General features: G+C 70.0%; 54 protein-coding genes (2 of these 54 only partly in view). 19 read left to right on the plus strand and 35 right to left on the minus strand.

Annotated elements, in window-relative coordinates:
* The 14 genes from mgtE to ACW5EG_RS15335 form a co-directional block, all read right to left on the minus strand.
* Nucleotides 1–725 carry the 5' portion of a magnesium transporter gene (gene mgtE, locus ACW5EG_RS15270; protein ID WP_457020273.1) on the minus strand. Its footprint begins 637 nt before the window's first position, so the window shows 725 of its 1,362 coding nt (coding positions 1–725); its start codon is at nt 723–725; the stop codon falls past the left edge of the window.
* 265 nt (nt 726–990) lie between these two features.
* A complete protein-coding gene (gene ptsP / locus ACW5EG_RS15275; protein ID WP_457020272.1) occupies nt 991–2,712 on the minus strand; it encodes a phosphoenolpyruvate--protein phosphotransferase in 1,722 nt (573 codons plus the stop codon).
* A gap of 198 nt (nt 2,713–2,910) precedes the next feature.
* Nucleotides 2,911–3,180 (minus strand): HPr family phosphocarrier protein, encoded by a 270-nt coding sequence (locus tag ACW5EG_RS15280; protein WP_457020270.1) that lies wholly within the window; start codon nt 3,178–3,180, stop codon nt 2,911–2,913.
* Between the two features lie 8 nt (nt 3,181–3,188).
* Complete coding sequence (locus ACW5EG_RS15285; RefSeq protein ID WP_457020269.1) at nt 3,189–3,584, minus strand: PTS sugar transporter subunit IIA; 396 nt, start codon at nt 3,582–3,584, stop codon at nt 3,189–3,191.
* Nucleotides 3,585–3,670: 86 nt separating this feature from the next.
* Nucleotides 3,671–4,531, minus strand: coding sequence for an RNase adapter RapZ (rapZ, locus tag ACW5EG_RS15290; protein WP_457022264.1), 861 nt, complete (start codon nt 4,529–4,531; stop codon nt 3,671–3,673).
* Between the two features lie 44 nt (nt 4,532–4,575).
* Nucleotides 4,576–5,544 carry an HPr(Ser) kinase/phosphatase gene (gene hprK, locus ACW5EG_RS15295; protein WP_457020267.1) on the minus strand — a complete coding sequence of 323 codons (969 nt, stop codon included), beginning with the start codon at nt 5,542–5,544 and terminating at the stop codon, nt 4,576–4,578.
* Nucleotides 5,541–6,014: a PTS sugar transporter subunit IIA gene (locus ACW5EG_RS15300; protein WP_457022192.1), complete on the minus strand. Its 474-nt coding sequence runs from the start codon at nt 6,012–6,014 to the stop codon at nt 5,541–5,543. Before ACW5EG_RS15300 ends, hprK begins: the two co-directional genes overlap by 4 nt.
* Nucleotides 6,015–6,032: 18 nt before the next feature.
* On the minus strand, nt 6,033–6,359 hold the full coding sequence (hpf, locus tag ACW5EG_RS15305; protein ID WP_457020263.1) for a ribosome hibernation-promoting factor, HPF/YfiA family: 327 nt from the start codon (nt 6,357–6,359) through the stop codon (nt 6,033–6,035).
* A gap of 127 nt (nt 6,360–6,486) precedes the next feature.
* The gene (locus ACW5EG_RS15310; protein ID WP_457022194.1) at nt 6,487–7,929 is read right to left on the minus strand and encodes an RNA polymerase factor sigma-54; all 1,443 of its coding nucleotides are present in this window, start codon (nt 7,927–7,929) and stop codon (nt 6,487–6,489) included.
* A 31-nt stretch (nt 7,930–7,960) separates the two neighbouring features.
* Nucleotides 7,961–8,680, minus strand: coding sequence for an LPS export ABC transporter ATP-binding protein (gene lptB / locus ACW5EG_RS15315; protein ID WP_457020260.1), 720 nt, complete (start codon nt 8,678–8,680; stop codon nt 7,961–7,963).
* Nucleotides 8,680–9,219 (minus strand): lipopolysaccharide transport periplasmic protein LptA, encoded by a 540-nt coding sequence (gene lptA, locus ACW5EG_RS15320; RefSeq protein WP_457020259.1) that lies wholly within the window; start codon nt 9,217–9,219, stop codon nt 8,680–8,682. The genes lptB and lptA overlap by 1 nt, the downstream gene beginning before the upstream one ends.
* Nucleotides 9,200–9,760 (minus strand): LPS export ABC transporter periplasmic protein LptC, encoded by a 561-nt coding sequence (gene lptC / locus ACW5EG_RS15325; protein ID WP_457022196.1) that lies wholly within the window; start codon nt 9,758–9,760, stop codon nt 9,200–9,202. Before lptC ends, lptA begins: the two co-directional genes overlap by 20 nt.
* Nucleotides 9,757–10,302, minus strand: a complete 546-nt coding sequence (locus ACW5EG_RS15330) for a KdsC family phosphatase (RefSeq protein ID WP_457020256.1) — start codon at nt 10,300–10,302, stop codon at nt 9,757–9,759. The genes lptC and ACW5EG_RS15330 overlap by 4 nt, the downstream gene beginning before the upstream one ends.
* 83 nt (nt 10,303–10,385) lie before the next feature.
* Nucleotides 10,386–11,384 carry a KpsF/GutQ family sugar-phosphate isomerase gene (locus ACW5EG_RS15335; RefSeq protein ID WP_457022198.1) on the minus strand — a complete coding sequence of 333 codons (999 nt, stop codon included), beginning with the start codon at nt 11,382–11,384 and terminating at the stop codon, nt 10,386–10,388.
* A gap of 122 nt (nt 11,385–11,506) precedes the next feature.
* On the opposite strand from ACW5EG_RS15335, the gene ACW5EG_RS15340 reads away from it, so the two are divergent.
* The 3 genes from ACW5EG_RS15340 to ACW5EG_RS15350 are packed head-to-tail and all read left to right on the plus strand — an operon-like array spanning nt 11,507 to nt 13,331.
* Nucleotides 11,507–11,743: a BolA family protein gene (locus ACW5EG_RS15340; RefSeq protein WP_457020253.1), complete on the plus strand. Its 237-nt coding sequence runs from the start codon at nt 11,507–11,509 to the stop codon at nt 11,741–11,743.
* Entirely contained in the window at nt 11,743–13,002 is a 1,260-nt protein-coding gene (gene murA, locus ACW5EG_RS15345; RefSeq protein WP_457020252.1) for a UDP-N-acetylglucosamine 1-carboxyvinyltransferase, read from the plus strand. Before ACW5EG_RS15340 ends, murA begins: the two co-directional genes overlap by 1 nt.
* A 2-nt stretch (nt 13,003–13,004) precedes the next feature.
* A complete protein-coding gene (locus tag ACW5EG_RS15350; protein WP_457020251.1) occupies nt 13,005–13,331 on the plus strand; it encodes an EF-hand domain-containing protein in 327 nt (108 codons plus the stop codon).
* Nucleotides 13,332–13,490: 159 nt separating this feature from the next.
* Here the strand turns inward: ACW5EG_RS15350 and ACW5EG_RS15355 are convergent, their stop codons facing one another.
* Genes ACW5EG_RS15355 through purM form a run of 4 tightly spaced genes read right to left on the minus strand, consistent with a single transcriptional unit; the run spans nt 13,491 to nt 16,925 of the window.
* A complete protein-coding gene (locus ACW5EG_RS15355; RefSeq protein WP_457020250.1) occupies nt 13,491–14,213 on the minus strand; it encodes a DUF3108 domain-containing protein in 723 nt (240 codons plus the stop codon).
* A gap of 2 nt (nt 14,214–14,215) precedes the next feature.
* Nucleotides 14,216–14,983: a DUF3108 domain-containing protein gene (locus ACW5EG_RS15360; RefSeq protein WP_457022200.1), complete on the minus strand. Its 768-nt coding sequence runs from the start codon at nt 14,981–14,983 to the stop codon at nt 14,216–14,218.
* Between the two features lie 10 nt (nt 14,984–14,993).
* Nucleotides 14,994–15,734 carry a phosphoribosylglycinamide formyltransferase gene (gene purN, locus ACW5EG_RS15365; protein WP_457020246.1) on the minus strand — a complete coding sequence of 247 codons (741 nt, stop codon included), beginning with the start codon at nt 15,732–15,734 and terminating at the stop codon, nt 14,994–14,996.
* A 30-nt stretch (nt 15,735–15,764) separates the two neighbouring features.
* Nucleotides 15,765–16,925: a phosphoribosylformylglycinamidine cyclo-ligase gene (gene purM / locus ACW5EG_RS15370; RefSeq protein WP_457022202.1), complete on the minus strand. Its 1,161-nt coding sequence runs from the start codon at nt 16,923–16,925 to the stop codon at nt 15,765–15,767.
* A gap of 61 nt (nt 16,926–16,986) precedes the next feature.
* Here purM and ACW5EG_RS15375 point away from each other — a divergent pair, with 61 nt between their 5' ends.
* From ACW5EG_RS15375 to hda, 3 genes are read left to right on the plus strand one after another with little or no spacing between them, the layout of a single operon-like run.
* Nucleotides 16,987–18,042, plus strand: a complete 1,056-nt coding sequence (locus ACW5EG_RS15375; RefSeq protein ID WP_457020243.1) for a DUF2066 domain-containing protein — start codon at nt 16,987–16,989, stop codon at nt 18,040–18,042.
* An 18-nt stretch (nt 18,043–18,060) separates the two neighbouring features.
* Nucleotides 18,061–19,272, plus strand: coding sequence for an AI-2E family transporter (locus tag ACW5EG_RS15380; RefSeq protein WP_457020242.1), 1,212 nt, complete (start codon nt 18,061–18,063; stop codon nt 19,270–19,272).
* A gap of 6 nt (nt 19,273–19,278) precedes the next feature.
* A complete protein-coding gene (gene hda, locus ACW5EG_RS15385) occupies nt 19,279–19,992 on the plus strand; it encodes a DnaA regulatory inactivator Hda (RefSeq protein WP_457020241.1) in 714 nt (237 codons plus the stop codon).
* 6 nt (nt 19,993–19,998) lie between these two features.
* Here the strand turns inward: hda and murU are convergent, their stop codons facing one another.
* Nucleotides 19,999–20,703 carry an N-acetylmuramate alpha-1-phosphate uridylyltransferase MurU gene (gene murU / locus ACW5EG_RS15390; protein ID WP_457022204.1) on the minus strand — a complete coding sequence of 235 codons (705 nt, stop codon included), beginning with the start codon at nt 20,701–20,703 and terminating at the stop codon, nt 19,999–20,001.
* Between the two features lie 13 nt (nt 20,704–20,716).
* Nucleotides 20,717–21,733 carry an aminoglycoside phosphotransferase family protein gene (locus ACW5EG_RS15395; protein ID WP_457022206.1) on the minus strand — a complete coding sequence of 339 codons (1,017 nt, stop codon included), beginning with the start codon at nt 21,731–21,733 and terminating at the stop codon, nt 20,717–20,719.
* A 71-nt stretch (nt 21,734–21,804) separates the two neighbouring features.
* Here ACW5EG_RS15395 and ACW5EG_RS15400 point away from each other — a divergent pair, with 71 nt between their 5' ends.
* Nucleotides 21,805–23,205 (plus strand): mannose-1-phosphate guanylyltransferase/mannose-6-phosphate isomerase, encoded by a 1,401-nt coding sequence (locus tag ACW5EG_RS15400; protein ID WP_457020237.1) that lies wholly within the window; start codon nt 21,805–21,807, stop codon nt 23,203–23,205.
* Nucleotides 23,206–23,401: 196 nt separating this feature from the next.
* Here ACW5EG_RS15400 and ACW5EG_RS15405 read toward each other — a convergent pair whose 3' ends face one another.
* The 8 genes from ACW5EG_RS15405 to cysG all read right to left on the minus strand — a co-directional run bounded on the left by ACW5EG_RS15405 (nt 23,402) and on the right by cysG (nt 31,894).
* Nucleotides 23,402–24,445 carry a sulfate/molybdate ABC transporter ATP-binding protein gene (locus ACW5EG_RS15405; RefSeq protein ID WP_457020338.1) on the minus strand — a complete coding sequence of 348 codons (1,044 nt, stop codon included), beginning with the start codon at nt 24,443–24,445 and terminating at the stop codon, nt 23,402–23,404.
* A gap of 186 nt (nt 24,446–24,631) precedes the next feature.
* Nucleotides 24,632–25,489: a sulfate ABC transporter permease subunit CysW gene (gene cysW / locus ACW5EG_RS15410; RefSeq protein ID WP_457022208.1), complete on the minus strand. Its 858-nt coding sequence runs from the start codon at nt 25,487–25,489 to the stop codon at nt 24,632–24,634.
* Nucleotides 25,482–26,348 carry a sulfate ABC transporter permease subunit CysT gene (gene cysT, locus ACW5EG_RS15415; protein ID WP_457022210.1) on the minus strand — a complete coding sequence of 289 codons (867 nt, stop codon included), beginning with the start codon at nt 26,346–26,348 and terminating at the stop codon, nt 25,482–25,484. Before cysT ends, cysW begins: the two co-directional genes overlap by 8 nt.
* 229 nt (nt 26,349–26,577) lie before the next feature.
* Nucleotides 26,578–27,594, minus strand: a complete 1,017-nt coding sequence (locus tag ACW5EG_RS15420; RefSeq protein WP_457022212.1) for a sulfate ABC transporter substrate-binding protein — start codon at nt 27,592–27,594, stop codon at nt 26,578–26,580.
* A 20-nt stretch (nt 27,595–27,614) separates the two neighbouring features.
* The gene (locus ACW5EG_RS15425; protein WP_457022214.1) at nt 27,615–29,084 is read right to left on the minus strand and encodes an OprO/OprP family phosphate-selective porin; all 1,470 of its coding nucleotides are present in this window, start codon (nt 29,082–29,084) and stop codon (nt 27,615–27,617) included.
* 94 nt (nt 29,085–29,178) lie between these two features.
* Nucleotides 29,179–29,379, minus strand: coding sequence for a DUF2292 domain-containing protein (locus ACW5EG_RS15430; RefSeq protein WP_457020227.1), 201 nt, complete (start codon nt 29,377–29,379; stop codon nt 29,179–29,181).
* 27 nt (nt 29,380–29,406) lie between these two features.
* Nucleotides 29,407–30,384: a cysteine synthase A gene (cysK, locus tag ACW5EG_RS15435; RefSeq protein ID WP_457020226.1), complete on the minus strand. Its 978-nt coding sequence runs from the start codon at nt 30,382–30,384 to the stop codon at nt 29,407–29,409.
* Between the two features lie 31 nt (nt 30,385–30,415).
* Entirely contained in the window at nt 30,416–31,894 is a 1,479-nt protein-coding gene (cysG, locus tag ACW5EG_RS15440; protein ID WP_457022216.1) for a siroheme synthase CysG, read from the minus strand.
* Nucleotides 31,895–32,112: 218 nt separating this feature from the next.
* On the opposite strand from cysG, the gene ACW5EG_RS15445 reads away from it, so the two are divergent.
* Nucleotides 32,113–33,096, plus strand: a complete 984-nt coding sequence (locus tag ACW5EG_RS15445; protein ID WP_457020223.1) for a LysR family transcriptional regulator — start codon at nt 32,113–32,115, stop codon at nt 33,094–33,096.
* Between the two features lie 76 nt (nt 33,097–33,172).
* Here ACW5EG_RS15445 and ACW5EG_RS15450 read toward each other — a convergent pair whose 3' ends face one another.
* Nucleotides 33,173–33,385 carry a hypothetical protein gene (locus tag ACW5EG_RS15450; RefSeq protein ID WP_457020221.1) on the minus strand — a complete coding sequence of 71 codons (213 nt, stop codon included), beginning with the start codon at nt 33,383–33,385 and terminating at the stop codon, nt 33,173–33,175.
* Nucleotides 33,386–33,518: 133 nt separating this feature from the next.
* The gene (locus ACW5EG_RS15455; protein ID WP_457022218.1) at nt 33,519–34,832 is read right to left on the minus strand and encodes a serine hydrolase domain-containing protein; all 1,314 of its coding nucleotides are present in this window, start codon (nt 34,830–34,832) and stop codon (nt 33,519–33,521) included.
* 195 nt (nt 34,833–35,027) lie between these two features.
* Between ACW5EG_RS15455 and ACW5EG_RS15460 the strand changes: the two genes are divergently transcribed.
* The gene (locus ACW5EG_RS15460; protein WP_457022220.1) at nt 35,028–36,059 is read left to right on the plus strand and encodes an NAD(P)-dependent alcohol dehydrogenase; all 1,032 of its coding nucleotides are present in this window, start codon (nt 35,028–35,030) and stop codon (nt 36,057–36,059) included.
* A 21-nt stretch (nt 36,060–36,080) separates the two neighbouring features.
* On the opposite strand, the gene ACW5EG_RS15465 is transcribed toward ACW5EG_RS15460, so the two are convergent.
* The gene (locus tag ACW5EG_RS15465) at nt 36,081–37,145 is read right to left on the minus strand and encodes a diguanylate cyclase (RefSeq protein WP_457022222.1); all 1,065 of its coding nucleotides are present in this window, start codon (nt 37,143–37,145) and stop codon (nt 36,081–36,083) included.
* Between the two features lie 324 nt (nt 37,146–37,469).
* Between ACW5EG_RS15465 and ACW5EG_RS15470 the strand changes: the two genes are divergently transcribed.
* Nucleotides 37,470–38,249, plus strand: coding sequence for a ThuA domain-containing protein (locus tag ACW5EG_RS15470; protein ID WP_457020215.1), 780 nt, complete (start codon nt 37,470–37,472; stop codon nt 38,247–38,249).
* Here the strand turns inward: ACW5EG_RS15470 and ACW5EG_RS15475 are convergent.
* Entirely contained in the window at nt 38,230–39,060 is an 831-nt protein-coding gene (locus ACW5EG_RS15475; RefSeq protein ID WP_457022224.1) for a polysaccharide deacetylase family protein, read from the minus strand. The genes ACW5EG_RS15470 and ACW5EG_RS15475 overlap by 20 nt on opposite strands.
* Nucleotides 39,061–39,251: 191 nt before the next feature.
* On the opposite strand from ACW5EG_RS15475, the gene ACW5EG_RS15480 reads away from it, so the two are divergent.
* Nucleotides 39,252–40,391 (plus strand): MFS transporter, encoded by a 1,140-nt coding sequence (locus ACW5EG_RS15480; RefSeq protein ID WP_457020212.1) that lies wholly within the window; start codon nt 39,252–39,254, stop codon nt 40,389–40,391.
* 118 nt (nt 40,392–40,509) lie between these two features.
* Nucleotides 40,510–40,719 carry a hypothetical protein gene (locus ACW5EG_RS15485; protein ID WP_457022226.1) on the plus strand — a complete coding sequence of 70 codons (210 nt, stop codon included), beginning with the start codon at nt 40,510–40,512 and terminating at the stop codon, nt 40,717–40,719.
* Nucleotides 40,720–40,862: 143 nt separating this feature from the next.
* Here the strand turns inward: ACW5EG_RS15485 and ACW5EG_RS15490 are convergent, their stop codons facing one another.
* Nucleotides 40,863–41,477 (minus strand): DUF2242 domain-containing protein, encoded by a 615-nt coding sequence (locus ACW5EG_RS15490; protein ID WP_457022228.1) that lies wholly within the window; start codon nt 41,475–41,477, stop codon nt 40,863–40,865.
* Between the two features lie 81 nt (nt 41,478–41,558).
* Nucleotides 41,559–42,941, minus strand: a complete 1,383-nt coding sequence (gene dbpA / locus ACW5EG_RS15495; RefSeq protein ID WP_457020208.1) for an ATP-dependent RNA helicase DbpA — start codon at nt 42,939–42,941, stop codon at nt 41,559–41,561.
* A gap of 215 nt (nt 42,942–43,156) precedes the next feature.
* On the opposite strand from dbpA, the gene ACW5EG_RS15500 reads away from it, so the two are divergent.
* Nucleotides 43,157–43,408: a hypothetical protein gene (locus ACW5EG_RS15500; RefSeq protein WP_457020206.1), complete on the plus strand. Its 252-nt coding sequence runs from the start codon at nt 43,157–43,159 to the stop codon at nt 43,406–43,408.
* 13 nt (nt 43,409–43,421) lie between these two features.
* On the opposite strand, the gene ACW5EG_RS15505 is transcribed toward ACW5EG_RS15500, so the two are convergent.
* Nucleotides 43,422–43,613, minus strand: a complete 192-nt coding sequence (locus tag ACW5EG_RS15505) for a hypothetical protein (RefSeq protein ID WP_457020204.1) — start codon at nt 43,611–43,613, stop codon at nt 43,422–43,424.
* A 168-nt stretch (nt 43,614–43,781) separates the two neighbouring features.
* Here ACW5EG_RS15505 and ACW5EG_RS15510 point away from each other — a divergent pair, with 168 nt between their 5' ends.
* From ACW5EG_RS15510 to ACW5EG_RS15535, 6 genes are all read left to right on the plus strand, one after another.
* Nucleotides 43,782–44,645, plus strand: coding sequence for a type II toxin-antitoxin system RelE/ParE family toxin (locus tag ACW5EG_RS15510; RefSeq protein ID WP_457022230.1), 864 nt, complete (start codon nt 43,782–43,784; stop codon nt 44,643–44,645).
* Between the two features lie 222 nt (nt 44,646–44,867).
* Nucleotides 44,868–47,663: a TonB-dependent receptor gene (locus ACW5EG_RS15515; protein ID WP_457020200.1), complete on the plus strand. Its 2,796-nt coding sequence runs from the start codon at nt 44,868–44,870 to the stop codon at nt 47,661–47,663.
* 231 nt (nt 47,664–47,894) lie between these two features.
* Nucleotides 47,895–49,823 (plus strand): metallophosphoesterase, encoded by a 1,929-nt coding sequence (locus ACW5EG_RS15520; RefSeq protein WP_457022232.1) that lies wholly within the window; start codon nt 47,895–47,897, stop codon nt 49,821–49,823.
* Between the two features lie 505 nt (nt 49,824–50,328).
* Complete coding sequence (locus ACW5EG_RS15525; protein WP_457020198.1) at nt 50,329–51,381, plus strand: glycoside hydrolase family 11 protein; 1,053 nt, start codon at nt 50,329–50,331, stop codon at nt 51,379–51,381.
* A 14-nt stretch (nt 51,382–51,395) separates the two neighbouring features.
* Nucleotides 51,396–52,343, plus strand: a complete 948-nt coding sequence (locus tag ACW5EG_RS15530) for a hypothetical protein (protein ID WP_457020197.1) — start codon at nt 51,396–51,398, stop codon at nt 52,341–52,343.
* Between the two features lie 540 nt (nt 52,344–52,883).
* Nucleotides 52,884–55,521: the 5' portion of a TonB-dependent receptor domain-containing protein gene (locus ACW5EG_RS15535; protein ID WP_457022234.1), read on the plus strand. Its footprint extends 512 nt past the window's final position; only the first 2,638 of its 3,150 coding nucleotides appear in the window; the start codon lies at nt 52,884–52,886; the stop codon falls past the right edge of the window.

Below are 55,521 nucleotides of genomic sequence, written 5' to 3' on the forward strand. Positions count from 1 at the left end.
TTGCCGTCGTCGACCACCGGCGCGGACACCCAGTCGTTGTCGCTGAACTGCCGCGCGACCTGTTCGGCCGAGGCGTCGACGTGCAGCGATTCGAGTTCGTCGTCGATCAGCTGGTTGATCGGCGTGCCCGGGTCGCGGGTCACCAGGTCCTGCAGTGCGACCCAGCCGATCAGCTGGTGGCGGCGATTGACCACGTACAGGTGGTCGGTATGGTCGGGCAGCTCGCCGCGCAGGCGCAGGAAGCGCAGCACCACGTCGACCGTGGTGTCGGCCCGCACCGTCACCACGTCCGGGTTCATCAGGCGGCCGGCGGTGTCCTCGGGGTAGGACAGCACCTGCTCGAGACGCTCGCGGTTGTCGCGGTCCATCGAGCGCAGCACCGCGTCGATCACCGTGTCGGGCAGGTCCTCGACCAGGTCGGCGAGGTCGTCGATGTCGAGATCCTCGACCGCGGCGACCAGCTCGTCCTGGTCCATGTCCGCGATCAGGCTCTCGCGCACCTCGTCGCCGACGTGCACCAGCACCTCGCCGTCGTCCTCCGGATCGACCAGGCCCCAGACCACCATCCGCTTCTCGAGCGGCAGCGATTCGAGCAGGTTGCCGATCTCGGCGGGCGCCAGCGTATGCACCATGCGCCGCACCGGGCCGAGGCGGCCGCTGTCGAGCGCGTCCGACAGCAGGCGCAGCTGGCGCGCGGTCTTGTCGTGGCGGACGGCTTCGGCCATGCGCGGCGGCTCCGGTGGTGCGAGGGCGTGCCGCGCGGAATGACGCGGCCGATCAGGTGTTCATGCGGGCATTATCGCCTGCAGGGCTGCGGACTGCATCCCCGGGCAGGATGGCATGCGCATGTTGCGGCTGGCGTGGACGCGCCTGCGGCGAGGCCTTGTCGCCTCAAGCCCGTCATTACGGCCGCGGCGAGTTCCGGTCTACGCGACGCCAGATCTCTCGCTGCGCTCGAGATGACCTCGGGATGGATGAGGTCGGGACAGCTCAACCGGCCGCCATCTTCCCCAGCCAGCGCTCGATCGCGTCGCGGTCGCGGCAGCGCAGCAGCGCGGGCGCCGCGGCGCGCAGCGCGGACAGGTCCTGCGCGCGGATCGCACGCCGTACTTCCAGCAGCGTGGACGGATGCAGGCTGAATTCCTCCAGCCCCAGCGCAAGCAACAGCGGCGCCAGCTCCGGGTCGCCCGCCATTTCGCCGCACACGGCGACCGGCTTGCCGCGCGCGCGCGCGGTGCGGATCACGCCGTGCAGCAGCTTGAGCATGGCCGGATGCAGCGGCGAATACAGGTCGCCCAGCGCGTCGTTGCCGCGGTCGGCGGCGAGCAGGTACTGGGTCAGGTCGTTGGTGCCGATCGAGATGAAGTCGACCGCGTCGATGAAGGACGACAGCGCGATCGCCGCAGACGGGACCTCGATCATCGCGCCCAGCGGCACCCGTTCGGCGATCTCGTATCCTTCGCTGCGCAGGTCGCGCGAGACGCGCCGGATCGTGCCGGCCACCGCCAGCACCTCCTCGCGGCCGCTCACCATCGGCACCAGGATCCGCAGCGGCCCGTAGCCGGAGGCACGCAGGATCGCGCGCAGCTGCGTTTCGAACACCGGCGGGCGCGCCAGCGACAGGCGCACGCCGCGCAGGCCCAGCGCCGGATTGGGCTCGTCGGTCAAGGCCAGGCCGGTGCGGTCGGCCTTGTCGGCGCCGATGTCCATGGTGCGGATGGTGACGGTGCGGCCGGTCATGGCCAGCACCGCGTCGCGGTAGGCACGCAACTGCTCGTTCTCGTCGGGCAGCTCGTTGCGCCGCAGGAACAGGAACTCGGTGCGGTACAGGCCCACCCCGGCCGCGCCGAGCGCATGCGCGCCGGTGACGTCCTCGCGCGATTCGGCGTTGGCCCAGAGCCTGATGTCGACGCCGTCGACGGTTCGCGACGGTTCGCGGCGCAGGCGGTGCAGCTGCTTGCGCTCGCGCTTCTCCTCGCGCAGCCGCGCCCGGTAGTCGCGCAGGTCCGGCGCCTTGGGCTCGACGATGACGATGCCGGTGCTGCCGTCGACCAGCAGCACGTCGCCATCATTGATCTGCTGCAGGGCCAGCGGTGCGCCGACCACCAGCGGCAGGTGCAGGCTGCGGGCGAGGATGGCGCTGTGCGACAACGCGCTTCCGCCCGCGGTCACCACCGCCATCACGCCCTGCGACTGCAGCTGGCCGAGCTCGGCCGGGGCGACGGCATCGGTGACCAGGATCTCGCCGGCCACGCCCTGCAGGTCGGCCGCGCGCTTGTGCAGCATCGCGTGGACGCGGCCGATGACGTGGTCGATGTCCTCCACGCGGCTGCGAAAGTAGGCATCGTCCATGGCCTCGAACACCGCCGCCAGCCGGTCGCGCTGCAGGCGCAGCGCGTAGTCGGCGCCATACAGGCCCTTGGCCACCAGGTCGTCCAGGCCCTGCAGCAGTTCCGGGTCGTCGAGCAGCAGGGTGTGCAGGTCGAGGAACTCGCCGACCTCGTGCGCCAGCGCGCCGTGCAGGCGGTCGCGCATGTTGCGGATCTCCACCCGCACCGCATCGATGGCGGTGTGCAGGCGACGCAGTTCGGCGTCCACCGCCGCGGGCGCGATGCGTTCTTCGGCCACCTCCAGCGCGTGCGGCAGCCGCACCCGCGCCCGCCCCAGGGCATTGCCGCGCGATGCCCCGTGGCCGGTGAACGACTGGCGCATCAGTGGCCGCCGCGGGGATGGTGCGGACGCGGGCCTTCGGGCACCGGGCTGCAGGCGGACAGGCTTGGGCGCGGGTGTGGACCCGGCGCAATGCCGGCGCACTGTCGCGCCTGTTGCAGCGTCATGGGTCGGGCCACACTGCGCATACCGCTCCCAGTTCCATTCCGTTGCGCGCCGCTCGGCACGCCGCGCCGACGTTCAGCCGGCCTCGTCGAATTTGCGTTCGAACAGCGCCGCCGCGGACTCCATCGCCTCGGCCTCGTCCTCGCCTTCCAGGCGCAGCACGACCTTGGTGCCGTGTGCGGCGGCGAGCAGCATCACGCCCATGATGCTCTTGGCGTTGACCTCGCGGCCCTTGGCGATGAGCGTGGCGTTGCTGTGGAAACCCGCAAGCACCTGCACCAGCTTCGCGGTCGCGCGCGCGTGCAGGCCGAGCTTGTTGGCGATGAGCAGTTCGCGTTCGATCATCGTCGGCCTCAGGCATCGTCCAGGACCACCCCGTTGCGCGCGCCTGCGGCAGCGACGGCGGGGAGTTCCTCCAGTGGGAGTTCAGCATAATTCATCACGCGCAGCAGCATCGGCAAGCTCAGCGCGGAAACGCGGCGTGACGGCGTCCCCAGTCTGGACAGCTGCGCGGCGAGGTTGCTTGGGCTGGCCCCGTAGAGATCGGTCAGGATCAGCACGCCCTCGCCGCCATCCACGCGCCGCATCGCCGCGCTCGCCTGCGGCAGCAGCGAATCGGGATCGGCGTCGAAGGGCACCTCGAACGCGGCCAGCCGCAGCGGCAGGTTGCCGCGCAAGATGGCCTCGACCGAAGCGACCAGCGCGCTGCCGATGCCCGAATGGGTGAGTAGGAGGATGCCGACGGCCATCGCGCCAAGTTAGCAGACGGCGAGGACCGCACGATAGCGCCGCGCGCAATCGTCGTGCCGTCTTGGTGCGAGCGCCGCAAGGACGCTCAGTCCAGCTCCCGGTGGAAGGTCGCGACCTCGGTCCAGCCGCTGTCGCGCGCATGCGCCGCAAGCGCTTCGGCCAGGTAGACCGAGCGATGCCGGCCGCCGCTGCAGCCGACCGCCACGGTCACGTAGCTGCGCGTGTTGGACTGCATGCGCGGCAGCCAGACGTCGAGGAAGCCGGCGACGTGCGCCAGGTATTCGCCCATTTCCTGCCTGGCGAGGAAGTACTCGCGCACCTCGTGGTCGCGGCCGGACAGCGGCTTGAGCCGCGGCTCCCAGTGCGGGTTGGGCAGGCTGCGCGCGTCGAACACGAAGTCGGCATCGGCCGGCAGTCCGCGCCGGTAGGCGAAGGATTCGAACAACAGCGACAGCGACGAATCCAGGGTCAGCCCCAGCTCGGTGATCACGCGGTGACGCAGCTGGTGGACGTTGAGTTCGCTGGTGTCCACCACCACGTCGGCCAGCGCGCGCAGCGGCTTGAGCGCCTGCCGCTCAAGCGAGATCGCGTCGGCCAGCGCCAGCCCGAGGTGCGTGAGCGGGTGGCGCCTGCGGGTGTCGGCGTAGCGCCGGAGCAGGGCCGACTCGGCTGCGTCGAAGAACACCAGCTGCGGTTCGAGCCCCATCGCGCCGACCGCCGACAGCCATTCGGGCAGGTTGCCCAGGTCGCCGCGGTTGCGCATGTCGATGCCCACCGCCAGCTTCTGCTCGGCGCGCTCGGGCCGGGCCGCGGCACGCACGAACTCGGGCAGCAGTTCGGCCGGAAGATTGTCGACGCAGTAGAAGCCCAGGTCCTCCAGGGTCTTGAGCGCGACCGATTTGCCGCCGCCGGACATGCCGGTGACGACCAGCAGCGCGGCGGGCATCCGCGGCGTTGCGTCCTCGTGCCTGGTGGGCTGCGCCGGTGCGCTCATGGCAGGACCGGCTCCTCGCCGCTTTCCAGGAAATGCGAGTGCCGCGCCAGGAAGGCCGCGGCCGGGTCGATGCCCTTCGCGCGCAGGATATGCGTGCGCGTCGCCGCCTCGGTCAGCACCGCGAGGTTGCGGCCCGGCATCACCGGCAGGGTGATCATCGGCACGTCCAGGTCGAGCACGCGGCGCAGGCCGAGGTCGCCGGTGAGGCGCACCATGCCGTCCTCGTGCGGCTGCGGTTCGGCGCCCGGCCGGGCCAGGTGCACGATCAGGCGCAGGTACTTGTTCCGCTTGACTGCGGTGTCGCCGAACATCTGGCGGATGTTGAGCACGCCCAGGCCACGCAGCTCCAGCAGGTCCTGCAGCAGCTCCGGGCAGGTGCCGTCGAGCACGTCCGGCGCGATCTGGGTGAACTCGGGCGCATCGTCGGCAACCAGCCGGTGGCCGCGGCTGATCAGCTCCAGCGCCAGCTCGCTCTTGCCCGATCCGGACTCGCCGGTGATCAGCACCCCGATCGAGTAGACCTCCATGAACACGCCGTGCAGGGTCACCCGCGGCGCCAGGGCGCGCGCCATGTGGTACTGCAGGTGGTTGAGCAGTTCGTGGCCGCGGCGCGGCGAAATCCACAGCGGCGTCTGCGATTCCTCGGCGGCCTCGCGCAGGTCTTCGGGGCAGGACTGGCCCTTGCCGATCACCAGCGCCAGCGGCCGGTACTGCATCACCCGTTCGATGGTTTCCCAGCGCAGGCGCGAATCCAGGCCATCCAGCCAGGACAGTTCCTCGGTGCCCAGGATCTGCACCTTGTTGGGATAGATGATGTTGAGGTAGCCGGCCAGCGAGGGCCGCCGTGCATTGGTTTCCACCGACTCCAGCAGCCGCGACTGGCCGGCCTGGCCGGCCACCCAGCGCAACCCGAGGCGCTCGTGCTGCTGGGCGAACAGTTCGCTGGCGGAGAGGCTCTGGTTCATCGGGCTCCGGCCGCGCGGTGCGCCACTGGCGGGGGCAGCAGCAGTTTGCGCAACTGCGCCACGTTGCGGGCCTCGCGCAGGCGCGCGCGGAATTCCGGGTCGGCCAGGCGCTCGGCCACGCCGGCCAGGTGCTCCAGGTGCAGCTCCGGGCGGTCGTCGCTGGCGGTCATCGCGAACACCAGGTCGACCGGCATGCCATCGCGCGCGCCGAAGTCGACCGCGCGCCCGAGCCGCAGGAACGCGCCGCGCCCGTGCAGGCTGTCGCTGCGCGCATGCGGGATGGCGACGCCGTGCCCGATCGCGGTGCTGGCCACCTGCTCGCGCCGATGCAGCGCCTCGGCCAGCTCGCGCGCCTGTTCGGGCGATCCGCCGGAGAGCAGGCGCGCGGCGGCGTCGAGCACCTGCTCACGGGTGCCGGGATCATCCAGCACCACGATGCGCCCCGCGCTGAGCAGGTCGGTCCAGGGCATGCCGGTCTCTGCCGGGGGTCAGCCGAAGCTGCCGTCGCGCGCGGCGCTGGCGCCGCGGTGGTGGTCGTTCTGCTTCTTGTGGTGCTTGAGCAGCAGTCGGTCGAGCTTGTCGGCCAGCAGGTCGATCGCGGCATACATGTCGATCGCGCTGGCGTCGGCGTGCAGGGCCTTGCCGGCCAGGATGAGGTTGGCTTCGGCCTTGTGGTTGGGCTTGTCCAGGCAGAGCTGCACGCGCACCTCGAACGGACGCTCGACGTGACGCCCGAGCCGCTCGAGCTTGGTTTCCACATATTCGCGCAGGGCCGGGGTCACTTCGACGTCGTGGCCGTAGGTCTGGATCTGCATTGGCTGCCTCCTGTCTGTGGAACCCCAGCATGGCCCAAAGCGGGTTGCCGCGGGTTGAAGACAGGTTAACGCAGCGTCCCGCGCGCGGCGACCGACAGGATCATGGACACGGTGTCGCAGAAGGGCTTCAATGGATCCTCACGCGCTCGTGCGAAGCGCCGATGTGCAGGGCTTCGCGGTACTTGGCCACGGTGCGGCGCGCCACCGGCACGCCTGCGGCCTTGAGCGACTCGGCCAGGCGCGCGTCCGACAGCGGCTTGCGCGGATCCTCGGCCTCGATCAGGACGCGGATCATCTGCTGGATGGCCACGCTCGAGGCCTCGCCGCCGCCGCCGGTCTCGATCCCCGACGCGAAAAAGTCGCGCAGCGCGATGGTGCCGCGCGGGGTGTGCACGTACTTGCGCGCCACCGCGCGCGACACCGTCGATTCGTGCATCCCGATCTCGGCGGCGACCGCGCGCAGGGTCAGCGGCCGCAGCGCGCGCGCGCCGAATTCCAGGAACCCCGACTGCTGGTGGATCAGGCAGCGCACCACCTTGAGCAGGGTCTCGCCGCGCGCCTCGAGGTTCTTGAGCAGCCAGCGCGCCTCCTGCAGGCGCCCGCGCAGGTAGCCCGCATCCTCGCCGCTGGCGTGCTTGATCATGCGCTCGTAGGCCTGGTGGATGGTCAGCCGCGGCATCGAGCCGTTGGCCAGCATCGCCAGCCAGACCCCGTTGCGACGCACGATCACGCAGTCCGGGACCACGTAGTTGTCCGCGGGCACGTCGCCGATCTGCGAGCCGGGGCGCGGGTCGAGCGAACGCAGCAGCGCCAGCGCGGTCTCGGCCTCGGCGGTGCTGCAGCCCAGTTGTTCGCACACGCCGGGGACGCCGAGCCGAGGCAGGCGGTCGATCAGGGTGGCGGCGACGCGCAGCGCCAGCGTGCGGCCGGGGGTGTCGGCAGGCAGGGTGTCGAGCTGGATGCACAGGCATTCGGACAGGTCACGGGCGCCCACGCCAACCGGGTCCATGCGCTGCACCTGGCGCAGCACGGCGAGGATCTCGTCGTCGCCGGGTGCCGGCTCGGGATGCATGGCCGCGGCGATCTCGGTGAACGGCGCACGCAGGTAGCCGTCGTCGTCGATCGCGTCGATCAGGACGGCGCCGATGCGGACATCGCGCGGGGAGAGATGGCTCAGGTGCAGCTGCCAGGCCAGGTGGCCGTGCAGGGTTTCCGATTCCGCCATGCGGCTGGCCGCATCGCCCTCGTCGTCCTCGCCACCGCGGCCGCTGCCGGCGCTGTATTCGAAGCTGCCGCTGTCGGGCCAGTCGATCGCGGACTCCTGCTCGCCCGCATCGTCGGAGGCAGCGGGAGCGGGGCCCGCCTCGCCGCTGGCGGAGGCCTCGTCCTTGTCGTCGGTGGCGGCTGGCGCGGCGTCTTCGGCCCAGTCGAGCAGGGGATTGCTCTCGACCGCGGCCGCGATTTCGGCTTCCAGCTCGATCACAGGCAGCTGCAGCAGGTGCAGCGCCTGGCGCAGCTGTGGCGTCAGGATCAGCTGTTGACCCAGCGATGTCTGGAGGCGCGGCTTCATCGTCCGTGGATCCCCTGGACGACGTGCACGGCTACAGGCGGAAGGATTCCCCGAGATAGACCCGGCGCACGTCTGGATTGGCGAGGAGCATGTCCGGAGCCCCCTGCGCGAGCACACTTCCTTCGTTGAGGATATACGCCCGGTCGCAAATGCCCAAGGTCTCGCGCACGTTGTGGTCGGTGATCAGCACGCCGATGCCGCGTTGCTTGAGATGCTCGACGATGCGCTGGATCTCGCCGACCGAGATCGGGTCGACGCCGGCGAAGGGTTCATCGAGCAGGATCAGGCGCGGACGGGCCGCCAGCGCGCGCGCGATCTCCACGCGCCGCCGCTCGCCGCCGGACAGGCTGGCGCCGATCTGGTCGGCGACATGGGTCACCTGCAGTTCGTCGAGCAGGCTGTCGAGCTCCTTCCTGCGCCCGGCGCGGTCCAGGTCCTCGCGCAGCTCCAGCACCAGCATGATGTTGTCGGCCACGCTGAGCTTGCGGAACACCGATGGTTCCTGCGGCAGGTAGCCGACGCCGCGGCGCGCGCGCAGGTGCATCGGCTCTGCGGTGATGTCGTGGCCGTCGAGCACGATCCGGCCCTCGTCGGCCGGCACCAGGCCCACGATCATGTAGAAGCAGGTCGTCTTGCCGGCGCCGTTGGGGCCGAGCAACCCCACCACCTCGCCCGCGTCCAGGGTCAGCCCGAAGTCGCTCACGACCTCGCGCTTGCCGTAGCGCTTGCGCAGCCCTTCGGCGACCAGCATCAGTCGCCTTTCCCGTCGACGGGCGTGGCGCTGGCCGGCGGGCGGTTGCGCGGCTCGAACTGCAGGGTCACGCGCCCGCCTTCGCTGCCGCCGCCGCCCTGCACCTGGCCGGTGCGCATGTTGTAGACGATGCGCTCGCCGGCGATGCTGCCGCGGCCCGGCTGCTGCACAACGGCGCCGCCGGTGAATACCACCGTGTCCTGCTGCAGGTCGTAATCGACCTGGGCGGCGGAGGCGTTCATGGTGCCGCCGTTGTCCATCGCCTGCTTCAGGCGCACCGGCGAACCGGTGAGCTTGGCGGCGCGGATCTCGCCGTCGCCCTGGCGCAGGTCGGCGCGCGCGGCGTCGATCACCAGCGAACCCTGGACGATGTGGACCGCGCCGGTCAGCACGCAGGGCCCGGTGTCGGTGACGGTGCAATCGCTCCGGTTGGCCTGCACCTGCATGGTCTGCTGGCGGTCGGTGGACTTGCCGTGTGCGGCGCCGATGCAGGCGACGGCAACCAGGCAGATGGCCAATCTAGCGGCGTGTGGGGTCATTGTTCAGGCTCACCTTGGACAGGAGCTGGATGCGCTTGCTGGCCAGGTCGGCCTCCATTCCGGTACCGCGCATTGTAGTGCCGGGGGTAGTGATGGTCACGACGGTCTCGGACGTGGCCCGGTTTTCCTCCGGGTAGACGTCCATCTGTTCGGTCCGGACCACGGTGGGCCGGGTGGCGCCCATCGGGCTGTCTGCCACGACGTCGCCGCGCAGCTGCACCAGGGTGCTCTTCTCGTTGACCCAGCCGGTCTTCGAGCGCACTTCCCAGCGGCTGCCGTGCTGGTCGGGCATCAGGAACAGCGGCGTGACCAGTTCGAGCGTGCGTGCGCCGGGGGTCTGCTGCAGTTCGGGCGCACGCAGCGAGAAGGTCTCCTGCCCGCTGCTGTCGAGCGTGACCACCTCGAAGTCGCGCAGGATGTAGTCGGAGCGGACGGTTTCCTCCGCCTCCTCCACATCGGGGCCGTCCCCGTGCCATGCGAACCAGCCGCTCAGCAGCGCGCCGGCGAGCAGGGCCAGGATGAGCCACAGCCGCCAGTTCATCCCTGGCGGTCCTCGAGCAGCGCCGCGACGCGGCCCTGGGCATGCAGGATCAGGTCGCACAGCTCGCGGGCGGCGCCTTCGCCGCCGCGCGAGGGCGTCACCCAGTGCACCTGGTCGCGGATCCAGTGGTGCACGCTGGCCGGGGCCACCGCGAAGCCGGCGATGCGCAGCACGGTGAGATCGGGCAGGTCGTCGCCCATGAAGGCGACCTCCTCGCGCGCCAGCCCCAGGCGGGTCCGGATCTCCTCGACGCAGGCGACCTTGTCGTGCACGTCCACGTGCGGTTCGGCGCCGAGTTCACGCGCGCGGTTGGCCGCCACCAGGCTGTTGCGGGCGGTGACGAAGGCCACAGTGACGCCGGCCTTGCGCAGCTGCATCAGTCCCTGGCCGTCGAGCACGTTGAAGGCCTTGGACTCGCGGCCGTCCTCGTCGAACCAAAGCCGTCCGTCGGTCAGCGTGCCGTCCACGTCGAAGCAGGCCAGCCGGATCCGGGCGGCGCGTTCAACGAGTTCGGCGGGATATTCGGGACGGTCGTGGGGCACGTCTCACCTCGGATGACAGGAAGGAACCTGGACAGGAAACAGGGTGCGAGCTTTACCGGCCGCGAACCACGCTGCAGCCGCGATCACACCACACGCGCCCGCAGCAGGTCGTGCACGTTCAGCGCACCGACCACGCGCCGCTGCGCATCGAGCACCAGCAGCGCGTTGATCTTGCGGGTTTCCATCAGCCGTGCCGCCTCGACGGCAAGCGCGTCGCTGTCGATGGTCACCGGGTCGCGGGTCATCACGTCGGCGATGGCGGTGGCGTGCACGTCGACGCTGCGGTCGCCGAGCGTGCGACGCAGGTCACCATCGGTGTAGAGGCCGAGCAGCACGCCGTCGGCATCGACCACCGCGGTCACGCCCAGCCGCTTGCGGCTCATCTCCAGCAGCGCATCGCCGAGCGAGGCATCGCCGGGTACGCGTGGCACGTCGTCGCCGGTGTGCATCACGTCGGCGATGTGCAGCAGCAGGCGCCGGCCCAGCGCGCCGGCCGGGTGCGAGCGGGCGAAGTCGTCGGCGGTGAAGCCGCGCGCCTCCAGCAAGGCGACCGCCAGCGCATCGCCCATCGCCATCGTCGCGGTGGTGCTCGCGGTCGGCGCCAGGTGCAGCGGGCAGGCCTCGTCGGGCACGCTCACGTCCAGGTGCACGTCGGCGGCCTGGGCGAGGGTGGAGCGGGGGCGTCCGGTCATCGCCAGCAGCCGGTTGCCCTGGCGCTTGAGGGTGGGCAGCAGCATCAGGATCTCGTCGGACTCGCCCGAGTAGGACACCACCAGCACGACATCGGCGTCGGTCACCATGCCCAGGTCGCCATGGCCGGCCTCGCCCGGGTGCATGTAGAACGCCGGGGTACCGGTCGAGGCCAGGGTCGCGGCGATCTTGCGCGCGACGTGGCCGGACTTGCCCATGCCGGTGCAGACCACCCGCCCCGAAGCGCCCAACACCAGCGTGCAGGCGCTGGAAAACGCGCCGTCGATGCGCGCGGCGACGGCCTCCAGGCCGCGGCCTTCGACCTCGAACACGCGACGCCCGCTGGCGGCGAAATCGGGTGCTGCGGGCGAGGGTGTGGGGTGCACTGCCATATCCGGTGGCCGGTCTTTCCGATAATCTAAGCCGTTCATTTTAGGCGCTTGCCGGCGCGAATGGTCCGCCACCTGGCTGGCGCGCGTGCCCGGCTCATGCGCGCTTCAGCAGGAATCCCCCCGTGACCCCCGATTTCATCCGCGATCTGATCCAGCAGGGCCTGCCCGGTGCCCGTGTCGAAGTGTCCGGCGACGACGGTGTCCACTTCGAGGCGCTGGTCGTCTCCGACGCCTTCGCCGGCAAGCTGCCGCTGGCCCGCCACCGCATGGTCTACGCCACCCTCGGCGAGCGCATGGGCGGCGAGATCCACGCCCTGGCGCTCAAGACCCAGACCCCGGACGAGGCGGCGCGCGGCTGATGGACAGGATCATCGTTGAAGGCGGCGTCGCGCTGAACGGGGAAGTCCGCATTTCCGGCGCCAAGAACGCGGTGCTGCCGATCCTGTGTGCGACCCTGCTGGCAGACGCGCCGGTGGAGATCGCCAACGTGCCGCACCTGCATGACGTGCGCACCACCGCGCGCCTGCTCGGCGGACTGGGCGCGGGCATCGGCCACGACATCGCCGCGGGCATCGTCCGCGTCGATCCGTCCACGGTCGACAGCCACCTCGCGCCCTACGAACTGGTCCGCACCATGCGCGCCTCGGTGCTGGTGCTCGGGCCGCTGCTGGCGCGCCATGGCGCGGCCGAGGTGTCGCTGCCGGGCGGCTGCGCGATAGGCTCCCGGCCGGTCGACCTGCACATCAAGGCGCTCGAGGCGCTGGGCGCGGAGATCGTGGTCGAACACGGCTTCATCAAGGCGCGCGCGGGGCGCCTGCGCGGCGGCCACGTCGATTTCGAAATGGTCAGCGTCGGCGCCACCGAGAACGTGCTGATGGCCGCGACCCTGGCCGACGGCACCACCACCATCGACAACGCCGCGTGCGAGCCGGAGATCGTCGACCTGGCCGACTGCCTGGTGAAGATGGGCGCGCGCATCGAGGGTGCGGGCACCTCGCGCATCACCGTGCACGGCGTCGACCGCCTGCACGGCGCGCGCCACGAGGTGATCGCCGACCGCATCGAGACCGGCACCTTCCTCGTCGCCGGCGCGATCACCGGCGGCCGCGTCACCGCCACGCATGCGCGCGCCGATACGCTTGGGGCGGTGCTGCACAAGCTGGCCGAGGCCGGCGCCGAGGTGACCGTGGTGAACGACCGCATCACGGTGGACATGCACGGCCGCAGGCCGCGGGCGGTGGACATCGTCACCGAGCCGCACCCGGGTTTCCCGACCGACATGCAGGCGCAGTTCATGGCGCTGGACTGCATCGCCGAGGGCGTCGCCACCATCGACGAGCGGATCTTCGAGAACCGCTTCATGCACGTCAACGAGCTGATGCGCCTGGGCGCGGACATCCACATCGAGGGCAACCGCGCCACGGTGACGGGCGTGCCGCGGCTGAGTGGCGCACCGGTGATGGCGACCGACCTGCGCGCCTCGGCGTCGCTGATCCTGGCCGGCCTGGTGGCCGAGGGCGAGACCACGATCGACCGCATCTACCACCTGGACCGCGGCTACGAGCACATCGAGCGCAAGCTGTCGGGGCTGGGCGCGCGGATCCGGCGGGTGTCCTGAGCATGCGCGCGCGATCCCGCAGCCGCTTCTCGCCACGCCGCAAGGCGCTGCTGGCGGCGGTGCTGTTGTTGCTTGCAACGATGTTTGCGCTGCGCCTGATGGGCATCGCCGGCTTCAACGGCACCCAGCCGCGCGAGATGGACTGGAACGACGACGGCGTGGCCACCCGCGACGAGATCCTGCAGGGCTACACCATCATCGCCATCCAGGAAACCCGCGAGGGCCTGCGCACCTGCCGGCACTACGCGCGCCTGCGCGATCGCCAAGCGCCGTTCCGGGTGGAATGCCGCGTGGAGTTCGGCAAGCAGGACGCGGAAGCCGCGGAGTAGCAGACGGCCCGCGCGAATCGTCAGCCGGAACGAAGTGCCGGCTGCACAAGCTGTCATCCCGAACGGAGTGAGGGATCTGCTCCTGCCCGGGGATCCCTCACTTCGTTCGGGATGACCAGGTTCGTTACGGGATGACCAGGTGCGATGATCAGGCCGCCGTCAGCGCACCGACTGCAGCTTCAGGTCGATGTGGTCGCGGCCACCGCGCTGCTGCAGGATTCGGGCGGGAACCGGCAGTCCATCCACGATCCATGCGGTGATGCTGCGGTCGTCGTCCGTCCAGGCCACCTTGGTGGCCTTGTGGCTCTTGCCACCGACCGTGACCTGTTCGGTGCCTGCCGGCTGGAAGACGCGACGGCGCACGCGACCGTCCTCGACCAGCCGGTAGCTCAGGTCCCTGCCGGCCTTGAAATCGCGCACCAGCGCGAGGTTGAGCAGCATGCCGTCGACGTCGCCAGCCTGGAGCTTCACCGGCCCGCGCCGGTCGTCCTTGACGTCGCCGTCCCACGTGGCCTGCCCGCTGGCCCAGTCGTAGGTCGCGTCGACCGAGCGCTTCTTCACCAGCATCGCCGCAAGGCCCGATTCGCCACCCTGGGAATCGTTGCCGGAGAGTGGACGCCACTGGTCGCCGTCCGCTTCGAACACCGTGCTCTGCGCCATGCGCGCGCCCGCGCCGCTCACTTCCAGGCTGTACTTCCAGCGGTCATTGCCTGCCGGGGCCAGGGTCATGCGACCGTTGGCCTGCATGCCCATGTAGTTGGCGCTGTAGTCGGCGCTGAACGGTTCGACTGCGGAGGCGGCCACCGGCGCGCCGGCGACGGCCAACACGAACGCGCAGGCGGCGGCCTGGAGCGGGCGCCGGAACATGGTCGTGGTCTTCATGGTCATTGTATTCCCTGGTATTCGATCAGGCGCAGGTCGACGGCATCCTCGCCGTTCTCCCGCTGGAGGATGCGCACCGGCGTTGGTACGCCGTCGGCAATCCAGAAGATGGTTTCGTCGTTGCCGCCATTGGTGCGCTCCACGCGCATGGCCTCGTAGCGCAGCTCCGAAACGGTCACCGGCTCGGTCTGGTCGGCGACGCGGTACGCATGGTCGCGTACCCGCCCGCCGTCCACGAAACGGTAGTGCAGGGCCTTGCCGGGCTCGGCGTCGCGGATCACGGCCAGATTGATCAGCAGGCCGCTCATGTCACCGTACTGGATCGCCGCCGGTTCGCGACGCTCCTTCTTGATGTCGCCGATCCACTGCGCGGTGTTGCTGCGCCAGTCGTAGGTGCCGGTGATCCTGCGGTCGAACAAAAGCGCCTTGCGCACCGTGCTCTGCGACAGCGGACGATAGATGTCGTTGGCCACGTCGAACACCGTGCTCTGCTCGAGGTTCAGCCGGACGATGCCGGCCAGGCCCCGGTTGCCGCGGATCCCGAGGTCGACGCGCCAGCGTGATGCCGGGTCATCACGCACAAGGCGCATGGTCGCGGTGCCGGCGGGCTTGCCTTCGTACCAGGCCTCGTAGCTCGCCACGAACGGCTGCAGCGCGTGATCGCCGGTCGCCGGGTCGGGCACAGGCGACTGGGCGGCCGCGCGGCCGGACACGGCGACGCAGAGCAGGGCGCTGGTGGCGAGGGCAACGATGGAGGGGTTCAGGCGCATTGGCCCGACATCATGCAAAGGCGTTATTGGACGACAGCTGAAGCGGCGCGGTCCGTTCACCCCGGATATGGACGCTGTCTTCACGCAGCATGACGTCGCGATCGGCGAACAGCCGCAGCGTGGCCAGCAGCAGCGGGTGTTCGCGCACCAGCACGCGCGCGGAAAGCGCGTCCTCGTCGTCGCCAGGCAGCACCGGCACGCGCGCCTGCGCGATCACCGGGCCGCCGTCCAGGTCGGCGGTGACGAAATGCACGCTCGCACCGTGCTCGGACACGCCGGCCGCCAGCGCCTGCCGGTGCGTGTGCAGGCCCTTGAATGCGGGCAGCAGGGACGGATGGATGTTGACGATGCGGCCGGGCCGGGGCGCGATCGCGCAGGCGTCGATGAGGCGCATGTAGCCGGCGCAGACGATCAGGTCGGGCGCGACCGCGTCCACCGCCTGGAACAGCGCCTGGTCGAATTCCGCGCGCGAGGCGAAGTCGCGCGGCGACAGCGCCTGCGCGTGCGCGCCGGCATCACGCGCGCGCTGCAGCGCGGCGGCACGGGGGCGGTCGGAGAACGCGCCCACGACCGTGGCGTTCAGCGCGCCGACGGCGATGGCGTCGAGGATCGCCTGCAGGTTGCTGCCACGGCCGGAGGCGAGTACGGCCAGGCGCAGCGGCGCGGAGCGATGGGCGGCTGGCGCAGGAACGCCCGCCGCCTGCGCAGCGCCCGTACCGGCGTCCGCGGACGCGGCGGCGCGCGGGGCCATTCCCTGCTCGTGGTTCCCCATTCCCCGCGCTCAGCCGATGCGCACGCGTCCGTCGTCGCGTGCGGCGACGACCTCGCCGATGCGCCAGTGCGCCAGCCCCAGCCGCGCCAGTTCGCCGCCCAGCGCGGCCACGGCGTCGCGATCGACCAGCAGCACGAAGCCGATGCCGCAGTTGAAGGTGCGCCACATTTCCTCGCGCGCGACGTTGCCCTCGCGCTGCAGCCACTCGAACACCGGCGGCAGGGTCCAGGACGCGGCATCGATGTCCACGCCCAGCCCGTCCGGCACCACCCGCACGATGTTCTCGGTCAGGCCGCCGCCGGTGATGTGGGCCATGGCGTGGACGGCCGGGCCGTGCGCGCCGCGCAGCAGTTCCAGGATCGGCTTGACGTACAGGCGGGTCGGCGCCATCAGCGCGTCGGCCAGGCTCACGCCGCCGACGTCGAGCGAATCCGGGCGCCCGGCGCGGTCGTAGATGCGCCGGATCAGCGAATAGCCGTTGGAGTGCGGGCCGCTGGAGGCGATCCCGACCAGCACGTCGCCTTCGCGCACCGAGGCGCCGTCGCGCAGCTCGGACTTCTCCACCGCAGCCACGCAGAAGCCGGCCAGGTCGTACTCGCCCGGGGGATACATGTCCGGCATTTCCGCCGTTTCGCCGCCGATCAGCGCGCAACCCGACAGCTCGCAGCCCCTGGCGATGCCGCCCACCACGGCGACCGTGGTGTCCACGTCGAGCTTGCCGGTGGCGAAGTAGTCGAGGAAGAACAGCGGTTCGGCGCCCTGCACCAGCACGTCGTTGACGCACATGCCGACCAGGTCGATGCCGATGGTGTCGTGGCGGCCCAGCTGCTGGGCCAGCTTGAGCTTGGTGCCCACGCCGTCGGTGCCCGAGACCAGCACCGGTTCACGGTACTTGCCCGACAGGTCGAACAGCGCGCCGAATCCGCCCAGCCCGCCCATCACCTCGGGCCGGAAGCTGCGCCTGACCAGCGGTTTGATGCGTTCGACGACTTCGTTGCCCGCGTCGATGTCGACGCCGGCGTCGCGGTAGGTCAGGCCGGGGGAGGCAGGGGGAGGGGTGGTCACGGTGCGCAGCTCGGCCGGGCGGCCCGCGATTCTAGCAGCCGGGGGCGGCTCGGCCGGCCCCGGCGGGAGGGCGGGGGCAACCGTGCAGGGGCTTTGTGGCACCATTTCGCAACGCTGGGCTGCGGTGAAGGATTGTCGGATGCGATTGGCTGTGCGGGGTGCGTGGATGATCGGGTGGGTCGGGCTGGCGCTGCTGCTGGCGGCGCCCGCGGCTGCGCAGCGCGTGGAGGGCGACCGCGCCAACGCGGAAGGCCTGTACGAGGCGGAGGTGCCGGTGCGCACCCAGGCCGAGGCCGAGCGCACGGCCGGCCAGGCGCGCGCGCTGGCGCAGGTGTTCGCCAAGCTGTCCGGCGATCGCAGCATCACCAGCCGCCCCGGCGTGGCCCAGGAACTGCGCCGCGCGGCCGACTACGTCGACGGTTTCGACTACCGCCAGGACGAGAGCATCGGCGCCAGCGGCGCGCCGAGCTTCCGCACCATGCTGGTGGTGCGCTTCGTGCCCGAGGCAATCGATGCCCTCGCCGCAGCGCTTGGCCTGCCGGTGTGGCCGCAGCCGCGGCCCAAGCCGGTGGTGTGGCTGGCGATCGATGACGGCAAGGGTCCGCGCCTGGTCGGCCTGCAGCAGAGCAACGCGGCGCGGCCGCTGCTGCAGCGGGCGATCGAGCGCGGCTACCGTCTCGGCCTGCCTACGGGCAGTGCTGCCGAACAGGCTGCGGCGGCTGCGATCTGGCGCGGCGACACGGCCGCCATCGCGCGGCTGTCATCGCGCTACAACCCGCCGATGCAGCTGGTCGGCAAGCTCTACCGGGATGGAGCGGGCTGGAAGGCGGACTGGATCTTCGTCGACAACGGCCGCGTGCTGTCGCGCTGGTCCGAGTCGGAGGGCGACGCCCGCCGGCTGATGGCCACCGGCGCCGACGGCGCGGCCGACGCACTGATCAAGCGCTACGCAAAGGCCACGGCCCCGTCCGATCCGGTGGTGCAGCGCATCGTCTTCACCGGGCTGCGCGGTGGCGGGGATTACCTGCGGCTGTCGGCCGCGCTGCAGCGCATGTCGGTGGTGCGGGCAATCCGTCCGACGCTGGCCAGCGGCGACCGCCTCGAGGTCGAGCTGGACCTGCTGACCGGCATGGCCGGCTTCCGGCGCATGGTCGACGAGGCCGTGCTGCTCGAGGTCGAGGGCGGCGACGAACTGGCCGCGCCGGTCTTCCTGCTGCGCTGACCCTACGGAGCCGCACCGATGCAAGACACTCCCGCGACCGTCGACATCGCGCGCTTCCTCAGGCGCCTGCAGTGGGGCCTGGTCGCCTTCGCGGTGCTGTGGCTGATCGCGTTGCTGGGGCCGATCCTCACTCCGTTCGTGCTGGCCGCCCTGCTGGGTTGGCTGGGCGATCCGCTGGTCGACCGGCTCGAGGAATCCGGACGCTCGCGACCGGTGGCGGTGACCCTGGTCTTCGTGCTGATGGTGATGCTGGTGGTGCTGGTGGTGCTGATCCTGGTGCCCATGATCGAGGACCAGGTGGTGACCCTGGTCAATGCGCTGCCGGAGTACCGCGACTGGTTCATGCGGACCGCGTTGCCGTGGCTGGAGGCGCGCACCGGCATCGAGATCACCACTTGGCTCGACCCGCAGCGGCTGATCGAGCTGGTGCGCTCGCATTGGGCGGAGGCCGGCGGCGTGGCGACCACGGTATTCGGCTACCTGTCCAGCTCGGGCTTCGCCTTCGTGGCCTGGATGATCAACATCGTGCTGGTGCCGATCCTGACCTTCTACTTCCTGCGCGACTGGGACCTGCTGGTCGAGCGGGTGGCCGCGGTGATCCCGCGCGACCACATCGACACGGTCTCGCGGCTGGCGCGCGAGTCCGACGAGGTGCTCGGCGCGTTCCTGCGCGGCCAGTTCATCGTGATGCTGGCCCTGGGCGCGATCTACGCGATCGGGCTGTCGGTCGTGGGGCTCAAGCTCGGCCTGCTGATCGGCATCATCGCGGGCCTGATCAGCTTCGTGCCCTATCTGGGCGCGGCCGTCGGCATCGTGCTGGCGGTGCTCGCGGCGCTGGTGCAGGCGCAGGGCTTCGACCTGCAGCTGCTGGTGCTGGTGGGCGTGGTGTTCACCGTCGGCCAGCTGATCGAGAGCTACATCCTCACCCCGCGCATCGTCGGCGACCGCATCGGCCTGCATCCGGTGGCGGTGATCTTCGCGATCATGGCTGGTGGGCAGCTGTTCGGCTTCGTCGGCATGCTGATCGCGCTGCCGGTGGCGGCGGTGGGCAACGTGCTGCTGCGCTTCGCCCACGAGCGCTACACGCAGAGCCGGCTGTATGCGGGCGACGGTCCGAAGATCGTGCTCGAAGGCCAGCGCTCGGCGGGTGGCATCGTGCTCGAGGACGACATCGGCGACGCCCCCGACGCCCCCGACGGCCGCGGCGACCGCGACGACCGCGGCGCCTGAACGGTGATGCAGGCCGCCTCGCCGCAGCTGCCGCTGGCGTTGCGCTATCCGCCCGACCAGCGCCTGGAGACCTTCCACGCGCGCGACGCCTCGCTGGTCGCGCAGCTGCGCGCCTTCGCCACCGGTACCGGTAGCGACCGCGCGCTGCTGCTGGCCGGGCCCGCCGGCACCGGCAAGAGCCATCTCGCCCTGGCGGCTTGCGCGGAAGCGGATGCCGCCGGGCAGCGCGCCGGCTACCTGCCGCTGGCCAGCGCGGCCGGGCGCCTGGACGAAGCGCTGGAGTCGCTGCACGCGCTCGACCTGGTCGCACTGGATGGCGTGGAGGCGGTGGCCGGCAACCGCGACGACGAGGTCGCGCTGTTCCACTTCCACAATCGCATGCATGACGCCGGCCGGCGCGTGCTCTACACCGCCCGCGCCACGCCCGATGCGCTGGGGCTGCTGCTGCCCGACCTGCGCTCGCGGCTGGGGCAGTGCACGCGCCTGGTGCTCGAACGGCTGGACGATGAAGGCCGTGGCGAAGTGCTGCGCCTGCGCGCGCAGCGCCGCGGCCTGCAGGTTGACGCGGCCGCGATCGACTGGCTGCTGCGCCACGCCGACCGCGACCTGTCCGGCCTGACCGCCCTGCTCGACCGTCTCGACCGCGCCTCGCTGGCCGCACAACGACGCATCACCGTGCCGTTCCTGCGCGAGGTGCTGGGCGCGTCGGGCCAGGGCTGACGCGTTTCAGGCGGCGCCGAGCGTCGCATCCAGCTGGGCCAGCCGCTGCGGGGTGCCCACGTCGGTCCACGCGCCGGGATGGTGCTCGCCGGTGGCCGTGTCGCGCCGCATCGCCGCGCGCAGCAGCGGCGCAATGCGGAACCGCGGCGGCGTGGCATCGACGCCGGGCACTTCGCCGATCACGGCGCGCCAGTCGCGCAGCAGTCGCGGACGGTAGACGCCGATGCCGGAGAAGGTGAGGCGCTGGCCGCCGTCGTCGCGCAGGTGCCCGTCGGGCTGCAGCACGAAATCGCCCTGCGGGTGGTGCGGGGGGTTGTCGACCATCACCAGGTGCACGTCGCCGGCGGGTTCGCGCGGCAGGCGCGCGAAGTCGAAGTCGGTCCAGATGTCGCCGTTGACGGCGATGAACGGTGCCTCGCCCAGCCACTCCAGCGCCCGCAACATGCCGCCGCCGGTTTCCAGCGGCACAGGGCCTTCGTCGGAATACGCGATGTGCAGGCCGAACGCCGCGCCGTCGCCGAGCGCGGCGGGAAACTGCGCCGCCAGCCACGAGGTATTGACCACCACCTCGCGCACGCCGGTCGCGGCCAGGCGCTCGAGGTGCCAGGCGATCAGCGGCTTGTCGCCAACGCGCAGCAGCGGCTTGGGCGTGGTGTCGGTCAGCGGACGCATGCGCTCGCCGAGGCCGGCGGCGAAGATCAGGGCCTTCATGCCGATGCGCCGCTCATGCGGTTGCGGCGCCGGCGCTTGCCATCGCCGCGCGCACGCGCGCGTCGATGAGCGCGGCCAGCGGCGCCAGCTGCGGGTGGCACGGCAGCACGGCGTCGAGATAGGCGATGAAGCGCGGCGCGTCGGCGATGTATTTGGGCTTGCCGTCGCGATGCTTCAGGCGCGCGAAGATGCCCAGCACCTTGAGGTGGCGATGCACGCCGATCAGGTCCAGGTCACTGCGCCACTGCGTCAGCGGCGGCACCGGCAGGCCGGCGCGCGTGGCCAGGGCGTGGTAGCGGCTGTGCCAGTTGGCCACGCGCGAGTCGGGCCAGCTGGCGAACGCGTCCTTGAACAGGCAGGCCGGGTCGTAGGCGATCGGGCCGCGCACCGCGTCCTGGAAATCGAGGACGGCGACATCGTCGCCGCAGGGCATCAGGTTGCGCGGCATGTAGTCGCGGTGCACCAGCACCTGCGGCTGGGCGAGCGCGGATTCGACCAGCACGCGGTAGACCTCGTGCAGCTGCGCGCGCCGGGCTTCGTCGAGTTCGATGCCCAGGTGCACGCCGAGGAACCACTCGTCGAACAGCCGCAGTTCGCGCAGCAGCAGGGCCTCGTCGTAGGCGGGGAAGCCGTCGGGCAGGTCGATCGACTGCAGGTCCACCAGGCGCGCCATGGCGATATCGAACAGGGCGTCGGCGTTGCCTTCGTCCATGACGTGCAGATAGGTGTGCACGCCGAGGTCCTCGAGCAGCAGGAAGCCTTGCGCCAGGTCCTGCGCGATGACCGCCGGCACCCGCAGCCCGCCGGCCTGCAGCAGGTCGCGGATCGCCAGCCAGGGACGCACGTCCATCAGCTCCGGTGGCGCATCCATCAGGATCAGGCTGGGGCTGCGCCCGGTGCTGCGCCAGTAGCTGCGGAAGTCGGCATCGAACGACGCGCGCTCCAGGCCGGTGTCCGGCTCCGACAGCGCGGTGCGTATCCAGTCAATACGTTGCTGGTCGCGATCAAGCGTGGCGGTCGTTGCGACCATGGGTTCTCCTGCAGGGCGGCTGGCGGCGGGGCAAAGGGTAAACTGCCGCGCATTCCCTAGCGAGAGATGGCATGAAACTGCAGCCGGTATTGTTGTCGGGCGGATCGGGGACGCGGCTGTGGCCGCTCTCGCGCGAGGCCTACCCGAAGCAGTTCCTGGCGCTGGCCGGCGAGCATACGATGCTGCAGGACACGTGGCGCCGGGTCGCGCCGCTGGCCGCAACCGCGCCGATCGTGGTCGCCAACGAGGAACACCGCTTCCTGGCGGCCGAGCAGCTGCGGCTGGTTGGCGTCGAGCGCGCCGACATCGTGCTCGAACCGGTCGGGCGCAACACCGCGCCGGCGATCGCCGCGGCCGCGCTGCAGGCGATGGCGGGCGGCGAGGATCCGCTGCTGCTGGTGCTGCCGTCCGACCACGTCGTGCGCGACGAGGACGGCTTCCGCGCTGCGGTGCGCGCCGCCATGCCTGCGGCCGAGGCCGGCGCGCTGGTCACCTTCGGCATCGTGCCTTCGGCGCCGGAAACCGGTTTTGGCTATATCCAAGCCGGCCCCGGCGAGGGTGTGCGCCCGGTCCTGCGGTTCGTCGAGAAGCCCGATGCAGCGACCGCGGAGGCTTATGTCCAGGCCGGCGGCTATTTCTGGAACAGCGGCATGTTCCTGTTCCGTGCCTCGCGCTACCTGGCCGAACTCGAGCGCTTCCGCCCGGACATGCTCACGGCGGTGCGCCAGGCTTTCGACGCCGCCACGCGCGACGGCAATTTCATCCGCCTCGACCGCGAAGCCTTCGCCGCCTGCCCGTCGGACTCGATCGACTACGCGGTGATGGAGAAGACCGCTGACGCGCGCGTGCTGCCGGTGGACTTCGGCTGGAACGACGTCGGCTCCTGGTCGGCGCTGTGGGACGTGAGCGAGCACGACGGCGCGGGCAACGCCCACCACGGCGACGTGATCGCGGTCGATTCGCGCAACAGCTATGCGTATGCGCGGCGCCTGGTGGCGCTGGTCGGCGTGGACGACCTGGTGGTGGTGGAAACCGACGACGCGGTGCTGGTGGCGCACAAGGACCACGTGCAGCAGGTCAAGGACGTGGTGGCGAAGCTCAAGTCCGACCAGCGCAGCCACGCGGTGCTGCATCGCGAAGTGCATCGTCCCTGGGGCAGCTACGACTCCATCGACCAGGACGAGGGCTTCCAGGTCAAGCGGATCAAGGTCAAGCCGGGCGCCCGCCTGTCGCTGCAGTCCCACAAGTGCCGCGCAGAGCACTGGATCGTCGTGCGCGGCACCGCGCGCGTGACCCGCGACAACGACGTGTTCGAACTTCACGCCAACCAGTCGACCTACATCCCGCTGGGCGCGAAGCACCGGCTGGAGAATCCCGGCACCGAGATGCTCGAACTGATCGAAGTGCAGTCGGGCAGCTACCTGGGCGAGGACGACATCGTCCGCTACGAGGACGTGTACGGCAGGTCATAGGGTCAGCGTGAGATCTGTCATTTCGACCGCAGGGAGAAATCTGCCATCCGGACGATGAAAGCAGGTTTCTCCCTGCGGTCGAAATGACAACCTGATGGTCAAGTCAGAACCCGGCGGTTGAATGACAACTGCCTGGCCGGAAAGACAGCCAGCTCGCGGATCCCGCGCGACCGCACGCCGCCCGGATCCGCCCTGCTCAAGCCGGATAGATGCGGTGCCGCTGCACGCGCACGCCGATCGCGTCGCCGGGTGCGGGCGGACGCGCGTCCGGCGAGGCCACCAGGTCGATCTCGAGATTGCGCGGCTGCCCGGCCAGCGCCAGCTCCAGGGTGATGCGGCCGGCGTGGTGCTGGACCGTCGCAACCCGCGCATCCAGGCCTTCGCCGGGCGCAGCCGGCAGCGCGTCGTGCGGCCGCAGGTGCAGCCTGGCCGGTCCGTCGGCGAGGCCGGCGGCCTCGAACGACGCGGACTGTCCGTCCACCAGGAAGCGCCCGGCCTCGACCCGGCCCTCCACCACGCTGGCGCGGCCGATGAAGTCGAACACGTAGGCCGAGGCGGGCGCGTCGTAGATCTCGCGCGGCGTGCCGGCCTGTTCGATGCGGCCGTTGCGCAGCACCACCACGCGGTCGGCCAGCTCCAGCGCCTCGTCCTGGTCGTGGGTGACGAAGACGGTGGTCTGCCCGGTCTGGTCGTGCAGGCGCCGCAGCCAGCGGCGCAGCTCGATGCGCACCTTGGCATCCAGCGCGCCGAACGGCTCGTCCAGCAGCAGCACGGTCGGGTCGATCGCCAGCGCGCGCGCCAGCGCCACGCGCTGCTTCTGCCCGCCCGACAGCTGCTCCGGATAGCGGTTGCCGTGTTCGGGCAGCTGGATCAGCGCCAGCAGCTCGTCCACGCGCCGGCGGATCGTGGCGCGGTCGGGCCGGCGGCGGCGCGGCCGGCTGCGCAGGCCGAAGGCGATGTTCTCGGCCACGGTCATGTGCCGGAACAGCGCGTACTGCTGGAACACGAAGCCGACGTTGCGCTCGCGCAGGCTGAGCTGGGTGGCGTCGGTATCACCGAAGCGCACGCGGCCGCCGTCGGCCGGCAGCAGGCCGGCGATCACGCGCAGCAGGGTGGTCTTGCCCGAGCCAGACGGGCCGAGCAGGGCGACCAGTTCGCCCGCGCCGATGTGCAGGTCGACCTTGTCGAGCGCGATGGTCGCGCCGTAGCGCTTGTCGACGCCCTCGATCCGCAGGTCCACGCCGTGGCCGTTGCTGTCCATGGCGCGATGATCGTCGATCCCCCCGCCATCCGCCCGTGAATCCGGCACTGGCGCGCCGCCGTCCGGCGAGCGCGGCAGGCGGGTCTGTGGCAGGTTTTCATCGATCAGCAGCATGCGGGTGTTTCCGGGGCAATGGATGGGGTCATCGGTGCGGGCGTGCCTGGTTCAGTGCCTGCGACGGGACTGCGCGAGTCCGTCCGCATGCCGCGCCTCCAGCCAGAACTTCAGCACCAGCGTCACCAGCGCCAGCCCGGCCAGCAGGGACGACACCGCGAACGCGCCGGTGCTGTCGAACTCGTTGTAGAGGATCTCGATGTGCAGCGGCAGGGTGTTGGTCAGGCCGCGGATGTGTCCGGACACCACCGACACCGCGCCGAACTCGCCCATCGCGCGCGCGCCGCACAGCAGCACGCCGTACAGCAGGCCCCACTTGATGTTGGGCAGGGTCACGCGGAAGAACATCGTCCAGGCGTTGGCCCCGAGCGAGCGCGCCACTACCTCCTCTTCGCTGCCCTGCTGCTGCATCAGCGGCACCAGCTCGCGCACCACGAAGGGGAAGGTGATGAACAGCGTCGCCAGCACGATGCCCGGGCGCGCGAACAGGATCCTGATCTCGTGTTCGCGCAGGAATTCGGCGAACCAGCCCTGCGAGCCGAACAGCAGCACCAGGCACAGGCCCGCGACCACCGGCGACACCGCGAACGGCAGGTCCACCAGCGCCAGCAGCACGCGCTTGCCCGCGAACTCGAAGCGGGTCAGCGACCAGGCCGCGAACACGCCGAACACGGCGTTGACCGGGATCACGATCGCGGCGGTGAGCAGGGTGAGCTTGAGCGCGGCGATCGCGTCGGGCGTGGTCAGCGCCGCCCACCAGGTGGAGAAGCCCTCGCCGAACGCCGACAGCAGCACCATCAGCAGCGGCAGCACCACCAGCAGCAGCATCGACAGCACCGCGCCGCCGATCAGCAGCCTGCGCAGCCACGGCGGCGTGTCCAGCCCCTGCGCCGAATGCACGTCAGCCATCCTGGCGGCTCCTGCGCTCGTGCCGGAACAGCAGCGGGATCAGGTTGATCGCCAGCAGGCAGGCGAACGAGGCCGCCAGCATCAGCGCCGCCAGCGCAATCGCGCCGTTGTAGTCGTATTCCTCCAAGCGGATGGTGATCAGCAGCGGCGCGATCTCGGTCTGGTAGGGCTTGTTGCCGGCGATGAAGATCACCGAGCCGTACTCGCCCAGGGCCCGCGCAAAGGCCAGCGAGAATCCGGTCAGCAGGGCCGGCAGCAGTTCGGGCAGCACCACCCGGCGCAGCGTGGTCAGGCGCGAGGCGCCGAGCGAGGCCGCGGCCTGCTCCTGGTCGTAGCCAAGCGATTCGAGGATCGGCTGCACCGTGCGCACCGCGAACGGCAGGCCGATGAAGACCATGGCGATGACGATGCCGGCCAGCTGGTAGGCGATCTGGATGCCGAGCGGCTCCAGGTAACGGCCGATCCAGCCGTTGGGCGCGTAGATCGCGGTCAGTGCGATGCCGGCCACCGCAGTGGGCAGGGCGAACGGCAGGTCGACCAGCGCATCGAGCAGGCGCCGGCCGGGGAAGCGATAGCGCACCAGCACCCAGGCCACGAGCGCGCCGACCACTAGTGCGATCAGCGCGGCGACGAAGGCGGTGCCGAAGCTCACCTTCAGCGCCGCCTGCACGCGCGGGTCCTGGATCGCGCGCAGCCAGCCGGCGCTGCCCAGGCCTGCGGCGCGGAAGGTCAGCGCCGCCAGCGGCAGCAGCACCACGACGCCCAGCCAGGACATGCCCAGGCCCAGGCTCAGTCCGAAGCCGGGGAGGGGACGTCGCCAGCGCGGACGCGGGAGGGAGGGGAGTGCGAGGGTGCTCATGGGTCCGACTGTGGGCGGTGTGGTTTGCGTGGCTGCGGATTGGCGGCCGGGAGGCGGAGGGTGGCAAGGTTCCCGGGGGAGATCTCTCACTTCGTTCGAGATGACAATTTAAGGATTGCGGGACAACCTCGGGTCGGACCGGTCGAAAGCCCTGCTGTCATCCCGAGCGCAGCGAGGGATCTGCTGTTGCCGGGGATCTCTCACTTCGTTCGAGATGACAGCTTGTGCATCACTGCGGCTGGTAGATCCGGTCGAAGAAGCCGCCGTCGCCGAAGTGCAGCTGCTGCGCCTTGGCCCATCCGCCGAACGCCTCGTCGATGGTCACCAGCGGGATCGGCCTGAAGTGGGCGATGGCGCTGGCCGGCAACAGGTCCGGCCGCGACGGGCGATAGTGGTGCTTCGCCGCGATGCGCTGGCCCTCGGCGCTGTACAGGTGCTGCAGGTAGGCCTCGGCCAGCTTCTGCGTGCCACGGCGGGCGACGTTGCCGTCAACCACCGCGACGGGGGGCTCGGCCTTGATGCTGAGGCTGGGATAGACGATCTCGAACTTCGCCGCCGTGTCGCCATCGGCCAGGGCCAGCAGCGCCTCGTTTTCCCAGGCCAGCAGCACGTCGCCCATGCCGCGCTCGACGAAGGTGGTGGTCGAGCCGCGCGCGCCGGTGTCCAGCACCGGCACGTTGGCGAACAGCTTCTTCAGGTAATCCACCACCTGGTCGCCCTTGCGGTACTCGCGCGAGGCCCAGGCCCAGGCGGCCAGGTAGTTCCAGCGCGCGCCGCCCGAGGTCTTGGGGTTGGGCGTGATCACGGCGATCCCGGGCTTGGCGAGGTCGCCCCAGTCGACGACCTGCTTCGGGTTGCCCTTGCGCACCAGGAACACGATGGTCGAGGTGTAGGGCGAGCTGTTGTTGGGCAGGCGCGCCTGCCAGTCCTTGGCCAGCAGGTCGGTGTTGTTGGCGATCGCGTCGATGTCGGCCGACAGCGCGAGCGTGACGACGTCGGCTTCCAGGCCGTCGATCACCGAGCGCGCCTGCTTGCCCGAGCCGCCGTGCGAGGCGCGCACGATCAGGGTCTGGCCGGTATCGGCCTTCCATTTGGCGGCAAAGGCGGTGTTGAACTCGGAGTAGAGCTCGCGGGTGGGGTCGTAGGACACGTTGAGCAGTTCGACATCCTGTGCGCCTGCCGACCCGGCCAGGGTGGCAAGGCCGAGGAGCACGGCACCGAGGATGCGCTTGGCGGTTGTGTGCATGGGGATCATCCGGAAAGGGGTCAGAAGGCGAGCTGGGCGCGGGTGAAGAAGGTCTTCTCGTCTTCGCGGTCGCCGCCCGCGGCGCCGCCATCGAAGTCCGCCTGCGCGTAGTTGGCCACCAGCTTGAGGTTGTTGTTGAGGTACCAGTTCAGGCCGACGGTCCAGGCCGTGGCCCGGCTGGCCGCGCTGCCGGGATCGGCATACAGCGGGAAGGCCGCATCGTCGATGTCCAGCCGCCCGTAGCGCGTGATCAGTTCGAACGCGCCCCAGCCGTCGTCACCCGGGGCGAAGGGGTGGTTGGGTTTGACCCCGCGATAGGCGGCCTTCTCGCCGGTCAGCACCCAGCTGCCGAGCAGTTGCCAGGCGCTGTGGTCGAGCGCGGCGCGCGCGCCCGTGGCAGTGTCCAGCACGTCCTGGCTGGAGCGGATGTACTCGCCCAGCAGGCCGACCGGCCCTGCGTACCAGTAGGCCTGCGGCGACCAGCGCGCGTGCGTGCCATCGGCGGCCGCGCTGGCGCGGTAGCCGAAGAAGGTCGCCTGCCCGGGCGTGCGGTAGCGCGGCAGGAAACTGTTGCCGCTGCCGTGCTTGTCGCCGCTGCTCGCGCCGATGCCCAAGCCCAGTCCCGACAGCGCACCGTCGCCGCCCTTCCAGGGCTCGAAGAACAGGCGCCCTGCGACTTCGAAGTCGTTGTCGGGGTTGGTGGTGGGACTGTCGCGGCCGTCCACCGCGCCGTTGTAGACGCCAAGCACGTAACCCAGCTTCGAGTCGGCCACGCTGCCCTGCAGATGCACGCCGATGTCGCGATTGGGCGCGATCTCAGAGGGCAGGCCGCGCTCGACGAAGCCCAGCGCGCTGCTGCTCTGCAGCCGCTCCAGGCCGACCGGCAGGGTCGACTTGCCCAGTCGCAGCGTGGCGGCCGGGCTGAACTTCAGGTCGACCCAGGCATCGACGATGCTGGCGCTGTCGCCGGCGAACTCGGGGGTGAGGCGGAAGCCGACCAGATCGCCCCAGCTGCCCTCCAGCGTCGGCCGCAGCACGCGCCAGAGGAAGGTGTCGTTGTGCGCGATCGCGTCGTCGCCGATGAAGAAGCGGCCGTCGCCCTGCGCCAGCACGCCGAGCTTGAGCTGGGCCTTGCCGTCGGCGCTGCGGATCGAGGCGCCCTTGTCGGTGGAGAGCGTGATCTCCGGGGCGGGCGGCTTCGCGGCCGGCGGCGGCGCGGCCGCCACGGCGGTGGCCTGGCGGTCGCGCTCGTCGAGCCCGGTTTCGATTGCGCGCAGGCGGCGCTCGAGTTCGGCCAGTTCAGGATGCGCGGGGCTATCGGCCGGCGCGATGCCGAGCCTGCGCTCGACGATGCGCAGGCGTTCTGCGATCTGCCCAGGCGTGGGCGCGGTTTCCTGCGCCAATACCGCGGACGAAAGCAGCGCCAGGCTCAGCGCGAGGGCGGTGCGGCGCGGCAACAGGTGTCTTGTAGGTGAGGGTGGTCTGGACAAGCGCATGGCGTTTCCTCGGGTGTCGCTGGGGAAGCGCCTCCGGTCGTCCGGTCGGCACGGTGGAAGGGAGGTGGCAGGAACAGCGGCTGCGGCATCAATCGCCGAGCCGCAGCTTCTGGCTGCGCGTGATCTGCACGATCCGCGAGGAGTGCACGACCACCTCGACCTGGCCGTAGGACAGGTCGCGGACGGCGTCGAGCACGGCGCGTTCGGCATCGCTGATCCGGTAGCCGTCGCCGCGATCGGCGGCGACGGGGGGAACCGGGTCAAGGGGTGGAGTGGGGAATCGACTCATCGTGGCGATGCCCGTGCTGGGTGGGTGTCAGGCGGCGTCGCGCGCGCCTTCGACGCCGGCCAGCCACTCGTCGTCGGAGCCTTCGTTGACCCCGGCGAACAGCGGCGTGGAGAAGTAGCGCTCACCGGTGTCGGGCAGGGTCGCCAGCAGCACCGAGCCTTCCGGCGCATTGGCAGCGACCTTGAGCGCCGCGGCCACGGTGGCGCCGGAGGAGATGCCGACGAACACGCCTTCCTCGGTGGCAAGCCGGCGCGCGGTGTCCAGCGCTTCGTCGTCGGTCACCGGCAGCAGCTCGTCGTGCACGGTGCGGCTGAGCACTTCGGGCAGGAAGTCCGGGGTCCAGCCCTGGATCTTGTGCGGCGCCCACTCCTTGCCGCCGAGCAGCGAGGCCCCGACCGGTTCGGTGGCGATGATCTTCACTTCCGGGCGCGCGACCTTGAGCACCTCGCCCACGCCCGTCAGCGTGCCGCCCGTGCCCCAGCCGCTGACGAAATAGTCCAGGCGCCGCCCGGCGAAGTCGCGCAGGATCTCGGCTGCCGTGGTCTGGCGGTGGTAGGCCGGGTTGGCCGGGTTGGTGAACTGCGAGGCAAGGAACCAGCCATGCCTGTCTGCCAGTTCCTTCGCCTTTTTCACCATGCCGGTGCCGCGCTCGGCGGCCGAGGTAAGGATCACCTTGGCGCCGTAGGCGCGCATCAGCTTGCGGCGCTCGATCGAGAACGTCTCGGTCATCACCGCCACGAAGCGGTAGCCGCGTGCTGCCGCCACCTGCGCCAGCGCCACGCCGGTGTTGCCGGAGGTCGCTTCGACGATGGTGTCGCCGGGCTTGAGCACGCCGCGCTGCTCGGCATCGAGCACGATCCCGATCGCGAGGCGATCCTTGACCGAGCCGCCGGGGTTGAACGATTCGACCTTCGCGTACAGCGTGACGTGCTTGGGCGCGATGCGGTGCAGCCTGACGATCGGGGTATCGCCGATGGTGTCGAGGATGCTGTCGTAGATGGCCATGATGTGTGCCTCGTTGTCGTGAGTGGAACGGTCAGGCAGCGTCCGCAAGCGGGACGTCGGGCGTGCCGAGCGGAGCGGCGCCGAACCAGTGCAGGGCGCCCGCCAGCCCGGCGACTTCGCCGACGATCAACAGCGCAGGCGACTGTACGGCGTGGTGCCGGGCGAGGTGTGACAAATCGGTTAGGCGGCCGTTGACCACGCGTTGCTGCGGGCGCGTGCCGTTCTCGATCAGGGCGAACGGCGTGTCCGGCGCGCGCCCGTGGGCGATCAGCTGTGCCTGCACGGTGTCGAGCCGCGACACGCCCATGTAGAAGGCCAGCGTCTGCCGCTCCTGCGCCAGCGCAGGCCAGTCGAGCGTGTCGTTCCCGTCCTTGGCGTGGGCGGTGACCAGGCGCACCGATTGCGCGTGGTCGCGGTGGGTCAGCGGGATGCCGGCGTAGGCGGCGCACGCTGCCGCGGCAGTGATGCCGGGCACCACCTCGTAGTCGATGCCGGCCGCGCGCAGCGCCTCCAGCTCCTCGCCGCCGCGGCCGAACACGAACGGGTCGCCGCCCTTGAGCCGGACCACGCGCCTGCCCGCGGACGCATGCTCGACCAGCAGTGCGTTGATACCCTCCTGCGGCACGGAGTGGTGCCCGGCGCGCTTGCCGACCTCGATGCGCTCGGCATCGCGTCGCGCCAGGCCCAGCACTTCGGCACTGACCAGGCGGTCGTAGAGGATCACGTCGGCCTCGTTGAGCAGGCGCAGCGCACGCAGCGTCAGCAGACCGGCATCGCCTGGGCCGGCGCCGACCAGCGCCACCTGTCCCCGCTGCCCCGGATCAAGCTGCCCGGACTCGGACTTCCCGCCTGCATCGGCGGCTGGCTTCAGCAACGAGTCGAGCAGCCGCTCGGCCTCGATATGCCGGCGCCTGCGCAGCAGGCCCTGCAGCGGACCCGACAGCAGGCGTTCGAAGCCGCGGCGGCGCGCGGCCAGGTCCGGCCAGCGCGCGACGATGCGCTGGCGGTGCCGCGCCAGCAGCGCGGCCAGCGTGCCGAAGGATTCGTCGAACTGGGTTTCCAGCCGCTCGCGCACCAGCCGCGCCAGCATCGGCGCGCCGCCGCCGCTGGAAATCGCGATCTGCAGCGGGCCGCGCTCCACCCGTGCCGGCAGGTGCACGCGCGCCAGCGCCGAGTCATCGACCACGTTCACCCAGATGCCACGCGCTTCGCCGGCTTCGGCGACCGCGCGATTCACCTCGGCATCGTCGGTCGCGGCGATGGCCAGCCAGGCGCCATCCAGCCAGGCTGCTTCGAACACGCCCGCAAGATGTTCGATGCGCCCGTCGAGGGCCTGCGCGGCCAGCGCCGGCTCCAGCACCGGGGCACCTACCCGCACCAGCGCGCCGGTGTCGTGCAGGGCCTCGACCTTGCGGACCGCCACTGCGCCGCCGCCCACGACCAGCACCCGGCGGCCGCGCAGGTCGGCGAACAGGGGGAACAGCCTGGCGGTGGAGGATGAGTCGGGCATCGGCACGGAAAGCGGGCTTGTGAGCTGGCGACGCTAGCGACTGCCGGGGCGCCTGAGGAAATGGCAACGGGTGCTGCGCTTATTCCGGCAGGGCATAAGCGACTGCCGGCGCGGCGTGGACAGCCCGCATGGGCGCGGCTATGATCCGACCTTCCATCTTTCCATCATGATGAAAGGATGAAGTTGCGGCGGAAACCAGCGCCGAGCGGACTCGCGCCATGACCCTTACCCAGCTGCGCTACCTGGTCGCGATCGCCGATTCAGGGCTCAACATCACGCTTGCCGCCGAACGCGTGCACGCCACCCAGCCGGGCCTGTCCAAGCAGCTCAAGCAGCTCGAGGACGAGCTGGGCTTCCAGCTGTTCGTGCGTCGCGGCCGCAGCCTGGACTCGATCGCCCCGGCCGGCGAGCGCGTGCTCGAGCACGCACGCCGGATCCTGGCCGAGGCGGGCAACATCCGCAGCTATGCCGCCAACGAGCGCGGCGAGTACAGCGGCCGCCTGCTGCTGGCCACCACCCACACCCAGGCGCGCTACGTGCTGCCGCCGGTGATCGCGGCGATCCGCCGCGAGTTCCCGCGCGTGGACGTCGACCTGCAGGCCGCCAGCGACGCCGAGGTCCTGCAGCACCTGCACGATGGCGCCGACCTGGCGCTGATCAGCACCGCGGGCGGCACCCCGCCCGGCGGGCTGCCGGTGCCGCTGTACCGCTGGCGGCGCGTGCTGCTGGTGCCGCTGGCGCACCCGCTGGCCGAGCTGCAGCGCGCGCCGACGCTGGCCGAACTCGCGCGGCATCCGCTGATCAGCTACGAATCCTCGACGCGCGGCGACTCCTCGATGCGCCGCGCCTTCACCGCCGCCGGGGTCGAGCCGCAGATCGCGATGACCGCGCGCGATGCCAACCTGATCAAGACCTACGTGCGCGCCGGCCTCGGCGCCGGCCTGCTGGCGGAAATGGCGGTGGGGCCGCGCGAGGACGACGACCTGCGCATCCTCGAGGCGCCGGCCGAGATTCCCGAGTGCATCACCTGGGCGGTGATCCCGCGCGGCCGCGTGCTGCGCGAGTACGCCCTGGCGCTGCTGCACGGCGTGGCGCCACAGCTCGACCGGCGCGACCTGCGTCGCGTGCTGGAAGGAAACCTCGATGCGGACTGGCCGCTGCCGCCGACCTGGCGGGAACTGAGCCAGGCGATCACGATCTGAGGCTGCCTGCCCGGGCAGAGCCAGGCGAAGATGCGCCAGGCCGCGCGATTGCGAGCTGGGCCGATCGCTTCGCCCCTCAGTCTTGCACCACCGAGATATAGGCACCCGTGCTGCCGACCTGGAAGGTGTCGTTGTCCACCCGCCGCACCGGCGTGCCGTCGGCGAGCGTGTAGACAATCCGCGCCGCACCATGGTCCGGATCGTCCTTGCCCTGTTCCGGACCCTCGAGGCGCTGGATCACCTTGTGCCGGTTGCCGGCTTCGTCCTGCGCGTAAAGCGTCTGCGTCATGCTTGGTCCTCCGTGGGTCGGGGCAGCATCAACGCTAACGACGCCGTCGAAGGAACGCGTGAAAAAAGCACGACCGGCGCGTTAAGTGCAGCCGCTCTGCGAATCGACAGGCTGCGCGACGCACTGGCAGCGCCTACGGTGCAGCCGTTGCCTTGCCCGCGGCGGACGCCGTAGGACTCCGGTGGTAGACGGCGTCGCGGAAGCGCTTGTGCAGGTCGGTGCCGCCGGGCGGGATGGATTGCGTGAACAGCACCGCGACGATGTCGTTCGCCGGATCCACCCAGAACAGCGTGTTGGCATAGCCGTCCCAGAAGAACTCGCCGACCGCCCCCGAAGCCTCTTCGGCATTGGCCGGGGGCGAGTGCCGCACCGCGAAATCGATGCCGAAGCCGACCTGGCCCTTGCCCGGCAGCCACGAACGGTCGCTGACCTCCGCCGGCAGCATGTCGGTGGCCATCAGCGCGACCGTGTCCGCGTCCAGCACGCGCGCGCCGTCGAAGCTGCCGCCGTCGAGCAGCATGCGGCCAAAGCGCATGTAGTCGTCGAGGGTCGAGACCAGTCCGTAGCCGCCGGGTGCGGCCAGGGTCCATTCCCGGTAGGCGTTGTCGAGCGCGGGCGAGTCGGGCAGGCGGGTGAAGCCGCCGTCGGCGTACTCGTACATCGCCGCCATGCGTCCGCGCCGATCTTCCGCGACGTGATAGCTCGTATCGCCCATGCGCAGCGGCTCAAGCACGCGCTCGCGCACCAGCTGCGCGTAGGGCTTGCCGGCCAGCACTTCGGCCAGCCGCGCCTGCACGTCGACTGAAATTCCGTACAGCCAGCGCGTGCCGGGCTGGTAGGCCAGCGGCAGCGCGGCAAGGCGCGCGGACATCTGGGCCAGGCTGATGTCGCGCGAATCCACGCCCGCATCGCGGAACAGCCGCGCCGGCGTGTTGTCCTCGAACGACGCGGCGAAACCGGCGGTATGGCGCAGGATGTCGCGCACCAGGATCGGCCGCTCCGGCGCGACCAGGATCTGCTTGCCGTTCGCATCCTCGCCGGCATGCACCTGCACCGCGGCGTACTCGGGAAGATAGGTCGACAGTGGCTCGTCCAGATCGAACAGGCCCTCCTCGTGCAGCGACATCAGCACCACGCCGGTGACCGGCTTGGTCATCGAATACACCTGCGCCAGTGTGTCGCGCGCCATCGGTCGCCCGGCCTCGCGGTCGGCCATGCCGAAGGCGCCGAAATAGACCTCGCGTCCGCGCTCGTGCACCAGCGCCGACACGCCGACGGCGCGGCCTTCCTCGACGATCTTCTGCAGTACCGCGTCGATGTGCGTGGCGTCGACGACCGGCGCGCGCTGTACGTCGGCGGATGCAACGTCCGCGGCGGGCGCGATGTCCGCATTGGGTTGGCAGGCGGCAAGCAGCAGGCCCAATACGGCCGCCAGACGGATTTTCATGCAGGATTCCCCGGAAAGATGTCGGCAAACGCCTCGCGACGATCGCCGCACGAGTATGCGGCCCGACCACGCATCGCTCCCGCTGCAGCGCAGCGTCGATGCAGATGCAACCATCGGGAGGTTGGAGCGGGCCAAGTGACGGCAGGTTGTGCATGCCGGGTCCATAGTGGACGGCCCCTTCCAACTGGAGCCGCCATGAAGGCCGTCCGCTTCATTGCCCCCGGCAGGCCCGCCGAGGTCGTCGACCTGCCCGAACCGCGTCCCGCAGCGGGCGAGATCCTGCTGAAGATCGGCGGCGCCGGCGTCTGCCATTCCGACCTGCATGTGCTCGAACAGGGCCTCGGCTTCGAGGGGCCGTTCACCCTCGGCCACGAGAACGCCGGCTGGATCGCCGCGCTCGGCAGCGGCGTGGAAGGCTGGAAGGAGGGCGACCCCGTCGCCGTGTACGGGCCGTGGGGCTGCGGGCGCTGCCGCACCTGCCAGGGTTCGGCGGAAAACTACTGCGAAAACCACGCATCGATCCCGGCCTTTGGCGGCGGCCTGGGTGCCGATGGCGGCATGGCCGACTACATGCTGGTGCCGTCGCCGCGCCTGCTGGTGCCGCTGTCCGGGCTGGACCCGGTGGACGCGGCACCGCTGAGCGATGCCGCGCTCACGCCCTACCACGCGATCAAGCAGGCGCTGCCGATGCTCACGCCCGACGTGCACGTGGTGGTGATCGGCATCGGTGGCCTCGGCCACATGGCGGTGCAGCTGCTGCAGGCCACCTGCGCGGCGGAGGTGATCGCCTGCGACCTGGACGACGACAAGCTCGCACATGCGCGCGAGATGGGCGTGCGCCATGCCATCAACACCGGCGATGCCGATGCGGCGTTCGAGCAGATCCGCGACATCACCGGGCCGCGCGGCGCGCGCGTGGTGCTGGACATCGTCGGCGCGCAGCCGACCGTGGACCTGGCCGCGCGCATCGTTGGCCGCGACAGCCGCATCAGCATCATCGGCCTGGGCGGCGGTGTGCTGCACTACGCGGCCAACCAGCCGCCGTACGGCTGCCAGGTGAGCGTGCCGTACTGGGGCACGCGCACCGAACTGATGGAGGTGATCGCACTGGCCGCGAGCGGTGCGATCCATCCGTTGATCGAACGCCACCGGCTGGAAGACGCACCCAAGGTCTACGAGCGCCTGCAGGCGGGCAAGGTCAGGGGCCGGGCCGTGCTGGTGCCCTGAGTCGACGTGCCGCCGGCGCGCTCAGGCCGGATCGGCGAGCGCGCGGGTGGGTGCCCGCGCATCGCTCGCACGCACCACGCGGTTGCGACCGCGCAGCTTGGCTTCGTACAGCGCCTGGTCGGCGCGCAGCACCAGTGGCTGTGCCTGGGTGCCGTGGTCGGGACAACCGGCCACGCCGATCGACAGCGTGGTGCACATCGACTGGCCCGCTGAAACCACCTGCAGCGACTCGAAGGTCGCGCGCAGTTCCTCCGCCATGTCCAGCGCTTCGGCCACCGGCGTGCCGGGCAGCAGCATCAAGAACTCCTCGCCGCCGTAGCGGCAGGCGATCAGGCCGTCGTCGCGCACGCGCTCGCGCAGCAGGTCGGCCAGGCGCCGGATCATCTCGTCGCCGGCCGGATGGCCGTAGGTGTCGTTGATGCGCTTGAAGCGGTCGATGTCGATCAGCACCAGGGTCAGCGGCACGCCGGACTGGGTGCAGCTGGCCAGCTCGCGCTCCAGTGCATCGTCCAGGAAACGGCGATTGTGCAGGCCGGTGAGCGGATCGCGCTCGGCCTGTTCCTGCAGCTGCGACTGCAGACTGGTGATCTCGGCCAGCTGCTTGCCGAGCTGCCAGCGGCTGTCGCGCAGCTTGATGCCGCGGCGATGGGCGTCGTTGGCGAAGAACAGCAGGTAGGCGGTGAGCAGCACGATGCACAGCAGCGAGGTGTGCAGCTCGGTGTGCGGCCGGAATTCGAGCCCGTTCACCAGCGCCACCACGGCCGCGCCGGCAACCAGCGAAGCGATGCCCTTCCACATCCCGGGCACGCCCATGAAGATCACCACGTTCAGGCACACACCGACGAAGAGCGTGAAGCTGATCCACAGCGGCAGGCCCCAGACCGCGATCCAGGCGCCCAGCAGCACGCCGTCGAGCAGCAGGTTCTGCAGCTCCGCGCGCAGCGGATCGGGCGAGCGCGCGGCGCGCCAGTACACCAGCTGCGGATAGACCAGCAGCTGCAGCGCCAGCAGCGTCCACATCAGCGGACCGGCCTGCAGGTAGGCCAGGTGGGGGCCGAGCACGAACAGGCCGAGCGCAAAGAACAAGGACCGGTTGCGCCGGTTGAGCGTGACGACCCAATGGAGCTTGCCAGCGTGCACTGCATCCCCCCCTGTCTGCCGCGAGTCTTCGATCGCTGCGGCGCATGGATGTTCCATGCGGATCAGTATTGTAACGGGGCATCGCACGTGAGCGGGACGACGAAGCCGGCGACCCCTGGCGCTGCCGGTCCGTGATTCCCGGTGCCGTCGCCGGCGTGGTCACGATGGCGCGGGGGCCGCAACCGGGGTGGGACAGATTGGGCGAAGCGCTATCACAGCCGGCCGCGAAGGTGCCGCGAAGACCGTATCGCGGCTGGCTATCATGCGGGCATGAAGAAGATCCTGATGCTGTGCGCGCTTGCGCTGCTGCTGCTCCCGTCCCCGCCGGTGCTGGCACAGGGCCAGTTCCGGGTGCTGGTGGTGGCCGCCCCCAACCGCTACCACCATGACTACACGGTGGTGGCCAAGCCGCGCCTGGAGCAGATGGCGCGCCAGCACGGCTTCGACCTGGACTGGAGCTGGAACACCACGCCCTTCGATGGGGACCTCTCCGCGTACGCCGCGGTGATGCTGCTCAACACGCCCGGCGATGAGCTGGCGAAGGGCCAGCGCGGCGCGCTCGAGGCCTACGTGCGCGCAGGCGGCGGGGTGGTGGCGGTGCATCGCGCGCTGATCTTCAACCCGCCGGGCGACTGGCCGTGGTTCGAGCGCATGATCGGGCGCGCGTTCCGTATCCATCCGATGGTGCAGACCGCGACGGTGCGGGTGGAGGATGCGTCGTTCCCGGCCACCTTCGGCCTGCCCGCGCGCTGGATCTGGAGCGACGAGTGGTACGAGTTCGACGCGCCGCTGGTCGAAGGGCTGCACACCGTGCTGTCAGTGGACGAGTCCAGCTACGACCCGACCCGCATCTGGCCGGGGCAGGTCGCGCGCGGCATGGGCAGCGAGCACCCGGTGGCCTGGTACCACGCCTACGACGGCGGCCGCGTGTTCGTCACCGCGCTGGGCCATCCGCCGGCGGCCTATGACGATGCGGCCTACCTGCAGCACCTCTACGGCGGGCTGTGGTGGGCGGCAACCGGCCGCGGCGTCAGCGCGACGGCGGACTGACCGCCTCGCCGCGCTGTTCGCGCAGCCAGCGCATCTGGTTGCGGAAGGTGTCGGTCCAGTAGAGCTCGCGGTTGTCGGCGAGGAAATCGAGCAGTTGCTCGTGCGCCTGCGCACTGATCGACAGGTGGTCGCCGCCGATGCCGTGGAAGGTGAAGTTGACCATCGTGCCGCGTCGGCCCGCCTCCTCGACCAGTGCGATCAGCGCATCGCCGCTCGCGCCCACCGGCGCGGTCACCGGCACCGCGGAGGGATCGAGGGTGCGCATGTCCGGCACGATCGCGCCGCCGACCATCTTGATGCCGAGGAAGAGGTCTCCGACTTCGGCGATGTAATCGCCGTCGCTTGCCATGCGGTCGCCGCAGGGCGCGGTGAAGGTGAACTCGCTGCTGCCGTCGATGGCGTGCAGCATGGTGTTGGCGACCTGCAGCTGGGCGCGCATCTGCGCCACCGTGGTGGCGTCGAGGTCCTGCGCCGGCTGCACCCACTCGCGCCCCGGCCCCCGCGCCGAGCACTGGTGGAACAGGCTGTGGTTGCCCAGCTCGTGGCCGTTGCGGGCAGCCGCGCGCCACGCCTCGAGCCGTTCGCGCATGGGCTCCGCAGCCAGGGTCAGGTAGAAGCTGCCCTTCAGTCCGTGCCGGTCGAGCGCCGGAATCGCCACGTCCAGTTGCGTGGGCAGCGTGTCGTCGTAGGACAGGCTCACCGCCGCGCGCTGGCCCTGTGGCCAGGCAAAGGCGCCGTCGTCCGCTGCCGCGCCGGTGCTTGCCAGCGCCAGTGCCGCGCAGGCCAGGCCGATCCGAAGTGCTGAGCGCATCATGTTCCCCCGTTGTATTCCCCGAAGCGCGCATGGTGCCGCAGATGGCCACCCGCCGCGCGCCCGCCGCCGCCGCCGCCGTCGGGCGGGCCACGGTCGTGCCGGCGGATTGCTGCATCGCATGCGCAGGCATTCCGCGCGGCGCGGCGCGCGGTTATCGTGTCCGGTTCCCCCGCACCCCGGTGTCCCCCTTGTCCCCCGATCCACGACGCGCGCAGCAGCGCGCGACCCGCGCCGCCTTCTTCATCCCCGGTTTCGTCATCGCCACCTGGGCGCCGATCGTGCCCTTCGCCAAGCTGCGCGCCGGGCTGGACGATGCGCAGCTGGGCCTGGTGCTGCTGTGCCTGGGCCTCGGCTCGCTGGGGGCGATGCCGCTGGCTGGCGCGCTGGCCGCACGCCAGGGCTGCCGCCGGGTGATGCTGGCCGCCTCGCTGCTGATGCTGGCGCTGCTGCCGCTGCTGGCGGTCGTGTCCGATGCCTGGCAGCTGGGCGGCGTGCTGCTGCTGCTCGGCGCTTCGATGGGCGCGATGGACTGCACCATGAACATCCAGGCGGTGGTCGTCGAGCGCGAAGCCGCGCGGCCGATGATGTCGGGCTTCCACGCCTTCTACAGCATCGGCAGCCTGGCCGGCGCGGTGCTGGTGACGCTGATGCTGGGCGCGGGCGCTCCGGTCATCGCGGCAACGCTGGCGGTTTCTGCGCTGGTGCTGCTGCTGGCGGGCGTGTCGTCCGGCGCCTGGCGCGGCGAACGCGCGCCGGGTGGCTCGGCGGTGTTCGCGCTGCCGCGCGGCGTGGTGCTGGGCATCGGCCTGGTGTGCTTCGTGAGCTTCCTGGCCGAAGGCGCGATGCTCGACTGGAGCGCGGTGTTCCTGCACGAGGTCAAGGGCGTCGAGCTGGAGCGCGCGGGCTGGGGCTTCGTGGTGTTCAACCTGGCCATGACCGCGACCCGGCTGGCCGGCGACGGCGTGGTGGCCCGGATCGGCCGCGTGCGCACGGTGCTGGTCGGCGGGCTGGTGGGTGCCTCGGGCCTGGCGCTGGCGATGCTGGCGCCCGATCTCGGCACCGGCCTGGCCGGCTATGCGCTGCTGGGCGTGGGCTGCGCCAACATCGTGCCGGTGATGTTCACCCTGGCGGGCGAACAGACCCGGATGCCCGGCCACCTGGCGATCCCGGCAGTCACCACCCTGGGCTACGCGGGCGTCCTGGCCGGGCCGGCCCTGATCGGCTTCGTCGCGCAGGGCGCCTCGCTCACCACGGCGCTGCTGCTGGTGGCGCTCGCACTGGCCATCGCCGCCACGCTGGGCTCGCACATCGGGCGCCGCAGCGGCTGATTCGTGCGCTGCGGCACGGTGTCACCAGACCTTCTCGAATTGGCAACGAGATATTGACGTTGCGCCGCCTACGATGCGCGACCCGCAAACGGCGGAAGCATCCACGAGAGGTGTGCCGGTGACCCACGCCAGTACCAGGATTGAAGTGAAGCCCGACATAGAAGGTGGCTGGGCGGTGACACGGGACTGCATCATCGACGGCTACTTCGTCGACATCCGTGCCGCTAACGATTACGCCAGCGCCTGTGCCCAGCGTGCACAGCGTGCGGGCATGACAGTCAGCCTGCAGGTTGCGGAGGCGCAGCTGCCGTCCATCGCGGCCGCGTAGCCTGCCAGCGGCGCGCAGGGTCCCGCATGCAGCGGAGATTTCTCCCTGCGGTCGAAATGACAGGATTCTGTGCGGCAGATCGCTCGCCTGTGTGCGGACAAGCGCGGCAACGCCCGGCCAAGGCCATCAGCGGGAGCGCCGCCTCAGTACTGGTCGAGCAGCACCGGATCCGGCGGCGCTTCGGGTTCGGGTGGCGGCGCCGGGAGGGCCGATGGCGTTCCCGGCAGGTAAAAGCCGACGCGGTCGAACAGGCGCGTATAGAACTCCTGGTTCTGCACGGTATTGCTGCCCACGCGCACCAGGTTGGCGTTGCCGCCGCCGATCGGCACCGGGACCGAGAACGAGCCGATCATGCTCACGCCCAGGCTGGCCGAGCTGGACTGACCCTGGAGCGCGTAGCGCTCCTGCACCGCGTTGATGAACACGATCGCGCCGCCGTCCACCTGCGGCACGCAGGTCGCGCGCACGTTGAGCTGGGTGTGGATGTCGGACTCGGGCTGGAAGTGCTTGGACGCCTCAAGCGCCTCGGGCGCCATCAGCTTGATGATGTAGCCCTGTCCCAGCAGCGCACGCCGCGTCGCTTCGCAGGCCACACCCGGCGCGACCGGATAGCTGCGCGCGTACGTGTCATCGGCGCCGAACACCTCGCCCAGCGGCGGCGCCTGCGAGCGCGAACCGTTCGAGCCGCAAGCCGCCAGGGCGAGCACGGCAACGGCGACGAGGGCAATGGATCGGCGTGGCGGGGAGCTGCAGCGCATCGGGACGCGGTAGGCACGGAGAGGCGGGGATTCTAGCGGGCAGGCCATGCAGGAGGCCTGAATCCCGGTCCTGGCGGGCTGCTACAGCGGGCTGACCCGGAACTTGCGGCCCTTGATCTTGCCTTCGCGCAGGGCCGACAGCGCGCGCGCCGCGTGCCTGCGGTTGATGGCGACATAGCTGCGGGTGGCGAACACGTCGATCCTGCCGATCGCATCCTTGTGCAGTCCCGCGTCGCCGGTCAGCGCGCCGACGATGTCGCCTGCGCGCAGCTTGTCGACGCGGCCGGCGTCGATGCGCAGCGTGGCCATGGCCGCGGGCTGAACATCGTGCGCCGGGCCGGTGAGGGGCTCCAGCTTTTCCCAGCGCAGCGCCTGCTGCTGCCGGTCCTCGATCATGTGCGCACGCGGCAGTTCGCGCGGCGCGCACAGGCTCAGCGCCAGGCCGTCGCGGCCCGCGCGCCCGGTGCGGCCGATGCGGTGCAGGTAGGTATCGGCATCGGTGGGCAGCTCGTAGTTCACCACCGCGCCCAGGTCTTCCACGTCCAGCCCGCGCGCGGCCACGTCGCTGGCCACCAGTACGCTGCAGCTGCGGTTGCCGAACTGCACCAGTACCTCGTCGCGATCGCGCTGCTCCATGTCGCCATGCAGGGCGAGCGCGGAAAAGCCGTAATGCGTCAGCGAGCCGACCACTTCGACGGTGTCGGCGCGGGTATTGCAGAACACCACCGCCGACTCGGGACGATGGAGCAGCAGCAGCGCTCCCAATGACTGCGGGCGGCGCGCGCGGTCGATCTCGTAGAACAGCTGCAGGATCGTCGCCGGCTGGGCGCCGCCATCGATGCTGACCTCGAGCGCATCGCGCAGCATCGTGTTGCCCAGCGTGCGGATCGCCTCGGGAAAGGTGGCCGAAAACAGCAGGCCCTGCCGCTCTTTCGGCAGGCGCTTGACGATGTCGCGGATCGCCTCCTCGAAGCCCATGTCGAGCATGCGGTCGGCCTCGTCCAGCACCAGGGTGCGCACCCCGTCCAGGTGCAGCGCCTTCTTCTTCACCAGCTCCTGGATGCGGCCGGGCGTGCCGACCACCACGTGGGGGTCGTGCGTCAGCGAGGCCAGCTGCGGGCCCAGCGGAATGCCGCCGCACAGGATCGAGAGCTTGAGGTTGGCGATGCCGGTCGCGAGCTTGCGCAGCTGCTTGCCGACCTGGTCGGCCAGTTCGCGGGTGGGGCAGAGCACCAGCGCCTGGGTCTTGATGCGCGCAGGGTCGACGCGCGACAGCAGGCCCAGGCCGAACGCCGCGGTCTTGCCGCTGCCCGTGGGCGCCTGCGCGATCACGTCGCGACCCTCTAGGATCGCGGGCAGGGACTGCGCCTGCACCGGCGTCATCGCCGAGTATCCGAGCGCATCGATGCCCTGCAGCAGGGCCGGCGGCAGGGCAAGGGTGGTGAAGGCGGGTGCTGTACTCATGCGCCATGATCGCAGGTCACGGCGGCGAGGCGGCCTGTCGCGACGTAATGCACCGGAATCTCCGGCTGCGGACCGGGTTGTGAAGGCGCGCCATGAGCCCCTAGTGCCGCGTGCGGGCCCGCCGCGGCGGTTCCGGCGCCGCAACGCTGCCCGGTCCGTGCCTTTACCAGACCACAATCCCCATCCCCCCACGACCGACTCCGCGAGGCCGCGCGATGCAAAACGAACTGACCATTGCGGTGGGTGAACTGCACCAGGGCATCGGCCACCACCACTGGCACGGCAAGACGTTCCGCCAGTTCTGGGACTGGTTCAACCATCGCTGCATCCAGCTGGTCGGCGCTGCCGGGCAGGACGAGCTGGACGAACTGGAAGCCGCGCTGCTGGAGGTGCGGGCCGCCGTCGAGGATGGCGGCTACATGGTGTCGTCCGATCGCCTGGACGAGGTCATCGAACCGCCGATGTAGGGTCGGCCCGCACTCAGTGGGGCACGGTGGGATCAATCGGCTGGTCGGGCACGGGGTCTATCGGACGGTCCGGGATCGGGTCGACCGGCTGGTCGGGCACCGGATCGATGGGCTGGTCGGGCACAGGATCGATCGGCTGATCCGGAATCGGGTCGCGGGCCGGATGCGGAGCCTGGCCGGGGATCTCACGCTGCTGGGAAGCCATGCGGTACTCCGTGGAGAGCAGGCGGAGCGGACACGCTAGCGGACGCGTGCGTGCGCAAGGGGTGAACCCCCGCCCCGCCAGCCGGGCCGAGGCGTTACGATGCTGCGCCGCCGGTCGCCCCCCAAGATTCCGTATGAAGGCTCAACTTCCCGATCTGCCTCCTGCAGCATGAGCCAAGCGTCGAGCCTGGCCGATGCCAGGGTCGAAGCCCGGATCGAACGCCTGCAACCCTGGATCGCCGCGCTCCTGAGCGCGCTGCTGCATCTGGCCTGCCTGTTGCTGGCGCTGCTGGCGCCGCCGATCACGGTGAGCGCGCCGCAGGGCGCCTCCGGCGGCAGCGTCACCCAGGTCGACTTCATCGGCGAGACGCCGCCGCAGCCCGTGCCCACGCTCGCCGCGCCCGCTTCGCCGGACCAGCCCGCGCCTGCGCCGCCGGCCGCCTCGCGCCTGCAGTCCACGCCGGTCCAGCTGGCTGACGCGCCGGTGCCGCCGGTCTCGACCGATCCCGCGCAATCGCCGCTGCCGGCCCGCGAGCGTCCCGCGCGGCCTGCCACCGTCCCGCGCCCGCAGGCCGCCGTCGCGCCGCCCGCGGTGCCGCCACCGACATCGCGACGCCCCCAGCACCGCTGGGGCCAGCCGCCGGGCATGCTTCCCCGCGACACCGCGCCGGTGCACGCCGGCCCCACCAGCGGCCCGGGCAACGACCGCAGCCGCCGTCGCGACAGGTCGTCTGCACAGCCCAGCATGGAAGCCGGCGGCTACCAGGTCTATTACGACCTGGCCAGCGAGAGCCGCCTGCGCGAATGGCGCGACCAGGGCATGACCGAGGTCTTCATCCCGCTGCCGGGCACCCGCGACTACATGATCTGCCCGCTGGAAACCGCGCTGCGACGCGAGTCCGGCCCCTGCCGCCTGCTGCCTCCGGACGCGCCCGAACTCGCCGACATCGGCGACGCACGCCAGGTGATCACCATGCACCAGGTATACCGGCGCGGCGAGCTGGTCTGGCGCGGGCCGCGGCCCTACCGCTGAGCGGATCACCGCTGCCGCGCCAGCGCTGAAGACGCATCCCTGCAAGGCGTCAGCAGCGCCGCTTGCCGCACCGCTGCGCAGCCCCGGCGCAGTGCGATGCAACTGCCCCGTCATATGTGCCCCGTAGCCTGTGCGCGTCCGGTCAAGCCGGACCGAACGGACCTCGAGACTCGGGGTCCTTTTTTTCTGCGTGCGCAGGCACGCAACGGGGACAGCAATCACATGACGCATCGCAATCCGCCATCGTGCCGCTTCAGGGTGCGGCCCACTACGCTGGGACGCGCCATCCGTCGCCTGCTCATCGCCGGCCTCGCGGCCGTCCCGCTGCAGGCGCTTGCGCAGGATGCGCCCGACGCGGTCGAACCCAAACAACTGGACGCGGTCAGCGTGACCGGCAGCTACAGCCGCAGCCTCGAGCGCGCGGTCGACCTCAAGCGCGACAACGTCGGTTTCTCCGACTCCATCGTCGCCACCGACGTGGTGGATTTCCCCGAGCAGAACCTGGCCGAGGCATTGCAGCGCATGCCGGGCGTGACCATCGAGCGCAACAAGGGCCTGGGCACGCGGGTCAACGTGCGCGGCCTGCCATCGGAGTACACCCACGTCTCGATCAACGACCTCGCCACGGCTTCCGGCAGCGGTGGTCGCGACGTCGAGTTCGACATCTTCGCCTCCGAGATCATCCAGCAGGTGACCGTGCAGAAGTCGCCCACCGCGGCCGACGAGGAGGGCGGGATCGCCGGCTCGGTGCAGATCTCCACCGCGCGGCCGTTCGACTACACCGGACGCAAGCTGGCAGTCTCGGCCGAGGGCGCGCACAACTCGATCTCCGGCGAGACCGATCCCAAGTTCTCGCTGCTGGCCAGCGACACCTGGGGCGACTGGGGCGCCCTGGTATCGTTCTCCAGCGCGCAGCGGACAAACCGCACCGATGCCAACTCGGGCATCAACTTCCGCCCGATGTCGCGCTTCCTGGGGGCCTCGGGCACCCGTGGCGAACAAGCGCAGGCGGTGCTGGAGCGCGATGCGGGCGTTGTCGTGCGCGACCGCGGCGACAGCGCCGAAACCAACCTCATCATCTTCCAGGACAAGGTTGGCGACCGCGTCTTCCTCAACGACCAGGACAAGTGGGGCGCCACCGCCTCGCTGCAGTACCGCCCAAGCCATGCCTTCAGCCTGTCCTTCGACGCGATGCTCGGCGGCTACGACACGGTCGAGGACGAGTACGATGCCGCGGCCTATTCCGCGTCCAGCCGCAGCACGCTCGAAACCATCCACGAGTACGACGCCACCACCCTGGCCGAGCACGGCATGGTGGTGCTGCGCGACGTGTCCTATACCGCCACGCAGCACGAGTTCCTGAGCAAGCAGCGCATCAGCGACAACGACTACGCACAGTACAGCCTGGCGCTGGACTGGCGCGGAGACAGCTGGAGCATCGACGCCATGGCAGGCTACTCGGGCGCGGACCGCACCGTGGACTACGCCAACCTCAAGCACGTGGCCTATGCACCTTCGCGCACCCGTTGGACAGACCGGGGCGGCGAGACCATCCCCAGCGCCAATCCGGCGACCATCGACATGTACGACGCGCCGGAGAGCTACCTGTTCGAGGCCTACGAGACCAGCCTCGAGCAGGTGAGCGACGACAAGTACGCAGCGCAGCTCAATGTGGGCAGGCAGCTGGACCTGGCCTTCCTGCCGGCGCTGCGCCAGGTGCAGTTCGGCACCCGCTATACCGACAAGTCCAAGCAGCGCCAGTACGGGCAGCGCAACATCCATGGCCCCGCGGACGGCGACAGTTCCTGGGCCAACGTACGCACCCTGGCCGACAGCGTGCTGCGCCCGGTTGCCGACATCGTCCCCGGTGGCCGCTACCGGGCCCGCGACCTGGCCTGGAGCCAGGTTGCCAACGACGACGCACGCGCCACCTTCCGCTACCCCGGCTTCGACACGCCGTTTGCCGACGGTGAGTACTACCGGGTGGACGAGGAGGTGGCCAGCCTGTACGCGATGGCGGACTTCGCCTTCGACCTGGGCCAGGTGCCGGTGACGCTCAACGCCGGCGCGCGCTACGTGGACACCTCGGTCCTGTCATTTGGCTACCACCCGGTGCAGAACCCGGACGGCACGCCGGGCTTCACCGACGATCCGGTGTCGCGCGAAGGCAACTACTCCAAGCTGCTGCCGGCACTGAACCTTACTGCGGAGCTGTCTGACGGACTGCTGCTGCGCGCCGCGGCCTCCGAAACCCTGATGCGCCCGGCGCTGACCGACCTGGCCTACAAGCGCACCGCCAGCTGGAGTTCGTTCCGTTTCACCGACGGCAATCCGGGCCTGGAACCCACCTCCGCCCAGCAGTGGGAGATCGGCCTGGAGAAATACCTGGACAACGGCGGTCTGCTGGCCGCCTCCTACTTCCGCAAGAAGATCGAGGGCGTGGTCGTCAGCGCCCTCACCGGCGTGGTCCCGAACGTGGCCGTGTACAACGCCAACGGCACGCTCAACGGCCACTACGACTTCGACGTCTACCAGCCGGTGAATGCTGCAGGGGCCTATGACGTCGACGGCGTGGAGTTGATCGGACACCTGCCGCTGGGTTCGCTGCATCCGGCACTGCAGGGGTTCGGCGTCAACGCCAACTACACGGCGCTGGAGAGTTCGCTGGCCGGCGAGTCTTCGCTCGGCATCCGCACGCCGATGCCCGGGCTGGCGGAGAAGACCTGGAACCTGACCCTGTACTACGACAACGACCGCTTCGACGCGCGCATGTCGCACAACCACAAGGGCGAGTACGTCGAGGGCCTGGGCTACAACATGTATCCGATCTACCGCGATGCCTACGGGCAGACCGATGTCTCGATCGGCTACCGGGTGGGCGACAACGTCAAGCTCAGTCTCAAGGCCATCAACGTCACCGACGAGGAGACCACCGGCTACACCATGGATCCCTCGTTCCCGACGATGTACGAGCTGTCCGGGCGCCGGGTCAGCCTGGGCGTGCGGGTCGACTTCTGATCCGGGCAGGACGGTAGCGGGCGTGAGGACATCCGGCAACGGCGCGGCGATGGTGCTGCGGGCCGCTTGCGCCCTGCTGCTGGCTGCAGCCGGTGGCGTCGTCCATGCCTCCGGCGGAGCGGCGGCGCAGGACGTGCCGCCGGCGTCCCCGCCGGCGTCGCTGCGCATCGCGTTCATGCCCGACGTGCACTTCCACGATGTCTACGCGGGCTTCGAGGCTCCTTCCCGGGCGTGCGCAATCCGCGCAACGGGCGCAACGCGACCATCCGCCCCATGCAGGCGCAGCTGGCATCGACGCGCCTGTTCAACGAGAACTACTTCGCCTTCCTGGCCGCGCTGGACGATGCCATCGCACGTGGCGCCAGGCTTGTCGTGCTGCCCGGTGACTTTTCCGATGACGGCCAGCCGGTGCACATGCGCGGGCTGGTGCGGATCCTGGATGCGTACGCGGCACGCCACGGCGTGGCGTTCTTCGCAGCGCCGGGCAACCACGACCCGGTGCGCCCGTATGACCAGGCCGGTGGCGATGATTTCCTGGGAACCGACCCGCTCACCGGCGAGATCGGCGTCGCCCAGCCGGTGCACAGTCGCGGCGGCAGCGAGGCCTGCCGCACGTCCTATGCCGGTCCCTGGGCCAGGATCGGCGCGGCCTGGTGCACCGAGGAAATCCGCAGCCTCGGTCATGCCGGCATCACCGCCATGCTCGCGCGCCACGGCTTCATGCCGCAGCCGCAGTACCTTTATTACGAAACGCCCTACAGCCACTACGCCCATGCCGATTACGACCACGCCACCGCACTGGCGCAGGCTGGCTGGGAGCGGCGCCGCCATGTGGTGTGCGGCGAAGCGGCGGCGCCCGGTGCGGCGGGTGGCCGGCGCGCGTGCAGGATGGTGGCCGACGCCAGCTACCTGGTCGAGCCGGTGTCCGGTCTGTGGCTGGTGAGCCTCGATGCCGGCATCCATGTGCCCACGGGGCGGGGGCGCGATGACTTCACCGGCTCGGGCAACCAGGGCCATGACGCCATGCTTGCGCATCGGCCGCACGTGATTGCGTGGCTTGCCGATGTGGTGGCACGCGGTGAGGCGCTGGGCAAGCAGGTGCTGGCCTTCAGCCACTTTCCGATGGCCGAGTTCTACAACGACGCCTCGGATGACATCGCTGCGCTGTTCGGCGACCGGGCCATGCAGCTGGCGCGGCGGCCGCGGCAGGACACCACTGCCGCGCTTGCCGCCACGGGCCTGAGGCTGCACGTTGGCGGCCACATGCATCTCAACAACCTGGCCGTGCATCGCGGCGGCAGCAGGGTGCTGTTCAACGTCCAGGCGCCGTCGCTGGCGGCCTATGTTCCGGCCTACACGCTGATGACGCTCGACGGCAGCGAACGCGCCGAGGTGCGGACCGTGCGCCTGGACGATGTACCGCGCTTCGACGAACTGTTCGACCTGTACCGGGCCGAACACGCACGGGGACAGGCGCAGTGGGACGTGTCCATCCTCGAAGCCACCAGCTACCGCGATTTCACCCGTCGCTACCTGGATGAGCTGGTGCGCCTGCGGTTGCTGGACGAGGACTGGCCCTGCGAGATGCGCGAACTGGTCAGGAGTCCGCTGTCGGGGGCCGACCTGCTGGTGTGGTCGCAGCTGCGGACCACGGTGACGCTCGGGCAACTGGCCGCTGCCGGCACGCGCGGCGGCCTGACGCCAGCGTTCTTCGACTGTCTGTACGACGCGGGCGACCAAGGCGCACCAGCCGCCGACTTCGCGGCAGACCTCGCCATGGCCACGTTGCAGGCACGTGCGCTGGCTGCGGCGGAGGGCATGCGGCTGGAGCACTTCGCCCAGTGGACCGCGCTTGAGCTGGCCACTGATTTCTTCCGCCTGGCCAAGGCCGGGGATCTGGCTTTCGCCGACATTCCAGCCGCGCGCGCGGCGCAGTATCGGCTGCTGGCCCGGGTGCTCGCGCCGAGCAGCGTGCAGCTGCGGATGGAAGCGGGGCGGCCCAGCAATGCCAACACCCCCGACGAACTGTTCCAGGCGCGCTTCCGGCCGCTGATGGCGCTCCTGCTCACGCTCGCGGCCGGCGAGCGTACTGCGCATGTGCGCCTGGACCTTGCCAGTGGCGAGGTGACCGACCTGTCGGGACAGCCTGCGCCCTTGTGATGCGTTGATGGCGGGCATGCTGAATCGACAATGCTGCGCACGCACGTTCCCGATTGCTGCAGTGCACATGACAGCGCTGGTCCACACGTGCACGCAGACCAATTCGAATGCGACTGCATCACAGTGTTGGCGCATATCGGCTGCGCCCGGCGCACGGTGCGCAGAAACGCGAACCAGTTCGCGTTTCCGGCCGCGCCTACCTGCTACTAATCCGCGCGCTGAATGGTAGCGCTACCATTCAGCTTGGACGCAAGCAGAGCATTACGCACTCGCAGTACCCAGGGAGGGGCTGTCGTGTTGAAGCAATCGATTCCACGCACTCGTGCGTGGCGCCATCGCGTTTCGCCGTCGACGTCGCGGCAGGCACGGTCACAAAGGTGGCGCGGCATTGCCCCCGGTCCTGCATCCGCAGGGCATCCATCATCCATGCAATCCCTTCAACGGACCCACGGACCGCGGCACGCCGAGGCCACACGGGCACCACTGCATTTGGAGACTCAAGATGATGAAGTTCAACACACACGGCAGTCTTGCCACCACCGTCCTGGCCTGCGCCATCGGCGTAATGGCCGGCAGCGCACACGCGCAGACCCTGACCAGCAATTCCACCGGCACGCATGACGGCTACTACTACACCTTCTGGAAAGACTCGGGCAACGCCTCGATGACGCTGCACCCGGGCGGCCGCTACCAGTCGCAGTGGAGCAGCAACACCAACAACTGGGTCGGCGGCAAGGGCTGGAATCCGGGTGGCCCGCGCGTGGTCAACTACTCGGGCTACTACGGCGTCAACAACAGCCAGAACTCCTACCTGGCGCTGTACGGCTGGACCCGCAGTCCGCTGATCGAGTACTACGTCATCGAGAGCTACGGCTCCTACAACCCGGCCAGCTGCTCGGGCGGCGTCGACTACGGCAGCTTCCAGAGCGACGGCGCGACCTACAACGTACGTCGCTGCCAGCGCGTCAATGCGCCCTCGATCGAGGGCAACAGCAGCACGTTCTACCAGTATTTCAGCGTGCGCAATCCGAAGAAGGGCTTCGGCAACATCTCCGGCACCATCACCGTGGCCAACCACTTCAACTACTGGGCCAGTCGCGGGCTCAACCTGGGCAACCACGATTACATGGTGTTTGCCACCGAGGGCTACCAGAGCCAGGGCAGCAGCGACATCACCATCAGTTCCGGCACGGGCGGCGGCGGTGGCGGTGGCAACACCGGCAACAAGACCATCGTGGTGCGCGCGCGCGGCACCGCCGGCGGCGAGAACATCTCGCTCAAGGTCAACAACGCCACCGTCGCCAGCTGGACGCTGACCACCAGCATGTCGAACTACACGGCGACCACGTCGGCGTCGGGCGGCTCGCTGGTGGAGTTCACCAACGACGGCGGCAACCGCGACGTGCAGGTGGATTACATCAGCGTCAACGGTGCGGTCCGACAGTCCGAGGCGCAGAGCTACAACACCGGCGTGTACCAGAACGGCCAGTGCGGCGGCGGCAGCGGTGGCAGCGAGTGGCTGCACTGCAATGGCGCCATCGGCTACGGCAACCTCTGACCGGAGGCGCGGCCATGGCCATGTTCCGCGCATCCCTGCCTGCCCTGGCGATCACGGCAGCGCTGGGTCTGGGAACCGGCGCCCTGGCCGTCGTGCTGGCGGGCGGCAACGCCCGCCAGTGCGGATCCGGCGACGACAGTGCGCTCGCGGCACGCGTCGCGGAACTGGAAGCCGAACTTGCCCGCAGGCCGACGGCGTCCACGTCGGCCGTTGCCACCGCGGGGAGCCGCGCAGGGCAGGGCGCGATACGTGCAGCGGGTGGCCGGCAACAGCATGCCGGCCCCCTTGCGGTCGCGTCCCCTCCGGACGTGGACCAGCAGCTCAAGGACCTGCTGACCCTGGCCTGGAACGATCACCGCGGCATGCGCGAGAAACTCGACGACTTCATCGCCGCGCATCCGGGCAGCGAGGGCATCGCCATCGCCAGCAAGGGCGTGTTCGAGCTGGTCGACAACCGCGACGTGCTGCCCGACACCGCCCTGGCCGAGCTCTACCTCGAGCAGCAGGACCCCGCCTTCAAGCGCGTGCTGGCCCAGGTCGCCTCCACGCGCGGCGACAACAGCCTGATCGAACTGCACATCGCCGAAGCCGCTGCCGGACTGCACGGCGCCACGCCTGCCGAACGCCAGCAGGCGCTGGTGGAACTGGCCCGCAGCCGCCATGTCGCCGCCGCCGATCGCGCAGCGCCACTGCTGCGCGACCGCGACACCGGCGTGGTGCTCGATGCGCTGTTGGCGCTGCGCGCCACCGGCAACCAGCGCCACGTGCGCATGGTGGAAGGCCTGCTCGACCACCCCGACGAATCCGTGCGCTGGCTGGCCGCGGATGTCGGCCGCGACCTGCGCATGCTCAGCAACGAGGCCCGCACCCGCATCGACGAGGGCGAACTGGCGGCGGAACTCCCGCCGCTGCCGCTGGCCGACGCAAATGGCGTCCAGCGCTGCGGGCCCGCGACGGGCTGAGAACAGCCGCCCGGGCTTCGTCGCCACAGTTGTACCCAACTGTGGAGCGCCAGATGGCTGCGAGGTCCAGAGCGCACCTTCTTCGTCCGGCATACAAGCATCAGGACGGGACGCCGTCAGTCGCTGCAGACGCATGTCGAACCCGTGGGCCAAGCGCGCACCGGGCAGACAGTCACTCGTACCGCGAGCGCGAGCAGATACACAGTTGCACCGCGCCCAGGCCGACTGCGCGAAGCATCGTCAACGCGCGAACTCGTCGCACAACCGGCGGCTTGCATCAAGGGGAACGTTGCGTGGGGCAACAGCCTTGGAGGCTGATTGTGTAAAGGAGCTGTCATCGCAGCTGCCCATCATTGCGGGCTCGCGTCACGCGTTGGATCGGGGAGCGGTCCATTGATTCGTGTGACGTTCGCATGCGCTGGCCGCCAATGGCGGAGCGGATGCGTGTGCAGGAGGCACTCCCCGTAGTTTGGTGCGTTCCGCATGGAAGTGGCGTCCGCTGCGAAAGCCCATTCCCATGTAATCGAGAACGAGTTCCCCATGCCAGCTTTGATGAAGACCGCGCTGTCCAGCGCGGTGATGGTCGCCTTGTGCCTCGCGCCGCAGGCAAACGCAAACGCAAACGCAAACGAACCCGCGCCCTCGCAGTCTCCAGCAGGCGCGATCGACTCGACCGGGACCGGCTCGATCCTCGGCCGTGTCTACGATCCGGCCACCGGCGGCTACCTGCGCAATGCGCGCATCAAGATCGATGGCCGCCAGGTGGCGACATCCACCGACCGCGGCGAGTTCCGGATCAACGGCGTGGCGGCGGGCAGCCATCTGGTGACGGTGGAGTACACCGGCTTCGGCACCGTGCAGCAGGAAGTGGCGGTGCGCCCCGGCCAGGCCAGCGAGCCTGTCTTCGAGATGTACAGCTCGCAGGCCGACACCACCGGGGCAGTGTCACTGGACGTGGTGCAGGTGGTCGGCGCCCGCGAGGGCGATGCGCGCGCGATCATGGAGCAGCGCGCCTCGATGAACATCACCAACACCCTGTCGGCGGACAGCTTCGGCGAAATCGCAGACGCCAACCCCGGCGAGTTCCTCAAATACATGCCGGGCGTGGACTTCGACGTGGTTGCGGACGATGCGCCGCGCAACATCTCGCTGCGCGGCCTGCCGGCCAAGTACACCGGCGTGACCCTCAACGGCATCAGCCTGCCGGGCATCGACGCCAACTCGTCGAGCTCGCGCACCTTCAGCTTCGAGCAATCGGCGCTGGCCGGCGTGGATTCGATCAACATCTACAAGACCACCAGCGCCGACATGGACGCGAACGCGCCCGCCGGCACCATCGATATCCGCACCAAGCGCGCCTTCGATGCCAAGGGACGCCGCATCACCGTGTCGGTGGGCGGCAATACCCATGACGGCCTGTGGGACAGCAAGAACACCGGCTGGATGGAAGGCGGATACGACAGGAAGTTCCTGCCCTCGACCACGATCAACTATTCGGACGTGTTCATGGACGGCAGGCTCGGTGTCGCCGCCGGCATCAGCAGCGTCACCAGCCTGGTCGAGCACGCCCAGATCAACTCCGGCCGCAATTACGTTGCCACCGCGGCCAGTCCCTATCCCTATGCGGTGACCTCGATCGCCGGCGCCGGCTACGACCGCGAGTACAACCGCCGCGTGGCGCAGCTGGGCGTGGACTTCAAGGCCACCGACGAGCTGATCCTGTCGCTGGCGGCCAGCGTCAGCCGGGGCGACATCGATCCGAACACGATCACGCCGACGTTCTCCAACTCCCGCGCCTCCAGCGGCGACCCGTCGCTGGACTGGACCACCCGCTACGCCGCCGGCGCCACGACGCTCAACACCAACAACGCCTACACCTACAAGCTGGGCTACTCGCGCAACTTCATGCCCGGCTTCGTCTGGCAGAACGAGCGCTTCAAGATCGACGGCACCTTGTTCTCCGCCCGTTCCGAGAGCCGCTACGACTCGGGCAAGAAAGGCCAGGTGTCCGACGTGCTGAACGACGTCACCACGAGCGGCAACTACAGCGCATCGCGCAGCAGCTGGATGCACCAGGACTGGCAGATCCAGCAGCTGGACGGGCCGGACTGGGCGCTGCCGGAAAGCTACAGCTTCGGCACCTATGCCGGCGCACTGGGCAACTCGACCCGGCCCTCGGTGCGCACTACCACCGGCAGCCGCGCCGACCTCGACTATGGCGGCGGCGCGATCAACTTCGAGTTCTACAACGACATCGGCGAGGTGCCGGTCACATGGAAGACGGGACTGAAGTCGACCCAGGCAGACTATGCGTTCGGCAACACATCCGACGCCAACATCTGGACCTACAACGGGCCGCTGGGCAATACCGAGTTCCTGCAGGCGGTGCAGAGCGAAAACGTCTGGCACAGCAGTTCTTCCGGCATGGATGTCCGCACCCTGGGCGGCGGCGACCTCTACATCTACAGCCTGAGCAAGATCTACGGCCTCATGCAGGCCAACCCGGAACAGTGGTTGCACGCCATCACGCCGGCGCGCTGGTACAACGCCAACATCGCCAACGACAACAGGATGGACGAGAACATCAACTCCGCCTACTTCATGGGCACGGCGGAGTTGACCGGCAAGCTCAAGGTGCAGGCTGGCCTGCGCTGGGAGCAGACCCGCACCACCGGTTACGACTTCGACCCCCTGAGCCGGAGCCAGGTGGTGGCGGCAGGCCACGCGGTCAACGCTTCCACCGGCCGTGCAACCACGATCGAGGGCCTGGAGTACCAGTACTTCACCAATCCACGCCGCCGCAGCGAGTCCAGCTACAACGACTTCTTCCCCAGCGGCTCGATGAAGTACAGCTTCAGCGACGGCCTCGACCTGCAGGTGGGCTACAGCCGCACCATCCTGCGGCCGGAAGTGGGCGACCTGGCCGGCGTGTGGTCGATCAATTACGGCACTGAGGACGGCAACGTGCTCAGCGCGCCCAACGTCAACCTGCTGCCCGAGTATTCGGACAACCTGTCGGTGCGGGTGGTGAAGTATTTCGAGCCGGTGGGCCTGGTCGGCTTCGGCCTGTTCCACAACAGGATCAAGGATCTGATCAACGACGTGAACATGACGCCGGAAGAGTTCGGATACACCGGCGACGAGCCCATCGACCTGGTCGCCACCCGGGCCAACCTCG

The organism is Luteimonas sp. A611 (genome assembly GCF_054072715.1).

What these genes read in the sequence shown, in the direction of transcription:
- ptsP (WP_457020272.1), bottom strand. Translation starts at nt 2,712, where the DNA reads ATGCGCCAGTCGTTCACCGGCCACGGGGCATCGCGCGGCAATGCCCTG.
- ACW5EG_RS15280 (WP_457020270.1), bottom strand. Translation starts at nt 3,180, where the DNA reads ATGATCGAACGCGAACTGCTCATCGCCAACAAGCTCGGCCTGCACGCG.
- ACW5EG_RS15285 (WP_457020269.1), bottom strand. Translation starts at nt 3,584, where the DNA reads ATGGCCGTCGGCATCCTCCTACTCACCCATTCGGGCATCGGCAGCGCG.
- rapZ (WP_457022264.1), bottom strand. Translation starts at nt 4,531, where the DNA reads ATGCCCGCCGCGCTGCTGGTCGTCACCGGCATGTCCGGCGGCGGCAAA.
- hprK (WP_457020267.1), bottom strand. Translation starts at nt 5,544, where the DNA reads ATGAACCAGAGCCTCTCCGCCAGCGAACTGTTCGCCCAGCAGCACGAG.
- ACW5EG_RS15300 (WP_457022192.1), bottom strand. Translation starts at nt 6,014, where the DNA reads ATGCCCTGGACCGACCTGCTCAGCGCGGGGCGCATCGTGGTGCTGGAT.
- hpf (WP_457020263.1), bottom strand. Translation starts at nt 6,359, where the DNA reads ATGCAGATCCAGACCTACGGCCACGACGTCGAAGTGACCCCGGCCCTG.
- ACW5EG_RS15310 (WP_457022194.1), bottom strand. Translation starts at nt 7,929, where the DNA reads ATGAAGCCGCGCCTCCAGACATCGCTGGGTCAACAGCTGATCCTGACG.
- lptB (WP_457020260.1), bottom strand. Translation starts at nt 8,680, where the DNA reads ATGCTGGTCGCCGAAGGGCTGCGCAAGCGCTACGGCAAGCGCGAGGTC.
- lptA (WP_457020259.1), bottom strand. Translation starts at nt 9,219, where the DNA reads ATGACCCCACACGCCGCTAGATTGGCCATCTGCCTGGTTGCCGTCGCC.
- lptC (WP_457022196.1), bottom strand. Translation starts at nt 9,760, where the DNA reads ATGAACTGGCGGCTGTGGCTCATCCTGGCCCTGCTCGCCGGCGCGCTG.
- ACW5EG_RS15335 (WP_457022198.1), bottom strand. Translation starts at nt 11,384, where the DNA reads ATGGCAGTGCACCCCACACCCTCGCCCGCAGCACCCGATTTCGCCGCC.
- murA (WP_457020252.1), top strand. Translation starts at nt 11,743, where the DNA reads ATGGACAGGATCATCGTTGAAGGCGGCGTCGCGCTGAACGGGGAAGTC.
- ACW5EG_RS15350 (WP_457020251.1), top strand. Translation starts at nt 13,005, where the DNA reads ATGCGCGCGCGATCCCGCAGCCGCTTCTCGCCACGCCGCAAGGCGCTG.
- ACW5EG_RS15355 (WP_457020250.1), bottom strand. Translation starts at nt 14,213, where the DNA reads ATGAAGACCACGACCATGTTCCGGCGCCCGCTCCAGGCCGCCGCCTGC.
- ACW5EG_RS15360 (WP_457022200.1), bottom strand. Translation starts at nt 14,983, where the DNA reads ATGCGCCTGAACCCCTCCATCGTTGCCCTCGCCACCAGCGCCCTGCTC.
- purN (WP_457020246.1), bottom strand. Translation starts at nt 15,734, where the DNA reads ATGGCCCCGCGCGCCGCCGCGTCCGCGGACGCCGGTACGGGCGCTGCG.
- purM (WP_457022202.1), bottom strand. Translation starts at nt 16,925, where the DNA reads ATGGTGCCACAAAGCCCCTGCACGGTTGCCCCCGCCCTCCCGCCGGGG.
- ACW5EG_RS15375 (WP_457020243.1), top strand. Translation starts at nt 16,987, where the DNA reads ATGATCGGGTGGGTCGGGCTGGCGCTGCTGCTGGCGGCGCCCGCGGCT.
- ACW5EG_RS15380 (WP_457020242.1), top strand. Translation starts at nt 18,061, where the DNA reads ATGCAAGACACTCCCGCGACCGTCGACATCGCGCGCTTCCTCAGGCGC.
- hda (WP_457020241.1), top strand. Translation starts at nt 19,279, where the DNA reads ATGCAGGCCGCCTCGCCGCAGCTGCCGCTGGCGTTGCGCTATCCGCCC.
- murU (WP_457022204.1), bottom strand. Translation starts at nt 20,703, where the DNA reads ATGAAGGCCCTGATCTTCGCCGCCGGCCTCGGCGAGCGCATGCGTCCG.
- ACW5EG_RS15395 (WP_457022206.1), bottom strand. Translation starts at nt 21,733, where the DNA reads ATGGTCGCAACGACCGCCACGCTTGATCGCGACCAGCAACGTATTGAC.
- ACW5EG_RS15400 (WP_457020237.1), top strand. Translation starts at nt 21,805, where the DNA reads ATGAAACTGCAGCCGGTATTGTTGTCGGGCGGATCGGGGACGCGGCTG.
- cysW (WP_457022208.1), bottom strand. Translation starts at nt 25,489, where the DNA reads ATGGCTGACGTGCATTCGGCGCAGGGGCTGGACACGCCGCCGTGGCTG.
- cysT (WP_457022210.1), bottom strand. Translation starts at nt 26,348, where the DNA reads ATGAGCACCCTCGCACTCCCCTCCCTCCCGCGTCCGCGCTGGCGACGT.
- ACW5EG_RS15420 (WP_457022212.1), bottom strand. Translation starts at nt 27,594, where the DNA reads ATGCACACAACCGCCAAGCGCATCCTCGGTGCCGTGCTCCTCGGCCTT.
- ACW5EG_RS15430 (WP_457020227.1), bottom strand. Translation starts at nt 29,379, where the DNA reads ATGAGTCGATTCCCCACTCCACCCCTTGACCCGGTTCCCCCCGTCGCC.
- cysK (WP_457020226.1), bottom strand. Translation starts at nt 30,384, where the DNA reads ATGGCCATCTACGACAGCATCCTCGACACCATCGGCGATACCCCGATC.
- cysG (WP_457022216.1), bottom strand. Translation starts at nt 31,894, where the DNA reads ATGCCCGACTCATCCTCCACCGCCAGGCTGTTCCCCCTGTTCGCCGAC.
- ACW5EG_RS15445 (WP_457020223.1), top strand. Translation starts at nt 32,113, where the DNA reads ATGACCCTTACCCAGCTGCGCTACCTGGTCGCGATCGCCGATTCAGGG.
- ACW5EG_RS15450 (WP_457020221.1), bottom strand. Translation starts at nt 33,385, where the DNA reads ATGACGCAGACGCTTTACGCGCAGGACGAAGCCGGCAACCGGCACAAG.
- ACW5EG_RS15455 (WP_457022218.1), bottom strand. Translation starts at nt 34,832, where the DNA reads ATGAAAATCCGTCTGGCGGCCGTATTGGGCCTGCTGCTTGCCGCCTGC.
- ACW5EG_RS15460 (WP_457022220.1), top strand. Translation starts at nt 35,028, where the DNA reads ATGAAGGCCGTCCGCTTCATTGCCCCCGGCAGGCCCGCCGAGGTCGTC.
- ACW5EG_RS15470 (WP_457020215.1), top strand. Translation starts at nt 37,470, where the DNA reads ATGAAGAAGATCCTGATGCTGTGCGCGCTTGCGCTGCTGCTGCTCCCG.
- ACW5EG_RS15475 (WP_457022224.1), bottom strand. Translation starts at nt 39,060, where the DNA reads ATGCGCTCAGCACTTCGGATCGGCCTGGCCTGCGCGGCACTGGCGCTG.
- ACW5EG_RS15490 (WP_457022228.1), bottom strand. Translation starts at nt 41,477, where the DNA reads ATGCGCTGCAGCTCCCCGCCACGCCGATCCATTGCCCTCGTCGCCGTT.
- dbpA (WP_457020208.1), bottom strand. Translation starts at nt 42,941, where the DNA reads ATGAGTACAGCACCCGCCTTCACCACCCTTGCCCTGCCGCCGGCCCTG.
- ACW5EG_RS15500 (WP_457020206.1), top strand. Translation starts at nt 43,157, where the DNA reads ATGCAAAACGAACTGACCATTGCGGTGGGTGAACTGCACCAGGGCATC.
- ACW5EG_RS15505 (WP_457020204.1), bottom strand. Translation starts at nt 43,613, where the DNA reads ATGGCTTCCCAGCAGCGTGAGATCCCCGGCCAGGCTCCGCATCCGGCC.
- ACW5EG_RS15510 (WP_457022230.1), top strand. Translation starts at nt 43,782, where the DNA reads ATGAGCCAAGCGTCGAGCCTGGCCGATGCCAGGGTCGAAGCCCGGATC.
- ACW5EG_RS15515 (WP_457020200.1), top strand. Translation starts at nt 44,868, where the DNA reads ATGACGCATCGCAATCCGCCATCGTGCCGCTTCAGGGTGCGGCCCACT.
- ACW5EG_RS15525 (WP_457020198.1), top strand. Translation starts at nt 50,329, where the DNA reads ATGAAGTTCAACACACACGGCAGTCTTGCCACCACCGTCCTGGCCTGC.
- ACW5EG_RS15530 (WP_457020197.1), top strand. Translation starts at nt 51,396, where the DNA reads ATGGCCATGTTCCGCGCATCCCTGCCTGCCCTGGCGATCACGGCAGCG.